This is a genomic window from Pseudomonas sp. 10C3 (genome assembly GCF_036346185.1).
Lineage (GTDB): Bacteria > Pseudomonadota > Gammaproteobacteria > Pseudomonadales > Pseudomonadaceae > Aquipseudomonas.
On the sequence record NZ_JASJVE010000006.1, the window covers coordinates 115344 to 172444 of the forward strand.

Genomic DNA, 57101 nt, shown 5'->3' on the forward strand with positions numbered 1-57101 from the left:
TCCACTCCAGATCTTTCCAGCTGATGGACGGGTCGAAGTTGTTCGCCAGCCAGCCCACGTAGTCCTCCAGCGTGGTGGCCTTGCCCAGGTATTTGGAGATATTGCCCAGATCATGAGGGCGACCGAGGAGGCCAACATTCAACGCCCAGTCCGGTTTGGTCATGGCCTGCAAAATGCGCCGAGGTGCGGCGTACGGCCCGGACATACCGGAGTGAGCATCGCGATAACGGGCGCCGGGCGTCGGCATATCGACCGTGAACACCAGCGTTTTGACCCCGGCAGCCTTAGCACGCTCCAGGGCGTTCTTCATAAAGCCACGGTCTTTGAGCACATACAGCTGAAACCAGATCGACTGCGCGCTCTGCGACGCTACTTCCTCAATGGAGCACACCGACACCGTCGACAGGCAGAACGGAATCCCCTTTTTCGCCGCTGCCTTGGCCGCCTGCACCTCACCCCTGCGCGCATACATGCCGGTCAGGCCTACGGGGCTGAGGATAATCGGCATATCAAGTGGTTCACCAAAGAGCGTGGTTTCCAGGCTCAAGTTGTCGACATTCTTGAGGATGCGCTGACGCAAACTGATATCGGCCAAGTCCGAACAATTGGCTCGTAGCGTGTGCTCTGCATAGGCACCGCCATCGATGTAATCAAACAGAAAACGCGGAAGTTTGCGTTTGGCCGCTTCGCGGTAATCAGACGCCGACGAAATAATCATGACGGTTTTTCCTTGGGGAAGAAGTCTACTAAACGAGGCCGCAAGGCATTCGCTGTAGGTTCAGAGTAAGGAAATATCGACTATGATAATAACAACTTTTGCAACTACAATTAAGTCGTAAATGGAATACTCATGAACCTTCGAACATTACGCGCCTTTGTCGAAGTTGTGCGCCAAGGCGGCTTCTCCCAGGCTGCCGAAGTGGTCTCCCTTACCCAATCCACCGTCAGCAAGGCCGTCAAGACCCTGGAAGATGACCTAGGCACGCCGCTGTTGAACCGCATCTGCCACCGAAGCGAACTAACCGCCGCCGGCGCAATCGTATATCGCCGCGCCCTCGTCTTACTGGCCGAACACAACGATCTCATCGCCGAAGTCAACGACCTGCGCGGTCTCAAAGGTGGCGTACTGCGCATCGGCCTGCCACCCGTGGCCAGCGGCGTACTCTTCGCCGCAATGTTCACCGAATACCGCGCCCGCTACCCGAATATCGAAATTCAACTCATTGAACACGGCGCAAGGAAACTGAATGAATGCCTGAAGTCGGGAGAGGTAGACCTGGCTGCGCTGTTAAAGATGAAATCGTTTAACGAAGAGTTCGATTACCAGGATGTGCGCATCGAGCCACTGGTGGTCGTTATGGCAGAGAACCACCCAATGGCCGAACGCAACAGCGTCGACATCGCAGACTTGGCCGATACGCCGTTTATCCTTTTCGAGGAAGGGTTTGCACTGAATACCATGATTCAGGTGGCGTGCGACCGCAAGGGCGTTACGCCCAAGGTGACAGCACGCAGCGGTCAGGTCGACTTTATTGTGGATCTGGTTTCAGCGGGGCTGGGTGTGGCGTTTTTGCCGAGGATGCTGGCGCAGAAGCACTATCACGGCGGGATTCGGTTGGTGGCGCTGGATGAGCCGGATACGGATTGGTATATCGCGTTGGCGTGGCGCAAGGACGCGCATTTGTCGCCTGCGGCGGGGGCTTGGTTGGCGGTGGCTAGAGCAATGAGGAAGTGACCAGATCAGACGAAACGGCCCTGGTTCAAGCGACGAGCAGCCAGCCAAATCCAAAAGCCATCGTGAACCAAGACTTTCAACCGATTGGCGCGGCGGTTGGCGAAAAGATAAGCACTGTGCGGTTTCAGTGCCATCGCGCGCGTCCATGGGTTCGACGGCAAGCCAGATCGCGTCGATGCGAATCATCGCAGCAGGTCTCGAAGGAAACCTGCGCAGGCACCTGACCTCTCGACTGACCAACTTACATCTACGGTGCCACGAGCATGTGGAACTTCGATAGTGGCGTCGGGTTCGAGGCACTCCTGGATGACTTGGGCCTTGAATGATTTGAGATAGGAGAGGCGTTTTGGCTGCATGAGGAATCGGCTTAAATAGAGCTAGAAATGGTGTCCACTTAATTTGATCTGACCCCGAAATGTTGGGCGCGTTATAGATTTCTTCATCCCTGTTGATCGCCACGATCACTGTGGAGTCTTTCATACCGGCCAGGTGCTGGATCGCACCGGAAATACCGACGGCGATGTACAGCTGGGGCGCAACGATTTTGCCGGCCTGACCGTTCTGCATATCGCGACCGCCGGAAACGACGATCTTGGCAGCGGTCAGTTCCGGCCGATCGGACTTGGCCAGTTCTTCCCCGACGAAGCTGGAAATTTCCGCGTCGTGAGCAGCCGTCACCGCTTCAACAGCCGCCGAACCACCTTCACCAGCCACCGGGTCAAAACCGGTGGCACGCAAGGTGATGACCTTGACCGCTGCGTTGGACTGTAGGGTGGCAATGGCGTTACCAGCGTAGATCGGGCGCTTGAAGGTGTCAGTGCTTTCAACCGAGATGATCTCGGATATCTGGTCTACGTCCAGCTGCGCAGCAACGCGCGGCAGGATGTTCTTGCCGTTGGACGTAGCCGAGGCCAGGACATGGCTGTAAATTGTGTGTTGTTCGAGCATCAGGCTAGTCACTAGCGGCGCAACATTCGAAGCATGGCCCGTGCCGCTGGCATCTCGGCGACCACCGTCCACAAGCTATGGGCTGCCGATGACTTGACAAGCATGCAAAGGTGAAGGCCTTGCTCGCGAAACATCCGCGCTTCCATGTGTATTTCACACCGATCTCCAGCTCCTGGATGAACATGGTCGAGCGATTTTTCAGGGACATTACCGTGTTCTTACGCGACGGCAGTTTCGGCTGCGTACGCGAGCTGGAAAGCTCGATTACCACCTTCCTGGCATTACGAAACGCGCAACCGACCCGGTACGTTTGGAACGCAAAGGGAGAGGAGATTTTGAGCAAGATTCGGCGAGCACGCGATGTGATGGAAGCGCAGATGAATGGGTAAGCTATTTTGAAAACAGTACACTAGATAAATGTTTTTCAACGATGTTGGCCGATTGTTGCCTGTAGTGACTGCCTGCAAAGGCTCGAAATCTGACCCTCTCTGGTCACTTCCCGGCAAAGCCGGCTTTGCCGAAATGAACCACTGGATGCTACGCCCTGGCTTTAGCAGACGTGAGCCTGCCAAACAAACTAACCCCGTCGCTCGATATGAGCGTCGCGGCTAAGGCAACCGCTCGCCGAGGGTTGATTACCGGTGCACTCGGTTACGCCCATTGCGTTTGGCTTGGTAAAGCGCGTCATCGGCACGAGTGACAAGGCTTTCCAGGGTGTCATCGGCTTCGAAGAGTGCGACACCAAAGGAGGCCGTTATCGTGTCGAGTACTTTGTCAGCTTTACGAGCCTTGATCCGTAATGACTGGATTTTCAGGCGCAGTTGCTCGGCGAAGGCATGGGCGCTGCCGAGATCGGTGCACTGGTTCAGGATGACGCAGAACTCTTCACCGCCGTAGCGGGCCGCCGCAGCGTGAGGGGGAAGTGAGTCCCGTAGCACCTGGCCGACGTGTTGGAGCACGCGGTCACCTAAAGGGTGACCGTACTGGTCATTGAATTGCTTGAAGTGATCGATATCCAGCATGACCAAGGCCACAGTCTGGGGCGCGTTGCTTAGCGCTTGCTCCAGCAGCCGGGTGAAGGTATCCCGGTTGAACACCTGGGTCAGACCGTCCAGCGTCGCGGCCAGCTGGGCACGTTCAAGCTTGCCTCGCAGGTTCTTGATTTCACTTTGAGCAGCATGCAGCTGGGACAGGAAAAGCTCTTGCTGATCCTGCATGAGCTGGGTGCTCTGTTGCAGCTCGCTGAGTATGCTGGGTAATCGATCATCGATCGGCTCATCAAGCATTTCTAGGCAATACCCAAGGCTCGCCTGAAAGTTGATATTGCCCTTCACGTTATGCGAAACGTCGCGCTCCATGCCGTCTACCAGACTGATCGCTTGTTGCTGACCGATGCGGGCATCCTCCAGTTCGTCGTGGATGATGTATTCGCGAAAAAGCTTGGCAGCGGACTCCGGGGGGAAATAGTCGAAGTCTCGGACAACCCGATCCAGGTGGCGATTGAGTTCTGGTGCCTGGCCTTTGCTGTAGGTGTACCAGAGGGCGTAGTGCACCGGGTTGGGCGCAATGTTATGACGCACCATCAAAGGTACAGCTTGCTTCAGCAGGGCCGCTGCCTCGCGGGTATCTTCTGGATAGAGTGCCAGGGCAGTCGCACGCTTCTTTGATGGGTTCATAACGTCACTGTTGTTGTTTATTTTTGGCGAATATACAGCAAGGTTCCACCGTTCGCGACGACTCACAAAACAAGCAGGGTTTTGTATAAATAAACAGGCCCGGAAGGCTCATCTACAGTACGTAGATTGCACCTCCAGGCCTGTCTCTTCGCCCGTCACTCAAGGTTCAGCGGCTCAGTCCTTCACGCCAACAACCGATGGCAGAAGTACACCACCAGCACACCCGCAGCCAACGTCACATACGGCAATATGCCTGCGCGCCTGGCGCCGTCATCTGCCTGGATATACAGGTCGGTCATCATGGCGGCCGGGAAGCGGCCCTTGTCTTGTACGTAGTGCCGATAGAAGAACACCGGGATGATCAGCAGCGCCAGCAGCACGCCGGTGAACAGGGTGCCTGCGCCCCAGATGTCGGCGCCAAGGCCCATGCACGCGAGGTTGACGAAGCTCAGTACGCCCCCCAGGACCAGCAACACGGTTGGCGCTTTGTACGGGCGCACCCAGTCCGGGCGGTCCATGCGGTGGATCCAGCCGGCGTTGAGGTTGAGGAAGTTGAAGATGATGTAGCTGACGTTGGACGCCGCGAGGACGAACACGTAGTCGGACATCAGCAACAGCAGCAGGTTGAACGACAGGTCGGTCCACATGGCTGCGGTGGGGGCACCGTGTTCGTTGGTGCGGCCCAGGTATTTCGGCAGCCAGCCATCCACGGAGGCCTGGTACAAGGTGCGCGACGAGCCGGACATCGAGGTCATGATCGCCAGCAAGGTGGCGAGGATCAGCATAATCAGGACGATATTGGCGACTAGCTTGCCGCCACCGATGCTGTCGGCCATGGCCTGACCCACGCCCATGCCACTGTAGATAGCCGGGGACAGCAGGCCGCTGTAGACCGCTGGGGTGGTGATTACGCCGTTGGCATCCACCACCGCCGCGCTGACCAGTTGACCGAGACCCAGGCTGCCCTGAAATGCCATGGGCACTAGGGTGAACACCAGAATGCACAGCAGACCGGCATAGAAAATCGCCTTGAAGGTGTCACGCTTAGGGTCTTTGAACTCGCGGGTGTAGCACACGGCGGTCTCGAAACCGTAGGTCGACCACGCGGCCATGAACAAGCCACCGGCCATCAACGACCAACCGGAAATGTCCCAGGCGCCATCAATGACCAGCCCGCCAGCATCGTGAGCCAAGGGATACAGCGGCAGGAAGTTAGCGTGGGTGGCATCGCCGGTCAGCAACGGCACCACGCCGACCAACAGCAGCGGGATCAGTGAGGTGACGCCGAGGATCAAGGTCAGGCGCGCCGAGCGCAGGATGCCGCCGTGTTGCACCGCGAACACCCCGAGCAGAATCACCACGCCCACGAGGAAGGTTGCGTTCAGGCGCAGGGACAACCCGCTTTTGATCCAGCCAAGGTCCAGCAGCGTTAACTGCCACGTATTGATCAGTGCATCGGGTGCAAACAACGCAGTGAGGATATAGCCGGCCGCCAGCCCCGAACCAATGGATAGCACCGGCGACCACGCCAGCCAGTTGCACCACACGGACACCGGGGCGATCAGCTTGCTGTAACGCACCCAGGCCACGGCACCATAGACCGATGCACCACCGGATTTATGCGGAAACAACCCGGCGATTTCGGCGTAGGTGAAGGCCTGGATAAAGCCGAACAGGATCGAAATGATCCAGACGATCCATGCCGGTTTACCCACCGTTGCGGCAATCGCACCAATGGAGAACAAGACCAGTGCCGGTACGCCGCTGGCGACCCAGAACGCACCTCTCCAGTCAATTTTGCGATGCAGGCTGCCGGCCGTCTGGCCTTCCTGCGGTACGGTCTCGAACGTAGTCGCTTCCATTTCTGTTATCCCATGTGTAAGTAGAGTTGTCGGGGGCAGTCGGAAGTTGAACCAGCATCCCCTCCGTCGAGCCGGAACAGCGTATTCGGCAGACGTCAGGGTGCCGGTCAGCGAGTGCTTGCGGTCTTGTTTAAAGACTCTTGGTCTCGCTGGTTGGCAACGCAGTAACAGTGTTCGATTAACAGTGTTCGGTGCTGCAATGACGTGTTCTATCGCTTAACTGCGCACCCGGCTTTTGTCCGGGTCGTAGAAAATCGGTGCCATGACCTGGGCGTCGATACGCTTCTGCAAACCATCGACCTTGCCCACTTGCAGCGTTGTGCCCACGTCGGCACAAGCGACATCCACCCGGCACAACGCGATATTGCTGGCCAGCAACGGTGAGCGGCAGGCACTGGTGACCACGCCGACCTGCGCGCGGCCGCTGTACACGCCATCGCCGTGATGCGCGCCTTCGTTGCCACTCAATTGCAGGCCTACCAGCTTGTGCATCGGATTGGCACTGCGTCGCAGCAGGGCGTCGCGGCCGATGAAGTCGTCGGTTTTGCTCTTGAGTGGCACGCTGAAGCCGATCCCTGCTTCAAAAGGATCGGTCTGGTCGCTGAATTCGTACCCGGCAAATATCAGCCCGGCTTCGATGCGCAGCATGTCCAGCGCTTCAAGGCCCAGCGGGACGATGCCCAGCGGTTCGCCCAGTTGCCAGACGCGATCCCAGACCCGCTCGGCGTCTTGCGGCTGACACCAGACTTCATAGCCCAGCTCGCCGGTGTAGCCGGTGCGGGAAATCATCAACGGGCAACCGTCGTAGTTGTCCAGCCGACCAACCAGAAAACGGAACCAGCCCAGTGCTTCCACGGTCGGCTGAGTGGCTGGGGTCCAGACCATTTGTTTGAGCAACTCACGGCTCAATGGCCCTTGCACCGACAGGTTGTGAATCTGCTCGCTGGCAGACTTGACCCAGACTTTCATCCCGAGTTTTTGCGCTTGCTCACGCAACCAGACCCCGGCGTAATCCTCGCCACAGATCCAGCGGAAGTTGTCCTGCCCCAGACGTAAGAGGGTGCCGTCGTCGAGCATGCCGCCGTGTTCGTGGCACATCGCCGAATACACCACTTGGCCGATGGCCAGGCGCCGGACGTCGCGGGTCAGGCAGTACTGGAGCAGGGCTTCAGCGTCCGGGCCGATGATTTCGAATTTGCGCAGGGCGGTCAGGTCCATCACCGCCACCCGTTCGCGGCAGCCGTAATATTCATCGATGGCGCCGAACCCGTCATAGCGCAGCGGCAACCACCAGTTGCGGTAGTCGGTGAAGCTGCCGGTGAGGGCGCTGGTGCGAGAGTGAAAGCCAGACTCACGAGTCAGCGTCGGGTCGGCATCAGCAGTTTTTCGAGTGGCCATGGCGATAGAAAAGCGCTCCTTGTCGGAATAGACACGAATCTGGATGTCGGTCGGGTTCCAGCCGTTGGCCGGGTCAATGTCATCCGGGCACGACGAACTGGCGCAGACCAGATCGGTCATGGCCCGCAACAAAACGTAATCTCCCGGTCTGGACCAGGGTTCATCCAGGGTCATTTGCTGGTGGGCATCGATCCCTGTGTTGAAGAAAAAGTTGATGGCCGGCCAACCGCTGCGGGCTTGTACCCCGAAGGATTCCAGCGCGCGACTGATGTTGTCACTGCAGTTGTCGTGCCCAAAATAGCCGTGACTTTCGTAGTAGCGAGCGGCGCACGCCAGGGCAAAGGAGTCATGGCGGCCCACGGTGTCGCGCACCACTTCCAGCATGGGCTGCATCTGCCGGTCGAAAAACTTGGCGAACAGGCCCGGAGCGGGGTAGGCGTTACCGTTGAGGGTCCGCGTGACGGTTTGGTCCAGGTCCAGCTCTTGCTGGCGATCCAGTGCCCGGCGATTGAGGGCGACGAAATCCGAGCATTGCCGTCCGGCAACGTCAAGCACCTGGATGTACTGGCCCTGGCGCACGGTGTAGCTGTGCGCAGTGCCCGCGCGAACGGTGAACTCCTGCAGCGGCTCACCTAACGGCTCGGGCAGGGGCGGGACCAGAATCGACGAGGGATTGGCCCGCTGCACGATCAGTCGCAACTCGCTGGCCGTCTGTTGCAGATCGACCGCGCCGGGCTCACTCGGCGCAGCGACGATGACCAATAATGATTCGCCCGCCACGAAGCTGCGGCTGTACCCGGCAGGTGAGTCTTCGTCCCACAGCGAAGTCGAATCGGGAAGTCGATGCGGATCGACGCCGCGCTTGCCCAGCGCTTGCACAATGCGTCGGGTTTGCAGGCTGGGTTCAGCGAGCTGCGTCGCGATAAACCGGCACCCCCATGTAGCCACCAGCCCCAACGCCGCCAGGGTTGTGCGCCCTACTCGGTCGAACGCCAGCAGCTCGCAGGGTTGCAACCCTTCGATATCGATCACTTGCAGGGTGTCGCCGGGTTCCAGGGCGATCAGCGTCAGGCCGCCACCGGCTACCCGATAGCGCTCAATCGCGGGCGCCCGGGCAAACAACCCCGGTTCCCAAGGGTGCGAAACACTCGGTGCACTCATGCGGATGCTCCTTTATCTGGCGTACAGGCTCAGCCGACGGATTTGATGGCAGTGGGCACATCGCCCAGATACGCGGCCATGGAGTCGTCCAGTGCTTCGAGCCAGGGCGTGTGATGGGGCGGTGATTGGGTGCCGGTCATCAGCGAGCGATAGGACTTGTCGCGATACCCCATGATGTTTTCGGCTTTGTCGTGCTTCCAGTTCAGGAAGGTGTCGTTGACGGCGGGGATATCGAAGCTCGGGTAGTCAGTGGCATCCACCAGTTGCTGAATGTATGAGCCTTGGAATTCGAACATTTGCGGGGTGGTTTCCAGCGCCAGCTCACGCGCTTGCCATTGTTTGCTGTCAGCGATCATGTGGGTCTGATCGGGCAGGTCGATGCGTTTCAGAATCACGTCGCGGGCATACCAGGCCTGAGCGTCGAACATGTTGAACGAGTACCACTGGTCCTGCATGCCGAGGTACATCATCTGCGGGTTGGATTCCCAGAAAATGCCCTTGTACAGGTTCATCGGCCACAGACGGTTGTCGGTCTTGAGGCACAGTTCGTCCGGCAGGAACGGGAAGTTATGTTTGTAGCCGGTGCAGAGGATCACCGCATCGATGTGCTTGTGGCTGCCATCGATGAAGTACGCGCGGTTTTTCTCCAGGCGTTGCAGCAGCGGCTTTTCTTCCCAGTTGGCAGGCCAGTCATACGCCATCGGCTCGGTGCGGTAGCAACTGGTAATGCTGCGGGCGCCGTATTTGTAGCATTGCGAGCCGATATCCTCGGCCGAGTAGCTGCTGCCGATCAGCAACAGATCCTTGCCCTTGAATTCCAGCGCATCGCGGAAATCGTGAGCATGCAGGATGCGCCCGCCGAAATGTTCGAAACCGGGAAAATACGGCATGTTCGGCGTCGAGAAATGGCCGCTGGCGTTGATGACGTAATCGAACTCTTCCGAGGTCCGGGTATTGCTGTTGTGGTCTTGGGCGACGACTGTAAAGCGCTTGCTTTGCGGGTCGTAGCTGACGTGGCGCACCGCGTTATTAAAGCGGATGTAATCGCGAACCCCGGCCTTTTCGACGCGGCCCTTGATGTAGTCCCATAGCACTTCCCGTGGTGGATACGAGGCTATCGGGCGGCCGAAATGCTCCTCAAAGGTGTAGTCCGCAAACTCCAGGCACTCTTTTGGGCCGTTGGACCACAGGTAGCGGTACATGCTGCCGTGGACCGGCTCGCCGTTTTCATCCAGGCCGGTGCGCCAGGTGTAGTTCCACATGCCGCCCCAGTCTTGCTGTTTCTCGTAGCAGACCAGCTCGGGAATTTCTGCTCCCTTGTCCCTGGCCGATTGAAAAGCCCGGAGTTGCGCCATACCGCAAGGGCCAGCGCCGATGATTGCAACGCGTAGGGTCATGTTCGTGCCTCGTGTCTTGGGTCTGTCTGAAATGGGCGATGAGTCGTTGAAGCCTTGGCTCATCAACGAAAAATTACCGTCTTGTCCTGGTTGATGAACACGCGGTGTTCCAGGTGGTATTTCAGGGCTTTGGAAAGTGCGACGGTTTCGGTGTCGCGACCGATGGCGACCAGCGCATCGGGCAGATAGGTGTGGTCCACACGCTGGATTTCCTGCTCGATGATCGGGCCTTCGTCGAGGTCGGAGGTGACGTAGTGGGCGGTGGCGCCGATCAGCTTCACGCCGCGCTCGTAAGCCTGGTGATAGGGCTTGGCGCCTTTAAAGCCGGGGAGGAACGAATGGTGGATGTTGATCGCGCGGCCGGACAACTGCTTGCACAGGTTGTCCGACAGAATCTGCATATAGCGGGCGAGGACTACCAGGTCGGTCTCGGTCTCTTCGACGATTCGCAACAGCTCGGCTTCCTGGCTGGATTTACTGTCTTTGGTCACCGGCAGATAGATAAAGCGGATGCCCTCGCGTTCGGCCATCGGCCTCAAGTCCAGGTGGTTAGAGACAATGGCGGTGATTTGCATGTCCATCTCGCCTTTACGGTGGCGATACAGGAGGTCGGTCAAGCAGTGGTCGAACTTGCTGACCATCAGCAGTACGCGGGCCGGCTTAGCCGAACTGAACAGTTGCCATTGCATGTCGAAACCACCCGCCAGTTCGGTCATGCCCTGGCGTAACGCAGCGGTGTCACCGACCACGTTCTTGTTGAAGCGAAACACCGCACGCATGAAAAAACGTCCGGTGAATTCGTCATCGAACTGCGACAGTTCGCTGATATAGCAAGCCTGTTCGGCCAGCCAGGACGTGACCGCTGCAACAATGCCTGAGGCGGCAGGGCAACTGATCTTGAGGATGTAATGCTCGTGTGACGTGTCCATCAGGGTCTCCCTCGTAGTTGAAGTGGCGCAGGCGGTCGATCAGCCTTTGGCAGTGCGTTTGGTTTTTTCCGGGTCATCGAAGGGCAGGGCGTGGGTCATGGCGCTGGCCTCCAAACTGCCGCGCACCTGTAGGGCAACGCCTGGCGCCGCGCAGTCAACTGCAATGCGGGCGATGGCCATGGAGCGTTTGCTCAGGCGTGAATACATGCCACAGGTGATGACGCCGACCTGTTTGCCGTCGTGCCACAGGGTGTCGCCGGCATCAGCAGCGCGGGCGCCTTCGATCAGCACGCCGGCAATCTTGAAGCGCTCTTGGCCGCGCAGACGGAAGTGTTCGTGGGCGCCGCGGAAGTCCTGTTTCTCCGGGGATACGGTGAAATCCAGACCCAACTCCCACAACGTGTCGCCGGCCTTTTGATCGGCGAAGGGGTACATCTGCGAGTTGTCATAGGGGAAGAACATCAGCGCGCTTTCCACCCGCAACCAGTCAAGGGCGGTGAAGGCGCACGGAATGATGCCCATGCTCGCGCCCTGTTCGAGGATCTCGTCCCACAACAGCGGGGCATCAGCGGCTTTGCAAAAGATTTCGTAGCCACGTTCGCCGGTATAGCCTGTGCGGGAAATCATCACCGGACGGCCGAACAACTTGGTTTGCAGATGGTGGAAATACGGCAGCTGACGGATGCCCGGTACGTGTTCGGCGAGGAAGTCCACTGCCAGCGGCCCTTGCAACGACAGGTCATGCAGGTCGTCGTCGAACAACACCGCGACCTGACGGCCTTGTGCTGCGCGTACCAGCATCTCGTAGCCAGTGCCTGCGCCGTGGACCACCATGAACGCATTGGGGCCGGTACGGTAAACGATGCAGTCGTCGACAAACTTGCCGTCCTCATCAAGCATCGAGGCATACACCGATTTGCCGGGGTAGAGTTTGGCGATATCACGGGTGGTCGCCCATTGCAGCAGGCTTTCTGCGTGAGGGCCGACGTAATGGACCTTTTTCAGTCCCGATACATCCATCAGGCCAGCGCGTGTGCGGATCGCCTGATGGTGGTCGGCGAGGTCTGTGGCATAGGTCCAGGCGGTGCCCATGCCGTTCCAGTCTTCAAGCTGAGAGCCAAGCGCGCGGTGACGTTCAGCCAATGCGGAGATGCGCCATGAATGGGCCATGTGGTGATTCCTTGTCTGGAAAAAGGGCAACGAAAAGTGTTCGGGTCAGCTTTTCAGGAGTGGGTATCGAAGCGGCTTAGCCACTCGACCAGGGTTTGCCGATAGCGGGTCATGCCCTTGTAGTCGGCGATGGGGTCGGGCAAATCACGCAGCACCCGGTGCAGACGGCAGCCCCAGCCGGGGTGGCTGACCAGTTCGTTCATGCTGATCAGGTAGGTGCGAATGCTGAACATCAGGCCGTTGCTGCGGGGCAAACGCGCCATGAATTGCAGTTCCACACGCAGGTGCACGAGTTGCCCGACGTTGTCGGCAGTGACACTGCCGCGTTCGGCACCCCATTCGTGAAAGGTCTCGGGCGAAGAGTCCAGGCGCGGATTGATGGTCAGCGTCCAGTTCAACCGACGCACGGGGTGATCCACTTGAATGTTGAGCAGATGCTTCAGCGCCCGCTCGAAAATACCCAATTGGTTGGCCATCGGAACCGGTGAGTGCCATTGCTTGAAGCTCATCCCTGCGTCGAAAGCCAGGGACCAGTCAGCCGGGTTGGTGACCATTCCTGCGTCCATGAACAGATCGCCGTCACGCTGGTCGAGCAAGGCGATGTCGCCTTGTACCTGGCGGGTGACGAACTCCAGAGGTTCGCAGGGCAGGGTCGAGGCATCGCCGAAGGTAAACGCCTGATCAATGTCCAGCGCCTTGTTACGCCAATGCCAACGATCCCCGTTGCAGCTCAGTTCGAACCACTGCGGGTAGTCGGCGGACAGATGCTCCATGAACATTTGCAAGGCATCCCAGGCCGCTTCCTGCATATGCGGCATGACCAGATAGCGGGTTGGGTCTCTGTCCAGAACCAGGGCGCGCTCGGCCATTTCCGAACGGTAATGCTCGTCGATGTCGAACCAGTGCTGGTAAACCGACCCCGATTCTTTGGCACGTGCCGGTTCGATGTTCACCGAGTACATGTAGCTGTCTTCGATGAACGGAAAGGGGAATCGCTCGATGGCGAATGCACTGTTGCGAAAGCTGAACGTATCCCGGTAGCTTTCCAGAGGGCTGAATTGAACGGTCATGGTCGACTCCTAGAGGTCCAGCAAAACGGAAGAACCGCAGGCGCGAGAGACGCAGGGCATAAGGAATTCAGCCTGCTCGGCAGCGCTGAGAACATGGTCGCGGTGTTCAATATCGCCCTTGAGGTGGCGCGTGGCGCACTGCCCGCAGACCCCGCCACGGCACAGGTTGGGGATTTCCACACCGGCTGATTCCAGCGCCTCGAGCAGGCTTTGCTCGGCGCTGACCTGAATCCGCCGTCCGCTGCGCGCCAGCTCCAGGCTGAACGGCAGGCCCGGCTCCGCACCGCTAAAGGCTTCCCAATGCACTCGGCCCTCCGGCCAGCCAAGGGCTTTGGCCTGTTCCTTTACGCCCATCAACAAGCGTTCCGGGCCGCAGACATACACATGACTGCCCAATGGCCGCGCGCTGAGCACTGCCGCCAGATCCAGGGTTTCGCCAGCGCTGCGGTCATAGCCATGCAGACACGTACCCAGGCGTTGTTGCAGTTCGTCGGTGTAGGCGTCGGTCAGGCCTTTGCGGTAGGCGTAATGCAGCTCGAAATCGGCGTTACGTTGTTCCAGCGCAGTGATGTAAGCCAGGAACGGCGTGATGCCGATGCCGCCAGCAATCAGGATGTGCTGGCGGGCGGCTGAGTGCAGGGCAAACAGGTTGGCCGGGGGCGAGATGCGCAGGCTGTCGCCGACCTGCACCTGTTGATGCAAAAACCGAGAACCGCCACGGGAGTCGTCCTGCAAACGCACGGCGATGCGGTAGTGGTGGAGGTCGGCAGGGTCGCTGGTCAGCGAGTAAGCATTGCGCAGATTGCGTTCACCTAACGGCAGATGGACCTGCACGTGACTGCCCGCGGAAAACCCCGGCAAGCGTCCGGAAGGATTGACAAACGTGAGCTCGCGAATCACTGGGGTCAGCATTTTTGCGTCGGTTATCCGCACCTCCAGAACCGAGCTCATGGTCGTGCTCCTGACTTGGCTTGCGAGTAGGGCTGATCGGGGTTTTCGCAGACGCCCAGGTAAGCCCCCAGACGTTGGGAAAAATGCTCACGCACACCCAACAGGACGTGGCAGTGGACGCAGGTCACCTGGCCTTCGGGACCACTGTCCTGAAGGCTGGCGCAGTGCACGCAATACACCCGGCGTTTTGTCGGTCCGGATTCGATCAGGTCGATTTCGTCGTCGTGCATTCCCGCCGCGTGAGCTATGCCGTGGATGTGCCAAAGAAACGCTTCGTCTCCGAGGATATAAAGGTGGGTGCCGATCGCTGCAGCATGGAGCAACCCTTTTAGTTGCTGCTCAAATCCATCTACTCCGGCGCAGAGCACTCGGGGGGCGGGCAGCGTGGTGTGATCAAAGTGCTGGATCAAGTGCCCGAGCGCTTTTGAAGTGGCGGACTGCGTCACCAGAATGTGATGCAGTGCATGGGTACGCAGCATCGGTTCGCGGTACACCGGCACACTATGCGGTCTGTACGGCGCAGCGCTTTGTGTCTCAGTCATTGCAGCCCTCCTGGTGGTTCAGTATTTCAAAATCGGTCGATTGAACGTCCTGATCTGGTGCGCAGGCCGGGCGTTTGGCCTTAGCCTAGTGCGCTGCTTTTCGGTGATTTACCGTGCGCAGGATCGGTGTCGTTGTTTCCTGGTGGGGAAGATAGTTTCCCAAAAGGAATTACTGCTCAATCTAGAAAAAGAGATATCTCTTTTGGAGTAGTCCGCCGCTAATCACCGCGAAGGCATGGAAGTTGCTCGGCAAACGCCATAGATTTCCAAAGGGCAGGCGGATGTCATTGAAAGCTCCAATGCGACCCGGGTGGTTGGGCCAATGGTTCCTGCGCACGCGACCACGTCAGGTGGACGACGTGCGCGCCTTGCTGGCCAAACTGCCGCTATGCCTGGCACGCGCAGACGATGCTTTGCCCCATTTTCTCGACCGATTCGAAGCGCTGAACCCTGGTAGCAAGCTGGGGGTGTTGTTGCCTGGCGAAGACTTCGGTCCCAAGCGCCGGACGATGGTCAGCCCGTGTGATGAGGTCTCCAGTTGCCCGTGGCGCGACGGCGAGATGGCTGAAGCACCGTTGGCGTGTCCGGCGTGCCAGCGCCGCGGGCGTCATCGATTGCTGACCGCTCTGCCGGGCACTGCACCCGGCAAGCGCGGAGTCTTGTTGCTGGACACGCCATACCCTGCCAGTCGCGGGTTTCATGGCTTGTTGGGGGAAACGGCACGGGTGGTGGGGGTGACGATGCAGTTGCTGTGTCACAAGCGTGAGCAGCAACGCAAAGAGGCAACGTTCCAGCACGGTGCATTGGCGCGCGAACTTCACGATTCGGTTGCACAACAATTGGGCTATCTGTCGTTTCAGGCCAGCCTGATGCAGGCAGCACTGCGTGAGCCCGAGCAGGCTGCCGTTCTGCTGACCGATTTACGCGGCGGGTTGAGCCAGCTTCAACGCCAGGTGCGCGAGCTGATCACCAGCGCTCGCCTGACCATGGATGGACGCTCGCTGCGTCAGGCATTGGCTGATTCCGTGGCCGAGTTTTCCCGACGCTGCATCATCGTGTTCGAGCTGGACAATCGTTTGACCGAAGATGCGCTGTACCCGGAAACCGAATTGCAAATTTTACAGATCATCCGGGAAGCATTGGCCAACGTGGTGCGGCACTCCCACGCCCGGCATGTGCGGATCGAACTGCGCCAGACGCCGCAAGGCGAGATTTCGGTGACTGTCGAAGATGACGGCATCGGCTTGAGCCCCGCGTCGCTGGAGGAGAATCATTATGGCCTGGCGATCATTCGTGAGCGCGCCTCGACCATCGGCGCACAGCTGTCCATCGAAACTATCCGTCCTCACGGCGCTCGCGTGCACCTGAGCCTTATCCAGAACAATGACGACCCACTGAGGCGCTTCGATGAGCAGCACGACCTTATTGTTGATCGATGACCATCCCTTGTTCCGCAAAGGGCTGGCGCAATTGTTTGCCGCCAGCGATGACTTCGATGTGGTGGGCCAGGCCGCCAGCGGCAGGGAAGGGATCAACCTGGCCCTGCGCCTGGCGCCCAAGCTGGTCCTGCTGGACCTGCATATGCCGGGCTTGAGTGGTTTGCAGGTGCTCGACGAGATGAAGCAGTTGGGGCTCGAGTGCCAGATTGTGGTCTTGACCGCTTCGATGGATCGCGGCGAGTTGCTGACTGCCTTACGCCTGGGCGCCAGCGGCTATGTCTTGAAGGAAACCGAGCCGGAAGCGCTGCTGGCGTACATGCGCAATTGCAGCAAAGGCGCGATTGTCCTGGATGACTGTCTGGTCTCGCTGCTGGCCGGGCACAACGACATCAGTGCCGATGCAGCGCTGGACGGGGTGGAAGACTGCGGCCTGACTGATCGCGAGGCACAAACGCTGGCATTGATCGCCTCGGGCATGAGCAATAAACAGATAGGTCGTGAGCTGGGTATCAGCGACGGCACGGTGAAAATCTACGTGAAGAACCTGTTGCAGAAGCTCAATCTGCGTTCGCGACTGGAGCTGGCAGCCTGGGTGCACAAGGCTGCATCAATGAGAAAAGAGGAGCGGCATTGATGGCCGAGCACAGCGCGACAACGCTTGAGTCAATATTCACCCGCCAGGCACTGCAGTATCTGGATGTATTCCCCATCGCCTTGCTCGAACTCACTGACAAAGGCGAGATCACCCACTACAACGCCGCCTGGGCCGACCTGATGGAGTTGCCGGGTGATGAACGCAACATGGTTGAATACGTGCATCAGGAAGACCGTTCCCTGTGGCGGCAGGCGTTGTATGAATTACGCCGCCGCCCTGATATTTCCTTCAATCAGCGCCTGCGTTTCGTGCATCCCCAAGGTGAGCTGCGTTGGTTCGACATCAGCCTGAAACGGCGTGATGTCAGGTTTTATCTGGTGGTCAACGACATCACCCAGCACAAGCGCCGGGAGATTGCCTTGCAAGCCAGTCAGCGCAGCGCCCTCAGCCTGCTGGACAGCATGCCCGGCCTGATTTATCGCGGCCGCAATAACCACGACTGGACCATGGAGTTCGTCAGCGCCGGCTGTCTGCAGCTCACCGGTTATCCCGCCGAGCGCTTGATGGACAGCCACGACTGCACCTACAACAGCCTGATCCACCCCGACGATGCGGATTACGTCTGGCGTGAGGTTCAATACGCCTTGTCCCGGTACCAGCCCTACGAACTCAGGTACCGGATTCGCTGCGCAGACAACTTGATCAAGAACGTCTGGGAAAAAGGCGTCGGCATCTATTCGGACAGTCGCGAGGTGTTGGGTATCGAGGGTGCGATTTTTGAAATTGTCACTCCATAGGCAGACCCGACGTGAAGGGCTGTTAGCCGGTACTTGCTATTACCTTTACGTTAACGTAAATAATGAGCTACGTGCTTTTGCCAGTGGCTCAGGTTTTGCTCTTTGCAGAGAACACCTGCCTGACCGGGCAAACTTTTCTTTACTGCCACCTGAACCGGGTGTAGACATTCTCAACAGCTTGCGTGTCTCGTCGCCAGCTCCGGGAGTGGCTCGGGGATGCACTGGGCGGACCGATTCGGAGCGCTGAATGTCGCTAATAAAAACAATAAACGCTGAGTTACAAAGCGAAGCCCGGCTGGCCCGGGAGACACTGCACGGCGAAGGTGAAGTGCCCGATGGGGTGCTGCGGGCCGAAATTGATGCCTCATGGCGGCGCAGTCTTAGCCACGGTGTGCATTTCAATAGCAAGCACGAACTCGCGCTGGAGTCGACGGCCAGTCTTGAGTTGCTGTTGGCGAGCAATCGCTTGCTTATCGACGCTGCGACGCCGGAGATCGACTATCTGGCGGCTCAGCAAGGCAAGGAAGGGCTGATTATTCTGGCCAATGCCGACGCCACCATTCTCGCCCTTGAGGGGCGCGCCGATGACCTTAAAGGCAGCGGCTTGCAAGACATCGCCCTGGGTGCCTGTTGGAGTGAGGCGGCTCGCGGCACCAATGCCTTGGGCACTGCGCTGGTCGATGCTCGTCCGACGTTGATCGATTGTGGTGAACACTTTCTGGATCGCTTGAGCCCTTTCTCGTGTACGTCTGTGCCGATTCACAGCCCCCATGGCGAGCTGCTCGGTGTGCTTGACCTGACCCGCGAAGGCCCTTTAGGGCGCGTTCAGGACAGCACTGCGCTGTTGTGCATGGCTGTCACCCAGATTGAAAGCCGGGTGTTCAACGCGACCTATCCGGATCAAATCGTCCTGGCCTTCCACAGTCGTCGCCAATACCTTGAATCCGCGTGGCAGGGTCTGCTGGCATTGGATTTGACCGGAAAGATTCTGGCGGTCAGCGCGCATGCCTGTCAGTTGCTCGGTGTGCCTCGGGCAGGGTTGGTGGGGCGGCGCTGTGAAGAGTTTCTGGGCATCGATGGTCTGCAACTGCTCGCGCGTCTGCGGCAAGGCAGCATAGGCAGCTTGCAAACCGCCAAGGGCGAGTTTTTCTATAAAGCCCTGCGCGCGCCACAACGCTCGCCTAACGTGGCCAGTGTGGCTCGGGGCGCGCCTAAAGCGGCCCCCGCGCAACCCAATCTCGAGGCGCTGGCGGGAGGTAACAGTCGGTATGCCCGCGCGCTGCGCATGGCACGCCAAGGGCTGGCGAACGAGCTGCCCGTTTTGCTGCTGGGCGAAACGGGGACCGGCAAGGAGGTTATCGCCCGGGCCCTTCACCGGGCGGGTGTGCGCGGTGATAAACCGTTTATCGCGGTGAACTGTGCAGCCATCCCTGAAGGGTTGATCGAGTCCGAATTGTTTGGTTATCGCGAGGGCGCTTTCACCGGCTCACGGCGTGGCGGCATGATCGGTCGCCTGCAACAGGCCCACGGCGGCACGCTGTTCCTCGACGAGATCGGTGATATGCCTTTGGCACTTCAGGCCCGCCTGCTGCGGGTGCTGCAGGACCGTAAGGTCGCGCCATTGGGCGCAGGCGAGGAACAGGATATCGATGTCGCACTGATCTGTGCCACCCACCGCGATCTCAAGCGTCAGGTTGAGGAAAAGCAGTTCCGCGAGGATCTTTTTTACCGGGTGAATGGCATCAGCGTGATGTTGCCCGCCTTGCGTGAGCGTGACGATTTTGATGCGCTGGTGAGCAGCTTGCTGGGCAAATTGGGCAATGTGACGGTCAAACTCTCCAGCGACTTGCAATCGTTACTGGCGGGCTACCACTGGCCGGGCAACATACGTCAGTTGGAGATGGTGCTGCGCACAGTGTTGGCCATGCGCGACGAGGGCGAAAGCGAGCTGGGGCTGGAGCACCTGCCCGACAGCATGCTTGATGACCTGAGCGCCTGTGACCGTCCTCAAACCGGCCGTATCCGCGAGAATGAACTCGAGTTGATCCGCAACTCTCTGGACAGTCATCAGGGCAACGTTTCGGCCGCCGCTGACGCGCTAGGCATCAGTCGGGCGACGCTGTACCGCAAGCTCAAACAGTTGCGCAGCTGATGCAGCGGTTGATTGTCAGGCTGGTCGACAGCAAGGACCCGCAGGCACTCCACGACGCGTTGACATGGCTGTACGGCTTCGTCCGTCCACATCGCCTGGCCATTGGCGGTTTGTTGGGCCTGTCGCTGTGCGCTTCCTTGCTGGTGCTGGTGCAACCCTGGCTGACCAAGTTGCTGATTGACGATGGCTTGCTGGCGCGTAACTTTTCGATGCTGACGCTGATCGCCGGATTGATGATCGGTGCCGGGCTGCTGGGCACGGTGTTATCCGGGATCAACCGTTATCTGTACACGCGACTGTCCGGGCGGATCCTGTTCGCCTTGCGTGACGAAATTTATCGGCATTTACAGACACTGTCGCCGACGTTCTATGGACAACGACGCATTGGCGACTTGATGTCCCGGCTTGATGGCGATGTCGCGGAGGTCCAGCGCTTTGCCGTCGATTCACTGTTCTCGGCGGTCTCCAGCATCATTGGTCTGGTCTTCGCCGTGGCGATGTTATTGGCCCTGTCCTGGAAACTGTCACTGCTGGCCGTGGTGTTGATTCCTTTGGACATCCTCTGGCTGCGCTGGATGCGGCGCAAAGTTGCGCATGAGGTCAAACAGTTGCGCGAGCGTTCGGCGGACGTGTCGTCCTTCATGGTCGAAACCCTGCCGGTGATGAAGTTCATCCAGGCGTCCGGTCAGCAGCAGCGCGAAGCACGCAGGCTGGAGTCCTTGGGGCAGGGCTACATGACTCAACTGCTGCGCCTGCAAGTCACCGAATTCTTCACCCAGGCGGTGCCCGGCACCTTGACCTCATTGTCTCGGGCCTGCGCGTTCCTGATCGGTGGTTATTGGGTGGTGCAGGGCACTTGGCAGCTCGGCGCGTTGATCGCTTTCTCTACGTACCTGGGCATGGCCGTCGGCCCGGTGCAGAGCCTGCTCGGGCTGTATGTCGCCCTGCAGCGCATGACCGTGAGCCTCGGCCGGGTCATGGAGTTGCGCGGTGAAAAGCCGGGAGTCAGCACGCCGGAGCACCCGCTGCCGATGCCCACCACGGGCGAGGTGTGGTTTCAGTCGGTGCACTTCAGCCATCCGGGGCGTCCGGCGATCCTCAAGGGCATTGATGCGCGTATCCCTTATGGCCTGAAAGTCGCCTTGAGCGGCGGCTCCGGGGTGGGCAAGTCGACGCTGATCGATCTGCTGCAACGCTTCCAGGACCCGCAAGCCGGTCGTGTCTTGCTCGACGGCTGTGATCTGCGTGATCTAGACCTGTTCGAGTTACGTCGGCGCATCGCGGTGGTCAGTCAGGACATTGTGCTGTTTCGCGGGAGCCTGGCGGACAACCTGTCCTACAGCTCGCCAAACGCCAGCCGTGCGGCGATTGCCGAAGTCGCTCATCTGGCTCAATTGGACAGCCTGATCGAGTCCCTGCCCGAAGGCCTCGACAGTCCGCTCGGCGAGCGAGGACAGCAGCTTTCCGGTGGGCAGAAACAACGAATCGCCATCGCCCGCGCACTGTTGCAAGACCCTTTGATTCTGGTCCTCGATGAAGCCACCTCGGCGGTAGACGAAGCCACCGAGCGTGAAGTCATTTGCGCCATTGACCGGCTGTTTGCCGGGCGGACACGGATTTTAATCAGTCATCGTCCATCGACGCTGGCGGATGCGGACCTGCGTTTTCACATGGTGGACGGCGTGCTTACGTCGTCGACAGTCGTCCATGAGGCCTGAATCGCTTATCCAGCCTGTGCGCATCGGCATCGTCGACAGCGGCCATTCGCCCGCGCAACAGCGTCGGGTGGTTGCCAGTCGACGCTTCTTGCTGGTGGAGCAGGGGTTGGCAGAGGATGAGGTGCTGGAGGATGAACTCGGGCATGGCAGTGCGATCATCGATGCTATTTGCCGACACGCACCCGAGGCTGAGTTTTGTGTGGCCCAGGTCTTCGATAAACGTGGGGTCACCAGTGCGATGCAAATCTCAAGCGCGATCGATTGGCTGGCTGAACACGAAGTTCGCCTGATCAACTTGAGCCTGGGGATGCGTCAGGACCGAAGTCTGCTGCGTGAAGCCTGTGCGGCGGCGCTGAAACGTGGGGTATTGCTGTGCGCCTCAAGTCCGGCTCAGGGCGAGGCAGTATTTCCGGCGAGTTACCCGGGTGTCGTGCGGGTTACCGGCGATGCACGCTGTGGTGAGCAGGATTGGTCGTGGCTTAACAGCGCCCAGGCGGATTTCGCCGCGTGCGTGCGTGGCACGTTGGCCGGGCAGTCCGGTGCCAGCCTGGGTTGCGCGGCCTTGAGCGGGCATATCGCCGCGTATCTGGCTGAACAACCGCACGCCTCTAACTCGGAGATCATCGATTGGCTAAGGGCCTATGCCCGTTACCGTGGTCCTGAGCGGCGGGTCGGGCCATGAGTACGATTCTGATTTTAGGCGCCGGGCCTGCGGGCGCGGCGGTCGCATTGGGCCTGCGCCGGCTCGGTTACCCGGTCTCGATAGTCAGCGAGTGGCGACGCTTCCCCGCACTGGAAGGTGTATCGCTGAGGGTGTTGGAGGCGTTGCGTGCGGCGGGCCTGGAGCATGCGCTGGCAGATGCTACGCTGCCGTCCCAGCGTCAGGTGTCCTGGAATGGTCAGCAGCACGCACAAAATATTGAATGGCTGCTGGATCGCCCACGGTTTGATCGCGGCCTGCGCGAGGATCTGCAGCGTGCCGGTGTCGAGCTGATCGAGGGGCGTGTGCTGGCGGTACAGTCGACTGCCTCGGGGCATCGGGTGCAGATTGAAGGCCACGCCGATCTTCAGGCGGACTTTTTGGTCGAGTCACGCGGTCGTCAGGCACCCGCGCTGGGTAAAGGTCTGCGCGGGCCGGAAACCGTCAGTCTGCTCAACCGCTGGCAGGGCGTGCCGGGGGCGACCGCGAGTGCGGTCGAAAGCATCGAGCAGGGTTGGGTCTGGATGGCGCGCCAGGCCGATGGGTGTTGCTATTGGCAACTGACGGTGGACGTGGCCAGCGCCGAATTGCCGGGTAAAGCCCAGCTACTCGACTACTGTCGGGAGAGGCGCCAGGCATCGGCGCTGGCGACGGCATTTTTTGCCGACGGCACCGAGGTTGATGTGCACCTGCATGCCCGCAGCAGCACGGCCATTCTTTGCCCGCAGGTGTGCGGTGACAACTGGATTCGGGTCGGTGATGCCGCCATGGCGGTGGACCCGCTGTCGGGCAACGGTATCTTCCAGTCACTGTCCTCGGCGCTCCAGGCCCCGGTGGTGATCAACACCTTATTGCGAGCGCCTGAACGTGCGGCGTTGGCCCAGCAGTTTCACCGGCAACGGGTCGAGCAGTTGTTTTTACGGTTCGCCAGGATCGGGCGTGATTTTTATGCCGATGAGCAGCGTTGGCAGGATCAACCTTTCTGGAAGGCGCGTCGCCAATGGCCGGACGCTGATCTGGCGCACAAACCGGCTGATTTCGCGGCCATCAGCCTGCAGCGGGCCCCGGTATTGCGCGACGGTCTGGTGGATGAGGCTGAAGTGGTGGTGACGGCGGATCAACCGCTGGGGGTCTGGCACTTGCAAGGCATCGAGCTAGCACCGTTGGTCCTTCGCCTGCAAACAGAGCCCGCGCAGCAGGTGCTGGCGGATTTGTCGAAAGAACAGGAGCATCTAGTGCGCAGTTGGCTGCTCAGCCAGGGCTACCGTCCTTAAACACCCTCCGGCAGTGAGCCTGTCGGAGGGTGTTGCTGGCTTACAGTTTGATCAGCACGGATTTCAATTCGGTGTAGTGCTCGATGGCGGCGTAGCCCATCTCCCGGCCGACCCCGGACATTTTGTAGCCACCGAAAGGCAGCGCCGGATCGAGCGCGCTGTGGCAATTGACCCACACCGAGCCGGACTTGATCCGGGGGATCATCCGGTGCACGACTGCCAGGTCGTTTGACCAGACGCTGGCGCCCAGCCCGTAGGGACTGTCGTTGGCCAGACGCAGGGCATCGGCTTCATCATCGAAGGGAATCGCCACCAGTACCGGTCCGAAAATTTCTTCCTGGACCAGCGGGTTTTTCTGATCGACACCGACGATCACGGTGGGCTTGACGAAGAATCCCGGCCCGAACTGTTCGCCGCCACAGGCGATGGTCGCACCGCCCTCACGGCCCATCTCGATGTAGCGCGACACCCGCTCTTGTTGCCGGGCCGAGATCAAGGGGCCCATGTCCACGCTAGGGTCCAGGCCGTTACCCAGCTTCATCGCATTGGCGATATCCGAGATGTCGGCGACCACGTTATCGAAGTGCTTGCGCTGCACATACAGCCGCGAACCGGCACAGCACACTTGGCCCTGATTGAAGAAGATGGCGCTGGCAGCCCCGGCGGCAGCGGCCGCGAGGTCCGCATCACCCATGACGATGGTCGGTGACTTACCGCCCAGTTCCAGGGTGACACGGGTCATCGAATCCATCGCGATCTTGCCGATCTGCTTGCCGACGGCGGTGGAGCCGGTGAAGGTCAGTTTGTCGACCAGTGGATTGTGCGTCAGGGCGGAGCCGGCAGTGATGCCGGTGCCGGTCACCACGTTGAAGACCCCGGCCGGGTAACCGGCTTCGAGTGCCAATTCCGCGAGCTTCAGGGCGCTCATTGGCGTTTCGTCAGCGGGCTTGAGTACCACGGTGCAGCCCGTCGCGAGGGCTGGGCCGAGCTTCCAGCAGGCCAGCAGCAGCGGGAAGTTCCAGGCAACGATAGCGCCCACCACACCCACGGCCTCACGGCGGATAAAGCTGTGAAACTGATCGTTGGGCATCAAGGGCATCGAAACTTCGACGCTGGAACCTTCGATTTTGGTCGCCCAGCCGGCCATGTAGCGCAAGAAGTCGATGGACAGCTGCACATCCATGACCCGCGCTACCGCCGCGCTCTTGCCATTGTTCAGACATTCAAGCTGGGCCAGTAGCTCGGCATCGCGCTCCAGCAGGTCGGCGAGTTTCCACAGCAGGTTCTGCCGCTCACGGGGCCGGGTCCGGCTCCAGGCCGAGTCATCAAACGCGTGGCGAGCTGCGAGTACCGCGCGATCGACATCGTCCGGCGTCGCGCAGGGCACAGTGCAGAGCACTTCACCGCTGGCGGGGTTATGCAACGTCATGACGTTGCCGTCGGCGGCCTCGACCCACTCGCCATTGATCAGCATGCGGGGTACACGTTTTATAAAGGCAACAGTGGCGGGTAGCAGGGATGAATGGTTCAGCATAGGAGTGACCTCTTGTTATTCGAGTGGATGCGAGGTCTTTCGCAACGGCTGTGCCAAGTCGACTTGACGGGTTAACTGATTGATTTAAATAATTATTATTTGATCGGTTGAAAACGGTGGGCAGTTTGAGTGTCGCAAACTGCGACAGATGATTAAATTTAAGACCCTGATTTTGCTGGGCTTTAGGTACCTCGGTAGTGGTCAGCTGATACTGGACACAGTTTTAAGTTTTTCTTCGGTTTTCGCCGGGGCCAGATCTGGCGGGTATTTTCGCCTAAATGGGGGTGGCCATAGATTTCATTAGACCACTGCAGTCAGGGGGTGACGGCATATTCCAGGGTGCGTTCGGAGTTTCGCTCGCGCGCGCTTTTTTATGCCGATATTTTAATGCTAGTCACGTCTTCGTTACTGGGCGAGAACGTTACTGATTGCATTAACCGCCAATTGTGAGCCTTTGGCATTCAAGTGATTGTAGTCCATGTAATAGGAATGGGTGTCGCCTATCAGACACACCTGTTGTTGACAGAAAATATTGTCCAGCGTGACCAGTCTTATTTTATTTTGCTCGCTGTCTAGCTCGAAAAGATGACGAGTGAATTGCTGAAGTTGATTGTGTTTTGACAGTGGCACGGACAGCTCGCTTACCCTCTGTAGTATGTTCTCGTCGCTCGATCCTGTTCCGCGGGCGAGTTGGTAATAAAGGTTTTTCGGATCGACCATCTGCTGCGGAACCTGAGCCACTATGTAAAGATGGGTGCCTAGCGCCTGGTAAGCCTCGACGGTTTTATTCAGGGCCTTCTCAAACACAGCCCTTGATGCTTCTTTGGTTTTTTCCTGGGTGTCTTGGGACACAAGAAAATAGCTGCTCTTTTTCCACTTGTCGTAATCGCCATCCGTATAAAGCGTCCAGCGTGAGACAAGAATTACCGTCTTGATGCCGTTCATTTTTACATAGTCATATTCGCGTCTCGCGAGGGCTTCGCACACGCCCACAACATAATTGCCAGCGAGAACATCCACACCCAACAGTGGAGGGCAGCCAGCCAGACCGATATGCACAATGGTTTTCCCCCGCTCTTTGCCTGCGGTGTCGAAGGCGGGCAATAGCACTTCTGCGTGGCTGTCGCCAAATACAGCAACCTCCGGGGTAGCGTTTTTGTCGACCGCCCCAAATAAGCAGAAATCGATGCTCCAACCGTTGCCATCGTAATTTTTATCGCAGGGAAAGCGTATTTTTGTGAAGGTAAATGATTCCAGCGCTACCGGATCTAAATCAAACCGGCTGGCGAAACCTTCGTTGGTATATCCGGTCAGCCCAACGCCTATGAACATCAGTGAAAAAATGGCCCCCAACGTGAATATATGATGTCTTTTTATCGAGCTTTTTTTTCGGAAAGCCTGTTCTATAAAGCGCCAGCTCAAATAAGCTAATACCAGCGACAATAGGGTAAGCGCAAGCATGATCGTTGAGCTCGGCTCGACCAGGTAGCTCTCACGCGCGAAGGCGAAAATGGGTTGATGCCATAGGTAGGCGCTGTAACTGATCATTCCGATCAGCACGAAGGCGCGAGTGCTCAGCACCCTCCCTACTAGGGTATGAGCGTTGGCAAAAATGATAATCAAGGCTGCGCCAATTGTCGGGATCAAGGCATGCAACCCGGGGAATGAGGTGGTACTGTCGAAGGTAAATATGGCGTAAAGAATTAACGAAGTACCGAGCATTGTTGCTGCTTGATTAATGGCTTTCGGGCCATTCTCCAAGCGAGGCCGCCAGGAAAAATAAAAGGCGATGAAGGAGCCCACCAATAACTCCCATGCACGGGCATGCAATAGATAAAAAGATGCGGAGGATTCATGGGTCGCACCGTGTTCGGAAATGACCAGGCTCATCATTGCACCGATCATCAGAATGGCGACGATCCTTTTTCGACCCAGTCCCCAAGCGGCCATCAGGATCAGTGGGAAGACCAGGTAATACTGCTCTTCCACCGCGAGGGTCCAGGTATGCAGTAACGGTTTCAGCTCCGAGGTCACATCGAAATATCCACTCTCGCGCCAGAACAGCACGTTAGACGAAAATGTTGGCACCGCGATTAAACTCTTGGCAAAAAACTTGAAGTTCAGGGGGTCAAGCCATACCCAGGCCATGGGCAGGCAAGTGAGCATCACTACGAATAATGAAGGTAATATCCGCCGTGCTCGGCGTTCATAAAAGTTTACCAGCGAAAATTTACCAGCCAGCATCTCGGCCAAAATGATCGACGTAATCAAATATCCAGAAATCACGAAGAACACATCGACACCGATAAAGCCGCCGGAAAATAACTGAAAGCCTGCATGGAAAAGAATAACGGGGACGACCGCCATCGTGCGCAGTCCGTCGATTTCTGGGCGGTAGTTCAAGGCCGGGTTGTGAATAGTGCTCATGATGAGTCGACTCTTCCACGTTGAGTTTAGGTATTAAAACTTGATTCATGCATGAGGACGTTCATGTCGAGTGAGCGTGCACAAAAAACGCGCAGGCAAATGCTACCGCCAGACGCAAAACGCAAAACGCCTAAGGGGGCGGCGAGGATAGATAGCCAGTGCACTGACGCCCCTTCAGCGCTGCGTGCCAAAGCCCACTACAGAGCCCTGATCTACACAGTCATTTGAACGGAATCTGAACGTTGCTGTGTTCAAGCGGTGGTGTTGTTTTATTGGGGGGCACGGTAGCTCTCTGCCGGGTCATTTTTTCCATTGGGTCTGAGGACACCCAAACGATGATAGCTCAGATTTTCATCATGACTAGCCCGCTCCTTTATCGACAGGGGGAGTCCACTCCCTCGCCCATCAGCAGCATACGGGGGCCGTAACCGTCCAGACAACACGCTTACATTGGCCTCTGCCTGTTGATAATAGGTTTGATTACAAACAATCCTGGACGTGACTTTTTGGTAGAGCCGAAATCAAATGAGTATTCGGCAATCAGGTAAACGATTTTATCTAGCGTCGTGTTTAAACAGCTTGCAACGTGTGCGGCATAACGCCTCGATCTCGCTCATCTTCTGCGTCGGCAGCTGCGTCAGTATGTCCTTCAAGCACTCGAACAGATCATGCCCATCGAGCTTGGCCGACTAGATCAAACTCATCAGCGTGGGGGGTTGTTACCTATGGGTACCGTGCCGTCATCGAGAAGGCCTTATCCGGTACCCACTGTCAAAAACCGCAACATACTTGAGGCGCCAGCGCGGGTAAGCATCAGGCGCGACTCGGTGGTCAGACGTGCCATGCGAACTATGCTCGTCTCAGAGTGGAACAGTTGTCGCGAAATTAAACGCAGCCAGGGTTGGGCCAGGCATTAACGAAGTTAACAATAAGGTTTAACTGTTTGATTTAAATAAGTATTACTAATCTGGCACGCTACGTGTATTGGACATCTCCAACTAAAAAACAAAAAGCACCGTGGGAGGTTCGACGTTGATGAAGAGAAAACTCCGAGCAGGCATGACGAGCGGTTTGCTGGCGATGGCCGCTTGCGTCGCTCTGCATTCGCCTCCAAGCATGGCGGCACGTGATGCCCAAGGCATCCTCAGGGAAACGTGTCAGGGCTGTCACACGCCTGAGGCCGATAAAGGCCTGAGCCGCATCAGCCACCAGCGTAAAACGCCGGAAGGCTGGCTGATGAGCATTGCGCGCATGCAGACCATGCATAAGCTGCAGATCAGCGACGAAGACCGTCGCACGCTGGTCAAGTACCTCGCTGACACTCAGGGCCTGGCGCCCAGCGAGACGGATGGCGTGCGTTATGCGCTCGAACGCCGACTCAATACCGTCGAGCACTTTGATGATCAGTTCAGCCAGATGTGTGGCCGCTGTCACTCCGGTGCCCGCGTTGCGTTGCAACGGCGTCCGGCGGAGGAGTGGGAGCGTCTGGTGAACTTCCACCTGGGGCAATGGCCTTCACTGGAATATCAGGCGCTGGCCCGTGACCGTGACTGGTTCGATATTGCCCGCAAAGACATGGTGCCACTGCTGGCCAAAAAGTATCCGCTGGAAAACAAGGCCTGGACGGACTGGCTAAAAGCCCGGCCGCACGCAGATGCGCTGGTCGGAGAGTGGAGTTTTAGTGGTCAATTGCCCGGCAAGGGTGAATTGTCGGGAACCATGAGCGTCAGCGCCGATGGCAGTGACCAGTTCAAGGTTGCGGTCAAAGGTCAGTACACGGACGGTAGCCCGTTCAATGGTGACGGCAGCGCGATTCTCTATAACGGTTACGAATGGCGCGGCAACCTGAAAATCGATGGTGTGGCCATGCGTCAGGTGTTTGCGGCCAAAGACGGCGAACTGCAAGGGCGGATGTTCGAGACCGCGCATGATGAGCGTGGGCTTGACTTCATTGCGGCCAGACAGGGTTCCTCTCGTTTGCTCGCGGTGCAACCGGGGTATCTGAAAGCAGGCAGTGAAACCGAGGTCAGCTTGATCGGCAGCGGCCTTAAAGGCACGCCAGACTTTGGTCCAGGGGTTCAGATTGTCGAAGTCCTGGAGCAAACTCCGGAACGCCTGCGGTTCAAGCTCAAGGCGGCAGACAGTGCTAAACCCGGCGTTCGGCAAGTCACGCTGGGCGTACTCAAGGGCGTGACCCTGGCGGTTTATCAACGCATTGACCAGGTCAAGGTTGTGCCCGAGTTCTCAGTGGCGCGCATCGGCGAGAACGGCGGCTCTACGCCGAAGGTTCAGGGCCGCTTCGATGCCGAGGCCTGGGGCAAGGGTGCTGACGGCAAGCCTTACCGGATTGGCGTGTTCCCGGCGCAGTGGAAGGTCGAGCCGTTCGACGACCGTGCCAAAGAGGACGAAGACGTCAAGTTCGCCGGCAGCATGCAAGCCGACACCGGTGTGTTCACGCCGGGCGGTGCGGGACCTAACCCCGAGCGCAAAATGTCGACCAATAACGCTGGCAACCTCAAGGTCATCGCGGCCGTGGATGATGCCGGTAAATCGTTGACCGGTGAAGGCCACATGATCGTCACCGTGCAGCGTTGGAACAATCCACCCATTCCCTGATCCGGTGTCGCGTCTGGCTGCTCAGGTCGGGCAAAACCAAAGGTTGAGGCATTGTTCAGGAATGACCGGGATTCTCCCCGCAACGGAGGGTTCCAGAGGAGGTTGCAATGGGCGTTATTTTGAATCTGGTCGAACGAAATCTGCATGAAGTGCATGTCGATTCCGACCGCATGCTGTTCCATATTCCCAGCAGTTCCCTGTTTGCCAGCGATGAGCTGACCGGCAGTATCATTGATACCTTGCGTGGCGAAGGCTGCTCATCAGACGATCTGATATCGCAGTTGGCCAACCGCTACGGTGGCGAAGAAGTTACCGAGACCCTGCGTGAGTTGATGGCCCTGGAACTGGTCAGCGATGGTTCGCCACTGACCCCGGACATCGGGGTCAAACGGGTTGAACGCACGGCGATCAATACCGTGGTCTTGAACGTCAACACCGGCTGTAACCTGAGTTGTACCTATTGCTATAAAGAAGACCTCGACAAGCCGTCTGAAGGCAAAAAGATGGACGTCGCAACGGCAGTGGCATCGGTTGAGATGTTGCTCAAGGAATCCCCTGACGAAGAGCGCTACACGGTGGTGTTCTTTGGCGGTGAGCCACTGAGCAATCGAAAACTGCTCGAATACATGGTTGATTACTGTGAGAAACGCTTCTCTGAAGCCGGCAAAATGGTCGAGTTTGTGATGACCACTAACGCCACGCTGCTCACTGAAGAAATTGTCGATTACCTGAACGCCCATCGCTTCGGTCTGTCGGTCAGCATCGACGGCCCCAAGACTGTCCATGACCGCAACCGCATCACCGTTGGCGGGCAGGGTACTTACGACGTGGTTCGACGCAAGGCGCAAATGCTCCTGTCGCGTTACAACAGCCGTCCGGTCGGTGCACGGGTAACCCTGACCAAGGGCGTCACCGACGTCGAGACGATTTGGGATCACTTGTTCAACGAGATGGGTTTCGCCGAAGTCGGCTTCGCCCCGGTGACCTCCGGCGACATCAGCACTTACAACCTGTCCAGCGAGGAACTGATTGAAGTTTTCGCCAGCATGAAGGCTCTGGGTAGACGCTATCTGGAAGCTGCGCTGATCCATCGCAATATTGGATTCTCCAACCTGCATCAGTTGATCACCGACATCCATGAGGGGCACAAGAAAGCCCTGCCATGTGGCGCGGGCTTGAAGATGCTGGCCGTAGACCATAAGGGCGAGTTGAACCTGTGCCACCGGTTTACCGGCTCAACGCTGCCGACATTCGGCAACGTTCACACCGGGGTCAAACAGGTGGAGTTGAACGACTTCCTGTCCCAGCGCCTGGACCGCACCAATACGGGGTGTGAAGACTGCCGCATTCGTAACTTGTGCTCGGGCGGCTGCTACCACGAAAGCTATGCCCGTTATGGCGACCCGGCTCATCCGACGTATCACTACTGCGAACTGATGCGCGATTGGGTCGACTTCGGTATCGAAGTCTATACCCGGATCATGGCGGTCAATCCTGCGTTCATTACCAGCTATATCACTCCGCGGAAGGCGCATTGATATGAAACATCTCAAAGCAATCAACAATAAAGCCCTGAAGCTTGAACAGGCTGCGGCAGAGAACCGCATCGAAGAAGTGGTGGCCATGAGTTCGGTCGCCGGTTGTGCCTCGACCACTGACCCAGGCTGGGAAATCGACGCATTTGGGGGGGTGTCGTCGCTCTGCCAACCCATGGAAGCAGACCTCTATGGCTGTTCCGATCCATGTTGGTGGCCTGCCCAGGTGCCCGACATGATGAGTACCTATCCCGACTGGAACAAGGATGCGCAAGCCTCCAACGACAGCTGGCGCAATCTTGGAACAGTGTTCCCGGACGACAAATAAAAAATCGGACAGATGAACATGAGGGATATCAGCATGCTTCGCTCAGGCACCTGCGGCCTTGCCGCTTTCGCCATCCTTGGCACCTGTTCATTATCGGCCCTTGCCGATACGAACCCGACACTCGATCCCGGCCATGAGTACATGGTCACGACCAATTACCCGAACAACCTGCACGTCATCGACCTGCAGACCGACACCCTGTACAAGACCTGCACGTTGCCGGATGCCTTTGGTCCGGGCACCGTTCAGTTATCGCCGGACCACAAGATTGCCTACGTGCTGAATAACCACTATGCCGATGTCTATGGCGTTGAACTGGACAGCTGCAAGCAAGTCTTTCATGCCAGCATCACCCAGAAATCGGGTGAGAAAGCGCGGTCGATGTTCGCGTTCACGGTCAGTCACGATGGCAGGGAGCTTTACACCGTTGCCAACCCGACATTGATGCTCAAAGACCGCTATGAAGTGCAGCAGCCGCGCCTGGACATCTACGCCACCGATGCCGGCATGGACGCTAAGCCGGTACGCAGTTTTCCAGCCCCGCGCCAGCTGACCATCATGCAGAGTGGCGATGACGGCACTTTGTATGTGGCCGGTGCGGATGTCTACAAGGTCAACGTGAAAACCGGCAAGTTCGACGTGTTGATCCCCAGTCGGCACTGGACGCGTCCGTTGTACAGCCCGCCAGACGTGTTGTATGTGTGGAACCAGCAGACCTACAGGCATGATTTTGCGCTGCTCTACACCACTGCCAGGTTCAAGGACAAAAAAGAGGACCCGGCCACGGCCGACCTGCTTTATGGCTTGTTCAGCGTTGACCTGAAAACCGGCAAGACTGAAACCACGGACTTTGGCCCTTTGACCGAGATCTACTTCAGCGGCATGCGCTCGCCCAAAGATCCGAACCTGATGTACGGCGTGCTCAACCGGTTGGCCAAGTACGACATCAAGCAGAAAAAGCTGGTCACAGCAGCCAGTCTGGATCACTCCTACTACTGCATTTCCTTCAACAAGGCGGGCAGCAAGATCTACCTGGCCGGCACCTTCAATGATGTGGCGATCTTCGATGCCGACAGCCTGAAACCCTTGGGGAAAATCAAATTGCCCGGGGGAGACATGGCAATTACCACTGCGCAGATATTCATTCGCTAAACGCTCTCTGATCAAGCGCCACTCAAAAAACCGCAGTCCGGAAAAGGCTGCGGTTTTTTCGTCTCTAATCGGATTAAAGTGTGCACTGTGAAATGCCCCGGAACCTAAGGGGCATGCCTGTACTCCCACCTACACTGATTGAAAACTGGCAGGAGACACTCGATATGAAGATTCTGATGGTGCTTACGTCCCATGACAAACTCGGCGATACGGGCGAAAAAACCGGTTTCTGGCTTGAGGAGTTTGTTGCGCCGTACTACGTTTTTTTAGATGCAGGTGCAACGGTCACAGTGGCGTCCCCCAAAGGCGGTCGGCCCCCTCTGGACCCGAAAAGTGACGCCCCGGACGGTCAGACCGAAACGACTGAGCGCTTCAAAAAAGATTCGGCTGCGCAGCAGGTACTGGCCAGCACAGTCAAGCTGGCCGATGTGCAGGCCAGTGGTTTTGACGCAATCTTCTATCCGGGTGGTCATGGCCCCTTGTGGGACCTTGCCGAAGATCCGAAGTCCATCGCCTTGATCGAGGCGTTCTACAGTGCCGGTAAGCCAGTCGGTTCGGTCTGTCACGCGCCGGGTGTACTTCGCCACGCGAAGGTCAATGGCGAGTCGATTGTCAAAGGCAAGCGCGTAGCAGGGTTCAGCAACAGCGAGGAGGCGGCTGTCGGTCTTACCCACGTCGTGCCGTTCCTGGTAGAAGATGAACTCAAGCGCCTCGGTGGTCATTATGAAAAAGTCCCGGACTGGCAAGTTCTGGCGATCACCGACGGCTTGTTGGTGACTGGCCAAAACCCGGCGTCTTCAAGTGCTGCGGCAAAGGCGTTGTTGAAGCTTCTGGTTTGACGGTGTTAAGCCTCCGGCAGCTCCGCGCCCGGCAGTGTTAAACTTCCCGGTACTTCACACGCGGGGAAATGGCTGTGCGCAGATTGTCCATAATGGTTGCGGTTTTGATGTTGGCGGGATGCGGTGCAGGCGAGCCGGATAAGCCAGCCAAGGTGCAGGCACCTGCCGTCGCGCAGGTCGCCGTGCCACAGTGGGATGTTCTGGTGGCAGAACCCAAAGCGGTCAGCGACCTGACAGACAGGCTCATCGAGCACGGGTTTCCTTCTTTTGTCGCGGTCCGGGACGGCAAGGAGCGAGTACTGCTGGGGCCGTTTAACTCAAGAGCGGAAGCCGAAGAAAAACGCGCCCAACTGGCAATGAAGATGAGCTACGCGGCTTCAGTGGTTGACCATCCGCAGTGAGCCTGTGGACGGCAGCAGGTGCAGCGCGACACCCTGCACGGGGGTGTGTTATCACCCTCGGTTCGATGTACTGATAAATAATGGAGGGGTTTTATGGACGAAGTACAGCGGTTAGGCGAGTTGTTGAGCGCCAATCAACGCAATGAAGAACACAAGCATCAGCAGTTCCACGCTGATCTGGCACATTGGGAATCGAGCATTCTCAAGCTGTACGAACAGATTGAAGGCTGGATGGCCCCCCTCAAAAACAGCGGGCAGATGGTGTTCGAATACGAGCCGCACCTTGCGCAAAGCAAGGGTTATCCGGATGAGAATTCGCCATTCCGCACGCAACGTATGACGCTGTCATTTGCGTCCCGTCAGGTGGTATTTGTACCCGATGCCATGGGCCCCAAAGGCCAGGTCTCGATTGCCGCGAGCGGCCTCAGTGTGCATGCTCAGGAACAGATTTCCCTGACCCTCACCCCGCCTGCGGAACAGTGGATGATGAACAAACGCATCGGCGTGAAGGAATCGGAAACCCTTCCGTTCACAGCGGATGGCTTTGCCAGACAGCTGCAGACGCTGGTCCCTCAGCACCCGGCTTAATGCAAATGGGTGCTGCCCTCTACGCAACGCGATCGCGCTGCGTAGGACGACGGGGCAGAGTCTCCCATCAAGCGGGCTTTGTACCTGGTTTCAGATCAAGAGCGACGCCCAAGCAGTAAGCCCACTACCAGGCCCAGCCCGGCAGAGAGGGCGACGGTCTGCCATGGGTGACCACCGATGTAGTGTTCGGTGGCGTCGACCACGGGTTTGGTGCGTTCACGCACGTTGGAGACTGAATGCAGGGCTTGTTTAAGCTTCAGGCTCAGCTGTGCACGCAGTGTTTCAGCGTCGTCGCCTACCAGCGTTGCGCTGTCCTTGAGCAATTTGTCTGATTCTTCTATCAGCGCCTGCAGCTCACTGAATGCCTGATCCTTGATTTGCTCGGCGGTGTTTTGCTCGGCGGTTTTACGGGCCATGGTTTCTTCCTTTCAATTGATGACAACAGTGAGCAATGGAGTCTCCGGCGGGTGGAAAAGTTGCAGTCTTTTTCGCGTTCATCGGCTAAGTGGACAAACATTACCGGGTCAGAAACTTCCCACAGCAGTGTAAGATACAGTCGATTTTTAGCCACAGGTGATCTGTATGAGCTTCAACCTGGCCAACCGGCCCGTCGCTGAGCGCGCAGCGCTTGAAGATGAAAAATCCAGACTGTTCGATCTCTGGCAAAACAACTTGGGCAAGGCCAAAGGCGATGCTGGCCGACTGGTGGGTGAAAAATCCAAGCGCAAGGGTAAATGGGCCGAATGGGTTCGTTCGGAACTCGACGGCATGTCCCCGCCTGAATACGCCAACATGGTGCGCAGCGAAATAAACCGTTTGATGGCGGCCGCCAAGTAGAGATCGGCTGAGGCAGCCTCAAAATAGCTCGGCGATTGCGTCCCTGACCTTGATGACTGCGGGGTCAAGCAAGGCGCTGGCGCACCAGCCGAGCTCTTTCGCGCGCATCAAGGCTGGCGTGCGCTTCATTAATGAGTAATCACCAGTTGCCGTAGACCGATTGAGGCAGGCTCAGGGTGCCACTGTCGCTGAAGCGCATGGTCCCGAACAGGCCACCTGCCAGCTTGCCGTGGAGCACGTAAGGCAGGTTGTCCAGGCTCTGGGTTTGTGTCAGCCCCAGTGCCTGGCGCAGTGCAGCGAAGGCCGACACACTGACGGGCACCACCAGCACGGTCTCGGAGAAGCCGGGTAGGGAGCCTTGCTGATCGCTGACGCCTGAGGCCAGCTGTCTGCCGTTGATGTCTAGCTCCAGGGCGACACCGCTGTAATTGATCACCTCTTCGTTAGGGTTTTGCAGACGAAGTTTGACCGCAAAGCGCAGTTCCAAATCCTGACCTTGCAGCGGTTCAATGCCGACTACGTTTATGTTTAGCGGGTCGCGGTGAGGGAATAGCGCGCAGGCGCTCATAGTCAGAATCAACAGCGAAGTGAGCAGGGCGCGGATCAGGCGTGACGGCATCAGTGACGCTCCAGTTAGCAAGGCACAATAGCAAGTCGTTGAACTCGTTCTTTGCAGCTTGAGGGTTCAACTGTGCGACCGCGTAAGGGGCCAGAGGTTCGTTTTACGCTGGTGGTTCCGAGCCCTGAAACACCTTGAGCTGGCTTTTTGTGCGTCGGCCCCTAAGATGGCCGGCAATAAAGCCGTAAACACCCCAGAGTGTCCAGGGACGGCTCGCAAGGACAGGCAATCATTCATGTCGGAAAAAGACACCATCTCTATGCAACTGGTGCGCGAAGCACTGTTGCAGAGTTGTGCGCCAGGGGCAGCCACTGCCGAGGTGTTGAGCAAGGTGGGGATTGCACCCGCGTTGCTTGGACAAGCCAATGCACGGGTACCGGCGACGGCGTATGCACGGTTGTGGCGCTTGCTGGCGCGGCGTCTGGACGATGAGTTTTTTGGCATGGACCCACGGCGTCTGAGGTCGGGCAGTCTTGAGTTCCTGTGCCGTTCGTCCATGGCTCAGTTGACGGTGGCAGCGGGGCTTGAATCGGGCTTGAGCTTTCTATCCTTGATGCTGGAGGACTTGCAGGCGGGATTGGTGCGTCAGCAGAGCCTTGCGGAAATTGTCCTAGATGAGCTCGACGGGCCACCGAAGCGGGCGTTTACGTATTTCACTTACTGGATGATCGTCCACGGCGTCGCCTGCTGGCTGGCGGGGCGACGGATTCCGATACTGGCCATCGAACTGCGATGCGCGGAGCCGGACTTCTGTGAAGATTACAACGTGATGTTTTCCGAAAACCTGCGCTTTGACCGGCCCAGGACTCGGATGATTTTCGCAGCTGACTGCCTGGACCTGCCGATTAAACGCAGTGCCGAGGAGCTCAAGCGATTTTTGGCCCGCGCCCCGGCCAATATCCTAGTGAAATACCGCGACCCGGAAAGCTTCGCCAGTCGGATCAAAAACGACTTGCGCCTGCTGCCCGCCGAGCACTGGCCGGAAACCGAGGCCTTGGCCCAGACATTGTGCATGTCGGCATCGACCCTGCGTCGGCGCTTGGCTGAAGAGGGTCAGACCTATCAAGCGATTAAAGACAGTGTGCGCAAGGAACTGGCGATTGTCTGGCTGGCCGACGCCGAGGTCAGCTTCGCCGACATCGCCGAGCGTCTGGGCTTCGCGGACACCAGTTCGTTCTACAAGGCGTTCCGCAAATGGTCAGGTTCGAACCCAGGGCATTATCGGAGTTTGATCCTGGGCGTGTGAGCAGGGGCTGTGAGCGCGGGTGTCAGGCGTCTGAGTCAAGCGATTCACATTGGCCAAACCAGTCACTCAACTTGATAGCTTTGACCATTGCCCGCGTTCGTCCTCGGGGTGATTATTCTTGCGACTTTTCTTACGGTTCCAAGAATAAAAGACCGAGGATGAAATGCGCGAATACACACACGCTGCCAACACATTTGATTATCAAACTACCTGCAATGCCACGCTCCAGGGCGAGTTGACGGGGCTCAATGCCTGCGTTGAGTGCTGTGATCGTCATGCCTTGCCTGGGCGCATCGCGTTGTTCTGGGAAGGTCGCCAGGGTGCCAGCGCGACGTATACCTTCATGGAATTACAGGAAAAAGCCGGGCGTTTCGCCAACTTCCTCAAGGCCCAGGGCGTAAAGCCTGGCGATACCGTCGCCGGCTTATTGCCGCGCACGGTCGAGTTGCTGATCGTGGTGTTGGGCACCTGGCGGGTCGGTGCCGTGTATCAGCCGATGTTCACGGCCTTTGGTCCCAAAGCCATCGAACATCGCCTGCACTGCTCGGGCGCGGCGCTGGTGGTCACTGACGGCGATAACCGTCACAAACTGACGGACGTGCCGAATTGCCCGTTGATCGTCACCGTGGGTGGCGCCAAGGGGGAGGGCATCGTACGGGGTGATTTCAGTTTCTGGGCCGAAGTGGAGTGCCATCCTGCGGCGTGCGAGCCGGTGATTCTGCCCGCGGATGCACCATTCCTGCTGATGTGCACCTCTGGCACTACCGGCCCGGCGAAACCGCTGGCGGTACCCTTGCGGGCAATTGTTGCGTTTCAGGGGTACATGCGCGATGCCATCGACCTGCGCCCGGAAGATGCATTCTGGAACGTGGCCGACCCAGGCTGGGCTTATGGCCTCTATTACGCAGTCATCGGTCCGTTGGCGTTGGGTCATCCGACGACCTTCTATGATGGTCCGTTCACGGTCCAAAGCACCTGCCAGATCATCCGTAAATACGGGATTACCAACCTCGCGGGTTCACCCACTGCGTTTCGTCTGTTGATCAGCGCCGGTGCCGAGTTCGCTAAACCGATCAAGGGCCAATTGCGCGTGGTGAGCAGCGCCGGGGAACCGCTCAATCCTGAAGTGATCCGCTGGTTTGCCGAAAACCTCGACGTCACCATTCATGACCATTACGGGCAGACCGAGCTGGGCATGGTGCTGTGCAACCATCACGGCCTGGAACACCCGGTAAGAATGGGCTCGGCAGGCTTTGCGGTGCCGGGGCATCGGATTGTGGTGTTGGGCGAAGACGCTGAAGAGCTGCCCGCCGGGCAACCAGGGATTCTCGCTGTGGATCGCGAGCAATCGCCGCTGTGCTGGTTCGACGGTTACAAGGGCATGAAAACCAGCGCTTTCGTTGGCAAGTACTACTTGAGCGGCGACACCGTAGAGTTGAACGATGATGGCAGCATCAGCTTCGTCGGCCGCAGTGATGATGTGATCACGACCTCCGGCTACCGGGTGGGACCTTTCGATGTTGAAAGCGCGCTGATTGAGCATCCAGCCGTGATGGAGGCGGCGGTCATCGGCAAGCCGGATCCGGAGCGTACCGAACTGGTGAAAGCCTTTGTTGTGCTGACTCAGCACTACCGCGCCGATCCGCAATTGGCCGAAGAGCTTCGCCTGTATGTACGCCAGCGTCTGGCCGCGCATGCCTATCCACGGGAAATCGAGTTCGTCAGCGAGCTGCCTAAAACCCCGAGTGGCAAGCTCCAGCGCTTTATTTTGCGCAATCAGGAAATCGCCAAAGCCCAGGCTGATCAAGCCGCCCCTCATACCGCGTGATTCAAGGAATTTTATGCAGATCCAAGACAAGGTGTTTCTGGTCAGTGGCGGCGCCTCTGGCCTCGGTGCAGCCACCGCGCAGATGCTGGTCGCGGCGGGTGCGAAGGTTATGTTGGTGGACATGAATGCAGAGGCCGTTGCTGCTCAGGCTGAAAAGCTTGGCGCACAGGCGCGTTGGTCAGTCGCCGATGTCAGCCAGGAAGCTCCTGCACAAGCGGCCGTTCATGCGGCGGTGGAAGCCTTTGGTGGGCTGCACGGGCTGGTCAATTGCGCCGGCGTGGTCGGCGCTGAAAAAATCCTCGGCAAGAATGGCCCGCATGGGCTGGACAGTTTCAGTCGGGTGATCGGCGTCAACTTGATCGGCAGCTTTAATCTGCTGCGCTTGGCGGCGGCGGCCATCGCTGAGACTGAGGCGGGCGAGGGTGGCGAACGCGGGGTCATCATCAATACTGCGTCGGCGGCCGCCTACGACGGGCAGATCGGCCAGGCCGCTTATGCGGCGTCCAAAGGCGCCATCGTCAGCCTGACCTTGCCTGCCGCCCGCGAACTGGCGCGTTTCGGTATCCGCGTGATGACCATCGCCCCCGGTATTTTCGAAACACCGATGATGGCTGGCATGACTCCGCAAGTGCGTGATTCGCTGGCGGCGGGTGTGCCGTTTCCACCGCGTCTGGGCAAGCCCGAAGAGTTCGCTGCGCTGGTTCGGCATATTATTGAAAACAGCATGCTCAATGGCGAGGTGATCCGTCTCGACGGTGCCTTGCGTATGGCAGCCAAGTAGCTGAGGAGTTAGTAATGACCATTCAAGATCCGATTGTAATCGTCAGTGCCGTGCGCACCCCAATGGGTGCCTTCCAGGGCGAATTTAAAAGCCTGACCGCGCCACAATTGGGCGCTGCAGCCATTCGTGCCGCTGTCGAACGCGCCGCTGTTGCGCCGCAGGATGTGGAAGAAGTGCTGTTCGGCTGTGTGCTCTCGGCAGGGCTGGGGCAGGCGCCTGCCCGGCAAGCGGCATTGGGCGCCGGGCTGAGCACGTCGACGGTGTGCACCACGCTGAACAAAATGTGCGGTTCGGGCATGCAGGCGACGATTCTGGCCCATGACCTGCTGCTCGCCGGCAGCGCGAAAGTCGTGGTCGCTGGCGGTATGGAAAGCATGTCCAACTCACCGTATCTGCTGGACCGGGCGCGTAGCGGTTATCGCATGGGTCATGGCCGGGTGATCGACCATATGTTCCTTGATGGCCTCGAAGATGCCTACGACAAGGGCCGGCTAATGGGCACCTTCGCCGAGGACTGCGCCGAAACCAATGGTTTTAGCCGCGAAGCGCAGGACGACTTTGCCATTAATTCCCTGAAACGGGCGCAACACGCGATCAGCAGCGGCAGTTTTGCGGCCGAAATCGTCCCGGTGCAGGTCACGGTGGGTAAGGAGCAACGGCTGATCAGCGACGATGAGCAACCGCCCAAGGCCCGTCTGGACAAGATCCCTACCTTGAAACCGGCATTCCGCGAAGGCGGCACGGTGACGGCGGCCAACTCCAGCTCGATCTCCGACGGTGCTGCGGCGCTGATGCTGATGCGTCAATCAGAAGCACTGGCACGTGGGCTCAAGCCGCTGGCGGTGATCCGTGGCCATGCAGCTTTCGCTGACGAGCCTGGGTTGTTCCCGACTGCGCCAGTGGGCGCGATCAAAAAACTGATGGGCAAGACCGGTTGGTCGCTGGACGAAGTGGACCTGTTCGAAGTCAATGAAGCGTTCGCGGTGGTCGCGCTGGTGACCATGAGCACGCTGGAACTGCCCCACAGCAAAGTGAACGTCCATGGTGGCGCCTGCGCCCTGGGTCATCCAATTGGCGCCTCGGGGGCGCGGATTCTGGTGACGCTGCTGTCGGCCCTGCGCCAAAAAGGCCTGCACCGTGGCGTAGCCGCCGTGTGTATCGGCGGCGGTGAAGCGACAGCCATTGCGGTCGAATGCCTGTACTGAGACGGTTAACGAGGAAAAGTCATGCTACCCACAGAAGAACAACAGCAGATCAGCGACGCGGCCCGTCAGTTCGCCCAGGAGCGCCTCAGGCCGTTCGCCGCGCAATGGGATCGCGAGCATTCGTTTCCGCGCCAGGCCATCGGCGAGATGGCTGAGCTGGGTTTCTTCGGCATGCTGGTGCCCGAACAATGGGGTGGCTGCGATACGGGCTATCTGGCTTATGCCATGGCTCTGGAAGAGATCGCGGCCGGCGATGGCGCCTGCTCGACCATCATGAGCGTGCACAATTCGGTGGGCTGCGTGCCGATTCTCAAATTCGGTAACGATCAGCAGAAAGAGCGCTTTCTTCGGCCTTTGGCCAGCGGTGCCATGCTCGGAGCCTTTGCCCTGACTGAGCCTCAGGCCGGTTCCGACGCCAGCAGCCTGCGCACCCGCGCCCGGCGTGAAGGCGATCATTACGTGCTCAACGGCTGCAAGCAGTTCATCACCTCCGGGCAAAACGCGGGGGTGGTGATCGTGTTCGCCGTGACCGACCCCAGTGCGGGGAAACGTGGGATCAGCGCCTTTATCGTGCCGACCGACTCGCCCGGTTATAAGGTCGCGAGGGTCGAGGACAAGCTCGGTCAGCACGCCTCTGACACCTGCCAGATTCTGTTTGAAGACGTTAAGGTCCCGGTCGAACAGCGTCTGGGCGAAGAAGGTGAAGGCTACAAAATCGCGCTGGCGAACCTTGAGGGCGGGCGCGTCGGCATCGCATCGCAATCGGTTGGCATGGCTCGTGCCGCATTTGAAGTCGCGCGTGATTACGCCAAGGAGCGTGAAAGTTTTGGCAAGTCACTGATCGAACACCAGGCCGTGGCGTTCCGGCTGGCTGACATGGCGACTTCAATCGCCGTTGCACGGCAAATGGTGCATTACGCAGCAGCCCTGCGTGACAGTGGCAAACCGGCGCTGGTTGAAGCCTCCATGGCCAAGTTGTTCGCCTCGGAAATGGCCGAAAAAGTGTGCTCCAGCGCGCTGCAAACACTGGGTGGCTATGGTTACCTCAGTGATTTCCCGCTAGAACGTATTTACCGCGACGTCCGTGTCTGTCAGATTTATGAAGGCACCAGTGACATTCAGAGAATGGTTATCTCTAGAAGTCTTTAGTGTTATTTTTCAGGTAGTTGCATTCGAATGTTGATGTGTTTTGTGTAATGTGACATTTCCTTTCATTTATAAAATTAAGGATATATATCAATGGGTTATGAAACTATTTTAATGGAAATCCGAGGTCGCGTCGGATTGATCACCCTGAACCGTCCGCAGGCGTTGAACGCCCTTAATGCGCAGTTGGTCAGTGAATTGAACCAGGCGCTGGACGTGTTGGACGCCAATCGCGATATCGGCTGTATTGTGCTGACAGGCTCGAAAAAAGCCTTCGCCGCTGGCGCTGATATCAAGGAAATGGTTGAGCTGACCTACCCGCAGATTTACCTGGATGACCTGTTTTCGGACAGCGACCGTGTCGCCAGTCGACGTAAACCGATGATCGCGGCCGTAGCTGGTTTTGCGTTAGGCGGCGGCTGTGAGCTGGCGCTGATGTGCGATTTCATTTTGGCGGGCGATAATGCGAAATTCGGCCAGCCGGAGATTAAGCTGGGCGTTCTGCCGGGCATGGGCGGTACTCAACGTCTGACGCGCGCCGTGGGCAAGGCCAAGGCAATGGAAATGTGCCTCAGCGGGCGTCTGATCGATGCCGTGGAAGCCGAGCGCTCGGGGCTGGTAGCGCGGGTATTGCCGGTCGATGACCTGCTGGACGAAGCGCTGAAAGTGGCCGCTGAAATCGCCGCCAAATCCTTGCCTGTTGCGATGATGGTCAAGGAAAGCGTCAACCGTGCCTTTGAAGTCAGTCTGTCTGAAGGCATCCGTTTCGAGCGCCGGGTATTCCATGCGGCCTTCGCTACACAGGATCAGAAAGAAGGCATGGCGGCATTCATCGAAAAACGTGAGCCTCTGTTCGAGGGGCGTTAATCGCCCTCTGTGCGGCTAAGGCCGGCTCAACCATTGGAACAGGGCACTCAAGTCGGCGGCTGCAGATGCTGGCGAGGGTGGCGCAGGCTCCGCGGTGCCTTTTGGGCTGCTGAAAGCTAGAAGCTGCTGCGATGTCCAGTTCTGCTGGAAGTACTGCGACAGCAACTGGCAGGAGCCGGGGTGCACCAGGCACAGCCGTTGTGGGGTTTTTCTGTACTCCACAGCCAACTGCTGAAGTTGTTCCTGGTCCAGGCCTAGAAACCCTCGGTGATCGGTCTTGCCGTCGAATAGAAAATGCTGCGGCGCCAGGCGCGCCAGATTCTTCAGGCTGGGAGCGTCCATGCGCACGATGTACCAGATTCGATGTGCCAAGGGTTGCCCAAGCAGGCCTGGCTCCTCGGTCAGGCGCAGGTCGAGGCCAGGCAGTGAAGGTTGTCCGTAGGGCGACCGGTCTTCGCGACACACAGCGGTGCCCGGGATCGGCGCGTCCTGAAACCGTTCAAGGGCTTGATCCGAACCCCTGGAGAGGCTTTGTGGGCCTGTCACCTGGATACTCTCACGTTGCAGCACAATTCGGGTTTGATGGGTGTCAAGCATCAGCGTATGGCCGGCATCAGCGTGCAGTGTCTGGCCAGCACTTAAATGAATGCGTTCTGACACCGGTTCCAGAGGGTGACCGTCAACTCGGATCCGCGTTGGTTGCACCTGCGTATCGGTGGCTTCTGCCGGGTGGCCGCAGATTACTGGCCGATCCGGGTCGTTGTCGAAATAACGCACCTGCATGTGCGAACCCCCGGTTAATTCAGACAAGTTGCTGTCATTCGGTTTGCCGTGACTGGCCAGTGGCACCCAACATCTGATGTCGGCATGCCAGTGAAACCTGACCTGAATCTGGCCGTGTTCATCGCGCTGAACAGGGTGCTCATCAACGCCGACCAACGTGACCGTCTGCCCACTAGGAATATGCGGTTTGCAGTGTTTGAGCTGCGGCCGAAAAGTCTGGGTCCAGGGGATAGCCCGAAAGTGGTTGCGATAGCCTTGACTGAAGGGCGCGATCCCGGCACCCGGCACCCGGCATAACCCCGGGAGGATGATCCGTGGCTTCCCACCATTTCCTGTCAGAGGCCGGGTCATGATCGAATATCGCAGCGATATCGAGCGGGTCGAAGCCGTTCAGCAGCTGCAGTTGTTTGCCCGCATGGTGGACTTCAGTCAGTAGCCACTGATCATTGAACAGGTTGTCGGGGTGAGCAAACACCTGCTGAATCTGGCCACTGACCAGCGTGGGTTGATTACTTTGACCGTGTACCAGGCGTCTTTCGCAACGCAAGCGCTCCAGTGTGCGCTCGCTCAGTTGCCTTATTCGGGCGTCTTCAGGGGTCGATTGATCGACACGGCGAAAGGACTCGCAAGGCTGATTGACGGCAGGGTCACTGGCTGGCGCAAAACTGATGTTGTCTCCCGGCATTATTAAGGGTTGATCGATGGGGGCAGGGCCCTGGCTGCTGTAGCTGGGTGGAATGGAAAAACGTTTGGCCATATGGCTTATCGTCGCCGGGCACGCAGCGCGGCCGTCGTTCATATGGAACCGGATCGGCGTTGGCTGTTCGGGAAAGCTGCCCGGATCATCGGAAAAAATCAGCACGTGGTCGCTATGGCGGTGTTCGAAGCGGTAGTGGATGCCTTCCTCTTCGCACAAGCGTTGCAGCAGATGCAGGTCGTTTTCGTCGTATTGAACACATATCGACCGTGGCGGATACAGGCCTATCATGTGCTCGAAGCGATAGCTGTCACCGTCGATGCCATGTTCTTCAAGGAGTTGAACGATGATCTGCGGCGCGCTCAATGCCTGAAAAATTCGCCGATGACTGCGCTGCAGCAGCACGTGCATCCTGGGCGCCAGATGAACGCGGTAATGGCTCAAACTGGTACCCGCGTAGAGCAGGCTGGCGCCAGCGATCAGCCCATGAATACCTTTGTTGTCGACGCTATTGTTCAGTGCGTCGAAGGACAGATAGGCGCTGCGTGAGAGCAGTGGGCCGAAGTCCAGGTGCGGGTTTGGGCTGATCAGGTCAATGTCGAAACGATAGGGTTCATTCAAGGCTTCGTGGCCCTTGAAACTGATGACCTGTAGCGCCAGCTCGCAATGGGCGATGGTCAGGGTCGTCAGGGTTCTATTGTCTCGGCTCATCCGCGCATCCTCGGTCTTAAAGCATCAAGGGTGCAGAGGGTACGGAATGCCGGCAACGAAAGTCATCGTTAAGCCATTTTTCGGAAAAGGACTACAACTCAAGTATCGGTCTTACAGGTGCAAGCCCGTGTTTTCCTGTCCAGGATCAAGCTCGTTCGATCAATGACTCGATTGCGGGGGTTTCATCTGGCGTTATCGCGTATAAAATACCCTTCATTTTTCAGCGTTATGCCGCCTCAGCTGTCAGCTGCCTGCTGACAGAGAGGGGCAGTAAACAGTCACGGATCAAGAGAACAAGCATGGGCGCACAGTGGAAGGTCAAGCATAAAGAAGCAGCATCCAACGCTAAAGGGCGGATTTTTGGCAAGCTGTCCAAGGAAATCATGATCGCTGCGCGTGCTGGCGCTGATCCTGACATGAACCCGCGCCTGCGACTGGTTGTCGAGCAGGCGAAAAAGGCCTCGATGCCTCGCGAAACCCTCGAGCGCGCTATCAAAAAAGGTGCTGGCTTGCTGGGTGAAGGCGTGACGTTCGAGCGTCTGACCTACGAAGGTTTTGCGCCGCACCATGTCCCGGTGATCATCGAGTGCCTGACGGACAACATCAACCGTACGGTCTCGGAAATCCGTGTGTTGTTCCGTAAAGGGCAACTGGGGGCCGCCGGTTCTGTTTCCTGGGACTTCAATCATCAGGGCCTGATCGAGGCTGTTCCTGCCACGCCGGATGCGGATGCCGAGTTAGCGGCCATCGAGGCAGGTGCTCAGGATTTCGAACCCGGAGAAGACGGCGCCACCCTGTTCCTCACCGAGCTGACCGATCTGGATGCCGTTTGCAAGGCGCTGCCTGAGTTCGGCTTTGTCGTGCAGTCCGCACAGTTGGGTTATCGCCCAAAAAGCACCGTTGATGGCCTGAGCGACGAGCAAATGGCGGAAGTCGAAGCGTTTCTTGAAGCCATCGATGGCCATGACGATGTGCAGAATGTGTATGTAGGGTTGGCAGGCTAACCCGTTGAATCGGTTTGCCTGAGACACTCTCTTCAGGCAAGCCTGCTCCCGGCACAGCGGTGAGCAAGCTTGTCTGTGTCCTCCGCCCGAGCTTAGCGCGAGGTCGGCTCCTGAATCTCCGCGTGTGCTATCAGTTCCTGATGGATAAACGTGCTAATCATCGCCCTGTAAACTTGCTCGGTCACTGCCGGGTTGGCGCCCAGCTCCACGGATAGCGAAACCACCTTGGCGATGACCTGCTCGACCCTTTGCGGGGCTTTTACGTCATCGGTGGTTTTCTTGAAATGGGCCGCCTGTTCTACATAGGTCCCGCGCTTGGCCAAAAGCGCGACGATGTCGCGATCAATCTGATCAATGTTTTCGCAGTCGACAATCCCGCTGGGGGCTTGCTCATTCATGTTAATTGATCTCGATAAGGTAAATCCGGGCCGACCTTGGTGCAGGTCAGCGCCGCTGCAGCGACGGCGAAGTTGAGCATTGCGTCGATAAGCGCTCTGGACAGCTGTTCCAGTCCGCTTGGGCTATCAAGTTGCCGTTCGCTGAGAAAGGTGATCAGTGCGGCCTGGAACGTGTCGCCTGCGCCCACGGTATCGGCAGTGACGACTTCATGGGCGGGTACCGACCAGTTTCCATGCTGGCGAGTGAAGACGCTGGCGCCTTTGCTGCCTCGGGTGAGGAAGACCAGTTGGCAACGTTTGTTCAACCAGCTCTGGGCAATGCTGTGTGGGTCGCGATCCGGGTAAAGCAGGTTCAGGTCTTCATCGCTGACCTTGATGATGTGGGCATGCTCGGCAAAGGCGCTGATCTGTTCTCGCCAGCGCTCGATATCGGGTTCAGGATTGAGGCGCACGTTGGGGTCAAGTGTGATCAGACGCTGGTTGCTTTCACGTTCGATCAGCGCCAACAGCGTGTCGGCAATAGGTTGCACCACCAGCGAGAACGAACCGATGTGAATACCGCGCACGCGCTCATCCAGCGCTGGTAGGTGCTGAACTTGCAATTGCCGGTCCGCGCACCCTTCACCGCGAAAGCTGTAGTGCGGCGAGCCGTCGGCGCCCACGGCAACCATCGCCAAGGTGGTGGGGGCGTCGAAGTCGATCAGATAGTCGGGTTGCACACCTTCCTCGTCGAGTACTGTGCGTAGCCGACGGCCCAGATAATCGGTGGAAATCCCTGCAAAAAAAGCCGTATCAACGCCCAGGCGGCGCAGGCCCACCGCGACGTTGAATGGCGAGCCACCGGCAATGGCCTGAAAGCCCACTTTGTTGCTTTGCCCGTTGTTGTCTGGCTGGCTGAAAAAATCGAACAGCGCTTCGCCACAGACTAAAAACATAGATGCTCCACGGCCTTAAAGTGCCCGTAAATAATGACGATAGCGGTCGTAGACCTGCTGATAAGCAATGACATTCTCGGGGATTGGTCGGGTTTCGCTGCTCGCGTCGAGGCCCACGCAGCGCTGACACAATGCCTGCAAGCTCTGACTTTGTCCGTTTTCTGCGGACCAGCACCATGCTGCCTGAATGGCCGCGCCGAGTGCTGCGGCTTCACTGTGTTCGGTGCAGATAACCGGGGTGTCCATGACATCCGCGACGATTTGCCTCCAGATCGCGCTTTTAGCGCCGCCGCCGATCAAGCGGACCGTCTCACTCTTGATGCCATTGGCGCGCAGCAGGTCCAGGCCGTAGCGCAAACCAAAGGTGGTGCCTTCGACCACTGCACGGCACAGGTTGGCCTGGCTCAGGTTGGTGCTGTTGAGCCCCAGAATACTGCCGGTGGCATGGGGCAGGGCGGGTACACGTTCGCCATTGAGGAAGGGCAGCATCAGCACCCCTTCGGCACCGATCGGCGCTTGGGCTATCGCGCGGTTGAAGCTGTCGATGTCCAAGGAAAACAGTTCGCGAATGGCGCTGGTGGCATTGGTCAGGTTCATGGTGCAAATCAATGGCAACCAACCACCGGAGGAAGAACAGAAGGTCGCCACCGAGGCTTGGTCGCTGACCTGTGGCTGGTCCGCATAGGCGTAGACAGTGCCCGAGGAGCCCAGACTCATGGTGATCGAGCCGGGTTGGATATTGCCGGTGCCGATGGCGCCCATCATGTTATCGCCACCACCACTGGCGACAATAGCGTCTGGGTTTAGCCCGAGTAGTTGGGCGATTTGCGGACGAATCGTGCCCACGGCTTGCTGCGCGTCGATCAGCTGAGGCAAGGCACGGCTCAAGCGGCCACTGGGGTCGATATGTTCGAGTAGCGCCACGTCCCAACTACGGGTGCGCACGTTGAAATAACCAGTGCCGGAGGCGTCGCCGAATTCGCTGCAACAACGTCCGGTCAGCCAGTAGTTGAGGTAGTCATGGGGCAGCAATATCTTGTCGATGCGTACGGAAAACTCAGGATAGTGCTCCAGGGTCCACAGCAGCTTTGAGACCGTGTAACCCGGTGCAATGGCAACACCGAGGCGCGCGAGAGAGCCGGCTTCTCCGCCGAGATAGTCCAGTAGTCGATTGTTTTCCGGGGTGGATTCGGTGTCGCACCACAGTTTGGCCGGGCGTAACACTTCGCCCTGTTGATCCAGTAGAACCAGGCCGTGTTGCTGCCCGGAAACACTGATTGCCTGGATCTGTGAGCCGCTGATGCCGGCCTCCGCGAGCGCATCACGGGTGGCCTGTTCGAACGCCGCGAGCCATTGCTGCACATCCTGCTCGCGCCGACCATTGGCCGCACTGATCAGACGGTGCGGCGCGGCGCCTTGGCCAAGCACGTTGCCGCTTACTGCATCAAGCACAATGGCCTTGGTGCCTTGGGTTCCGCAATCAATACCGAGAAACATGCTCACCTCAGACGGATTTGGCCAGCAGATTTTCCAGGGTCTTGCGGACGCCCAGTTCACGCAAGCTGTTGAGGTTATGTTCGAACGCGGCGACGAACTCGGCGGACCGTGGAATTGCTGTGCCAAAGATTTCTACAACCTCGAGCAAACGCTGAGTGATCAAGACATCGTCGACGACCAAGGCCTGACAGAATTCTGTCCTGGGGTCGACGATGGGATACGTGTTGCCGGCTTCATCCACTCCCTTGAGGTATATGGCCCAGGCCGCCACCACCAGAGACGCACGGTCGAGGTTGCCTTTATCAAGAATCAGGCGGTTGATGGTCGGCACGGTGAACTTGGGAAACTTCGATGAGCCGTCGGAGCAAACCCGTGCCAACTGATCGGCAATCGCCTGATTGGAGAAGCGCTCGATCAAGGTGTCCTTGTAGCCTTCCAGGTCGATCCCGGGCACCGAAGCCAATTGTGGCGTGACATCCAGGTCCATGTAGGCGCGTACGAATTGCACGTACAGCGGATCGTTCATGGTCTCGTGGACGAAGCGATAGCCCTGCAAAAAGCCCAGATAGGTCAGTGCCAGATGACTGCCGTTGAGCAACTTGATTTTCATCTCTTCGTAGGGCGTCACGTCGTTGGTGAACTGCACACCGACCTTTTCCCAGGCTGGGCGGCCGCTGACGAAGTTATCCTCCAGCACCCATTGCACAAACGGTTCGCAGACCACCGGCCAGGCATCATCGACACCGTATTCATCGTGCAACTGGAGTCGCTGAGCGGTGGTGGTCATGGGGGTGATGCGGTCGACCATTGCGTTGGGGAAGCTGACGTTGGCGGCAATCCAGTCGTGCAGATCGGCATCGCGCAGGGCAGCGAAAGCCAGCAACGCCTTGCGTGCGACGCTGCCGTTATGTGGCAGGTTATCGCAAGACATTACGGTGAAGGCTGGAAGGGCGTTCGCGCGGCGTGTTGCCAGGGCCGCGCAGAGCAGGCCGAACACGGTCTTCGGCGAAGTCGGGTACGCAAGATCATGTTGAATCTGCGGCAAGTGCGCCATGAATTGGCCGTTGCTGTCGTCGATGCAGTAGCCACCTTCGGTGATCGTCAGTGAAACGATCCGAATCTCAGGGCTGGCCAACTTGTCGATCAACGCCTGCACGCCATCTTCAGCCAGTAACATGTTGCTGATGGAACCGATAATGCGGGTTTCAGTGTCGTCGGTATCGCCGAGTTCACAGAGCGTGTAGAGGTAGTCTTGCTCGGCTAGGGCGTCACGTACTGCGCGATCTTCCGGGCGCAGGCCAATCCCGCAGATACTCCAGTCGAGGTCTTCGCCGAGGTTCATCAGCGCGTCGGTGTAGAACGCCTGATGTGCGCGGTGAAAACCACCAACACCGATGTGGGCGATCCCCTGGCGAGTGTCGGCCGGGCTGTAGAGCGGGCGAGCGACGGTGGCGGGGAGCTGTGAAAGGTTCTGCTTGTTCAGTTTCATGAGGGTGGTCTCGAATGTTTAAGCGGCGGCCTGTAAAGCGCTGGTGATCACCAGGCCCTGAGCGTCGAACAAATGGCAGTGGGTGCTGTCCAGGTGCAGGTTCAGACTCTCGCCATGCTGGCTGGCCAGATCTCCGCGGATACGCAGGGTCAAGGCTTCACCTGATGAAGTGCGCACATGACAATACGTGTCGCTGCCCAAGCGCTCGCTGACGTCGGCGATTACCTGCATCTGGCAGTCTCCTTCCCTGGCGATGTTCAAGTGTTCCGGGCGTATGCCAAGGGTTACCGCGCTGCCGACACTCACGCTGGCGCCGGCCAATGGCAGGTTGATTGTGGTGCCAGCGTCCAGGGTGACTTCGCAGCCACGGCTGTCGGCACGGCTGACGGTGCCCTTGAGAAAGCCCATTTTCGGTGTGCCCAGAAAGCCTGCAACGAACAGGTTGGCTGGATGGTGGTACAGCTCCAGCGGCGAGCCGATTTGTTCAACCTTACCACCGTTGAGGACCACGACCTTGTCGGCCAGGGTCATGGCCTCGACCTGATCGTGGGTCACGTAGATCATTGTCGCCTTCAGCTCTTTATGCAGGCGTGACAGCTCCAGGCGTGTTTGAACGCGCAACGCTGCGTCGAGGTTGGAGAGGGGCTCATCGAACAGGAATATTTTTGGGTTGCGCACAATTGCCCGGCCGATGGCCACGCGCTGGCGCTGACCGCCGGAAAGCTGTTTGGGTTTACGCTCCAGCAGCGGTTCCAGTTGCAGGATGCGCGCCGCTTCGCTGACTTTGCGCTCGATATTGGCTTTGTTGCCACCGGCCAGATCGAGGGCGAACGACATGTTCTTGCGCACGGTCATATGCGGATACAGGGCGTAGGTCTGAAATACCATGGCCAGGTCGCGCTTGGCCGGGCTGACCTGGGTGATGTCTCGCCCATCAAGCTCGATGGTACCGGCAGTGACTTCTTCAAGCCCGGCGATCAGCCGCAATAGCGTGGATTTGCCGCAGCCGGAGGGACCGACGAAAACCACGAATTCACGGTCGCGAACGTCCAGATCGATGCCCTTGATGATGGCGTGGCCGTCGAAGCCTTTTTGCAGGTTTCTGATACTCAGGTTAGCCATGGTGACCTCCGTTCTGTTCTGTTTTTATTCTAGAAAGGTAGAAAGACTATTTGACGGCGCCAAAAGACAGGCCGCGTACCAGTTGTTTTTGGCTGATCCAGCCGAAGATCAGAATCGGCGCGCAGGCCAGTGTCGAGACTGCCGAGAGCTTGGCCCAGAACAAGCCTTCCGGGCTTGAGTAGGAGGCGATCAGGGCTGTCAATGGCGCGGCATTGGACGAAGTCAGGTTCAGCGACCAGAACGCCTCGTTCCAGCACAGGATCAGTGACAGCAGGGCTGTGGACGCCAGGCCACCTTTGCAGATGGGTACTAGCACCCGGAAGATCTCTTGCAAGGTCGTGGCTCCGTCCAGTCGCGCGGCTTCGAGAATGTCCGGCGGGATATCCTTGAAGTAGGTGTAGATCATCCATACAACAATGGGTAGGTTGATCAGGGTATAGATAATGATCAGGGCGAATCGGGTGTCCAGCAGACCGAAGGTTTTGGCCAGCAAGTAGATCGGCATCAGCACGCCCACCGGTGGCAACATCTTGGTCGAGAGCATCCACAATAAGGTGCCTTTTGTGCGTTTGGTCTCGAAGAAAGCCATGGAATAGGCCGCCGGTATGGCGATCAGCAGGCACAGGGCCGTGGCGCTGAAGGAGATGAGCACCGAGTTCCAGGCAAAATGGAAATAGCCGCTGCGTTCCTCGATGTGCAGGTAGTTCTCCAGCGTCGGGCTGAAGATGAACTGAGGTGGCGTGGCGAAAGCGTCGATTTCGGTCTTGAAGCTGGTCAGCACCATCCAGAAGATAGGGAAGAACACCAGCGCCGCTATGGCCCATGACAAGGTGCCGAGCACCAGGCTCTGCACGCGACGGGATTGTTTGAGCGTCATCATGATAAGGCCCTCATGACTTATCGGTGAGGTTTTTGCCAATCATCCGAATCAGGATGATTGCGGCAATGTTGGCGATCACCACGGCAATCAAGCCGCCAGCCGACGCCATGCCGACATCGAACTGCAGCAAGGCCTGGTTATAGATCAGGTACGCCAGGTTGGTCGAGGCATAGCCCGGACCGCCGTTGGTGGTGGTGAAAATCTCGGCGAACACCGACAACAGGAAAATCGTTTCGATCATGATGACCACGGCAATGGGCCGGGCCAGATGCGGCAGCGTCAGGTACCAGAAAATCGCCAAGGGACCGGCGCCGTCCAGGCGCGCAGCCTCTTTCTGCTCCTGATCAAGCGATTGCATGGCCGTCATCAGGATCAGGATGGCGAAGGGCAGCCATTGCCACGACACGATGATGATGATCGACAGCAGCGGGAAGTGGGCGAGCCAGTCCACCGGCTGCGCGCCGAAAAATTTCCATACAGCGGCCAGAATTCCGGAAACCGGATGGAAAATCAGGTTCTTCCAGATCAGCGCGCTGACCGTTGGCATGATGAAGAACGGCGAAATCAACAACACCCGGACGATGCCTCGACCGAAAAATTTGCTGGCTTCCAGCAGGGCTGAAATCAGGACGCCGAGAATCACGCTGATCGCCAGCACACTGCCCACCAGCAATAAGGTGTTGGTGGCGCCGGGGATGAAGCCACTGTCAGTGATGAAGTAGGTGAAGTTTTCCAGACCGACGAATTCGTTCTCGCCGGGATTCAGCAGACTGTAGCGAATCAGCGAGAAGTAGATCGTCATGCCCAGCGGCACAATCATCCACACCAGCAACAGCAGTATGGAAGGGCTGACCAGAAACCAGCCGGGTTTGACCCTCCGGCGTTTGGCCTTGGGTTGTTGGCTGGACGTAGCCAGACGGGGGTTAACGGCTGAGGTATTCATGATGACTCCGAGCCTGGACGCAAGCGTGAACACGGTGTCGAGGGGCAGAGGGCCTCTCGACACCAGCGATAGTCAGAGGACTACTTTTTCGGGTAACCCGCTCGTTTCATGTCCCGCTCAGTGGAGTTTTGCGCGGCGACCAGGGCGGCATCGACTGTCATCGTACCAACCAGGGCTGCGGAGAATTGCTGGCCGACCGACGTGCCGATGGCCTGGAACTCAGGGATGGTCACCAACTGGATACCGACATAAGGCACCGGTTTTAGCGTAGGGGTCTTGGGTGTCACTGCCTTCAACGATTCGAGGGTGATCTTGGCGAACGGTGCAGCCGTCATGTACGCCTCGTTGTAGGTCGAGGCGCGAGTGCCTGGTGGCACGTTGGCCACGCCATCTTTCTCGGCAACCAGTGCGGCGTACTCCTTGGAAGTAGCCCAGGTACTGAAGGTTTTGGCGTCAGTCTGGTTTTTTGCGCTGGTCGGAATGGCCAGCGCCCAGGAGTACAACCAGGCAGAGCCTTTGTCTGTGACCTCATGCGGCGCGTAAGTGAAGCCGACATGGTCGACGACCTTGCTTTGAGTTTTATCGGTCACAAAAGAGCCCGCAACGCTGGCATCCACCCAGATCGCACAGTTGCCGCTGTTGAACAGGGCCAGGTTTTCGTTGAAACCATTGCTCGATGCGCCAGGCGGCCCGGATTTTTTCATGGTTTCGACGTAGAAATTCAGTGCGTTTTTCCACTCGGGTTGATCGAACTGAGGTTTCCATTGCTCATCGAACCAGCGTGCGCCGTACGCATTGGCAACGGTGCTGATCAGCGCCATGTTCTCGCCCCAGCCGGCCTTGCCGCGCAAGCAGATACCGTATTGTTCTTTGTCTCGGTGGGTGAGTTTTTCGGCGAAGCCGGCGATCTCGCTCCAGGTTGGGCGTTCAGGCATCGTCAGGCCTGCGTCCTTGAACAGATCGGTGCGGTAGTAGGTCATCGAACTTTCGGCATAGAACGGCAGGGCATACAGCTTGCCGTCAACCGACAGGCCATCGCGTACCGATGGAAAAACGTCATCCAGCGCGTAGCTGGCAGGCAGGTCTTTCATCTCTTCCAGCCAGCCTTTCTGACCCCACAACGACGCTTCGTACATGCCGATGGTCAGCACATCGAACTGGCCCCCTTTTGTGGCGATGTCGGTGGTCAGGCGTTGGCGCAGAACGTTTTCTTCCAGCACCACCCAGTTGAGTTTGATATCAGGGTGCTGTTGTTCGAAGGTTTTAGACAGGCGTTGCATGCGAATCATGTCGCTGTTGTTGACCGTGGCAATGGTGACTGTACCGGCGACGGCCGTGCTGCCAAGTACCAGGCAGGTGCTGGCGAGTAGCGCTTTTACTGAAGCCTTCATCGATCTCTCCTCTCCTGCGCTCTGAGAGCTGCAGAAGGTCAGTTATTGTTTTTGTATCTTCCGGAGGCAAGGAAGACTGTGAACTGATTACAACGGTCTGAGGGAGAGATGACAAATCCTGCACTGCACTCAAACTGATACTTTTTTGCACTCATGGCGCAAACGGAAATGCATTGAAATATCGCTCCGGCATAGCGTCGGGCGGTTTCAGCGTAGTTGAAGGGGGCGAAGGTGGGGTGAATCAGTACAGGTTTTGTTCGGTCAGTCGCTGGACGGCCAAACGACGATAGTGCGAGGGCGTCATGCCTTTGAGCTGCTGAAAACGCCGATTAAAATTGGAAATATTATTGAAACCGGACTCGAAACACACATCGGTCACCGGTTTATTGCCATCCGCCAGCAGCTCGCAGGATTTACTGACGCGCAGGCGATTGACGAACTCGACGAAGCAACGGCCAGTCGCCTGCTTGAACACCCTGGAAAAATACGTCGGTTTCATGCCCAGATACTCGGCGACCTCTTCAAGAGGCAGCTCGCGCGCGTAATGAGCGAAGATGTAATCCACGGCGCGGTTGGTGCGGTCGATGCTGTGTTCATCGGCCAATTGCGGCGAGGTCGTGCCAGAGAGCAGTTGGACGTCATCACTCGCGGCCAGAAGCTCCAGCAATATGAAAAAATGCCCCAGCCGGCTGATACCCCTGCTGTCGGCGATTTTTTGCATCAGCTTCATCGCCTGACGGATCGTGCGTTTGCAGCGAAACTCGATTCCGTATTGTGCGCGCTCCAGCAGTGGGGTCAGGGTCTTGAGTTCGGAAAACACCTGGTTGCCGCTCTCGAACAACTCGTCGGTGAAATTCACCAGCATGTCGCGTTTGACCACCACTTCGTCTTCGCCGACCTGACTGATCCAGTTATGTGGCAGGTTCGGCCCGGTCAAAAACAGGCTTTCAGGGTAGAAGTTACCGATGTAATCGCCGATGAACACCTTGCCCGAACTGGCGACGATCAGATGCAGCTCGTATTCCTTGTGAAAATGCCAGCGCACCAAAGGACAGGGAAAACCATGCTCGCGATAAATGATCGACAGCCCGTTATGGTCGTCCATCAGTTCGTAGGAGGGGTCGGTTATTCTTGTTGTTTTGGTCATGCACTGGTCGTCGATGGTGATTCGCTCAGGTCCTAATGTGCACTATTTGGCTGAGCGGTAACATGGACTTAACAAAGGGTCGTATGAAAGGGTACGAAATGAGGATGACCGTGGTTTTGGATGTGGGCTCATGAAGAACATTCTGCTGATCGGCATTGGTGCGGGTAATCCAGAACACATCACGGTTCAGGCCATTAACGCGCTGAACCGGACGAACGTGTTTTTCATCCTGGACAAAGGCTATGCCAACGACGATCTATTGCGTTTGAGGAAGGAGATTTGCCAGCGCTACATGACGCGCGACGACTACCGCGTGGTGCAGGTGCAGGATCCGCAGCGCGAAGACGATCCTCAGTCCTATCAGGCGGGCATCGAGTATTGGCATGAGCAGCGCGCGGTGTTGTTCGAGCAACTGATTGGCGATGAAGTGGCTGAGGGGGAGGTTGGCGCGTTTTTGATCTGGGGCGATCCGTCGCTGTATGACAGCACTTTGCGGATACTCGACCGGGTACTGGAGCGCGGCGCGCAGTCGTTTGAGTATCAGGTCATTCCGGGCATTACCAGCGTTCAGGCGTTGGTCGCCCAGCACCGGATACCGTTGAACCGCATTGGCGAGCCAATCCAGATCACCACCGGCCGGC

At 58.1% G+C, this 57101-nt stretch carries 50 protein-coding genes and 3 pseudogenes (2 of these 53 cut by a window edge); 25 read left to right on the forward strand and 28 right to left on the reverse strand.

The annotated features are described in order from the left end of the window. Positions 1-718, reverse strand: partial view of an FMN-dependent L-lactate dehydrogenase LldD gene (lldD, locus tag QN399_RS07555; RefSeq protein ID WP_322179070.1) — the 5' portion only. It extends 425 nt beyond the left edge of the window; the window shows 718 of its 1143 coding nt (coding positions 1-718); the start codon lies at positions 716-718; its stop codon lies off the left edge, out of view. A gap of 132 nt (positions 719-850) precedes the next feature. Here lldD and QN399_RS07560 point away from each other — a divergent pair, with 132 nt between their 5' ends. Then, complete coding sequence (locus QN399_RS07560; protein WP_330200771.1) at positions 851-1735, forward strand: LysR family transcriptional regulator; 885 nt, start codon at positions 851-853, stop codon at positions 1733-1735. 5 nt (positions 1736-1740) lie between these two features. On the opposite strand, the gene tnpB is transcribed toward QN399_RS07560, so the two are convergent. Next, on the reverse strand, positions 1741-1869 hold the full coding sequence (gene tnpB / locus QN399_RS26800) for an IS66 family insertion sequence element accessory protein TnpB (protein WP_369125131.1): 129 nt from the start codon (positions 1867-1869) through the stop codon (positions 1741-1743). A 301-nt stretch (positions 1870-2170) separates the two neighbouring features. After that, positions 2171-2662: pseudogene (locus QN399_RS07565) on the reverse strand (electron transfer flavoprotein subunit alpha/FixB family protein); the annotation flags it as partial. A 119-nt stretch (positions 2663-2781) separates the two neighbouring features. Between QN399_RS07565 and QN399_RS07570 the strand changes: the two are divergent. Further along, positions 2782-3072, forward strand: a pseudogene (locus tag QN399_RS07570) (IS630 family transposase); the annotation flags it as partial. 246 nt (positions 3073-3318) lie between these two features. Here the strand turns inward: QN399_RS07570 and QN399_RS07575 are convergent. From QN399_RS07575 to QN399_RS07615, 9 genes are all read right to left on the reverse strand, one after another. After that, on the reverse strand, positions 3319-4359 hold the full coding sequence (locus tag QN399_RS07575; RefSeq protein WP_322179072.1) for a GGDEF domain-containing protein: 1041 nt from the start codon (positions 4357-4359) through the stop codon (positions 3319-3321). A gap of 182 nt (positions 4360-4541) precedes the next feature. After that, complete coding sequence (locus QN399_RS07580) at positions 4542-6221, reverse strand: APC family permease (RefSeq protein ID WP_322179073.1); 1680 nt, start codon at positions 6219-6221, stop codon at positions 4542-4544. Between the two features lie 216 nt (positions 6222-6437). Continuing rightward, positions 6438-8780 carry a DUF1989 domain-containing protein gene (locus QN399_RS07585; protein WP_330200772.1) on the reverse strand — a complete coding sequence of 781 codons (2343 nt, stop codon included), beginning with the start codon at positions 8778-8780 and terminating at the stop codon, positions 6438-6440. Positions 8781-8809: 29 nt separating this feature from the next. Further along, positions 8810-10177 (reverse strand): NAD(P)/FAD-dependent oxidoreductase, encoded by a 1368-nt coding sequence (locus tag QN399_RS07590; RefSeq protein WP_323566349.1) that lies wholly within the window; start codon positions 10175-10177, stop codon positions 8810-8812. Between the two features lie 62 nt (positions 10178-10239). Next, positions 10240-11106, reverse strand: a complete 867-nt coding sequence (gene purU / locus QN399_RS07595) for a formyltetrahydrofolate deformylase (RefSeq protein ID WP_322179076.1) — start codon at positions 11104-11106, stop codon at positions 10240-10242. A gap of 39 nt (positions 11107-11145) precedes the next feature. Further along, positions 11146-12276 (reverse strand): aminomethyltransferase family protein, encoded by a 1131-nt coding sequence (locus tag QN399_RS07600; RefSeq protein ID WP_219059846.1) that lies wholly within the window; start codon positions 12274-12276, stop codon positions 11146-11148. A gap of 53 nt (positions 12277-12329) precedes the next feature. Further along, entirely contained in the window at positions 12330-13346 is a 1017-nt protein-coding gene (locus QN399_RS07605; RefSeq protein ID WP_330200773.1) for a DUF3445 domain-containing protein, read from the reverse strand. A 9-nt stretch (positions 13347-13355) separates the two neighbouring features. Next, the gene (locus QN399_RS07610; protein ID WP_322179078.1) at positions 13356-14297 is read right to left on the reverse strand and encodes a PDR/VanB family oxidoreductase; all 942 of its coding nucleotides are present in this window, start codon (positions 14295-14297) and stop codon (positions 13356-13358) included. Beyond that, positions 14294-14839 carry a dimethylamine monooxygenase subunit DmmA family protein gene (locus QN399_RS07615; protein WP_322179079.1) on the reverse strand — a complete coding sequence of 182 codons (546 nt, stop codon included), beginning with the start codon at positions 14837-14839 and terminating at the stop codon, positions 14294-14296. Before QN399_RS07615 ends, QN399_RS07610 begins: the two co-directional genes overlap by 4 nt. A gap of 299 nt (positions 14840-15138) precedes the next feature. Between QN399_RS07615 and QN399_RS07620 the strand changes: the two genes are divergently transcribed. From QN399_RS07620 to QN399_RS07650, 7 genes are all read left to right on the forward strand, one after another. Beyond that, positions 15139-16278 (forward strand): ATP-binding protein, encoded by a 1140-nt coding sequence (locus QN399_RS07620; RefSeq protein WP_330200791.1) that lies wholly within the window; start codon positions 15139-15141, stop codon positions 16276-16278. Further along, positions 16247-16912, forward strand: coding sequence for a response regulator (locus QN399_RS07625; protein ID WP_322179080.1), 666 nt, complete (start codon positions 16247-16249; stop codon positions 16910-16912). The genes QN399_RS07620 and QN399_RS07625 overlap by 32 nt, the downstream gene beginning before the upstream one ends. After that, positions 16912-17670 carry a PAS domain-containing protein gene (locus tag QN399_RS07630; protein ID WP_330200774.1) on the forward strand — a complete coding sequence of 253 codons (759 nt, stop codon included), beginning with the start codon at positions 16912-16914 and terminating at the stop codon, positions 17668-17670. Before QN399_RS07625 ends, QN399_RS07630 begins: the two co-directional genes overlap by 1 nt. 247 nt (positions 17671-17917) lie before the next feature. Continuing rightward, positions 17918-19822 (forward strand): sigma-54-dependent Fis family transcriptional regulator, encoded by a 1905-nt coding sequence (locus QN399_RS07635; RefSeq protein WP_322179082.1) that lies wholly within the window; start codon positions 17918-17920, stop codon positions 19820-19822. Continuing rightward, positions 19822-21540, forward strand: coding sequence for an ABC transporter ATP-binding protein (locus QN399_RS07640; protein WP_330200775.1), 1719 nt, complete (start codon positions 19822-19824; stop codon positions 21538-21540). Before QN399_RS07635 ends, QN399_RS07640 begins: the two co-directional genes overlap by 1 nt. Then, positions 21530-22222: a S8 family serine peptidase gene (locus QN399_RS07645; protein WP_330200776.1), complete on the forward strand. Its 693-nt coding sequence runs from the start codon at positions 21530-21532 to the stop codon at positions 22220-22222. The genes QN399_RS07640 and QN399_RS07645 overlap by 11 nt, the downstream gene beginning before the upstream one ends. Continuing rightward, complete coding sequence (locus QN399_RS07650; protein ID WP_322179085.1) at positions 22219-23514, forward strand: tryptophan 7-halogenase; 1296 nt, start codon at positions 22219-22221, stop codon at positions 23512-23514. Before QN399_RS07645 ends, QN399_RS07650 begins: the two co-directional genes overlap by 4 nt. Before the next feature lie 40 nt (positions 23515-23554). Here QN399_RS07650 and QN399_RS07655 read toward each other — a convergent pair whose 3' ends face one another. The 3 genes and pseudogenes from QN399_RS07655 to QN399_RS07665 all read right to left on the reverse strand — a co-directional run. After that, a complete protein-coding gene (locus QN399_RS07655) occupies positions 23555-25048 on the reverse strand; it encodes an aldehyde dehydrogenase family protein (RefSeq protein ID WP_322179086.1) in 1494 nt (497 codons plus the stop codon). A gap of 405 nt (positions 25049-25453) precedes the next feature. Then, positions 25454-27475 carry an acyltransferase family protein gene (locus tag QN399_RS07660; RefSeq protein ID WP_323565779.1) on the reverse strand — a complete coding sequence of 674 codons (2022 nt, stop codon included), beginning with the start codon at positions 27473-27475 and terminating at the stop codon, positions 25454-25456. A 554-nt stretch (positions 27476-28029) separates the two neighbouring features. After that, a pseudogene (locus tag QN399_RS07665) lies at positions 28030-28182 on the reverse strand (transposase domain-containing protein); the annotation flags it as partial. A 328-nt stretch (positions 28183-28510) separates the two neighbouring features. On the opposite strand from QN399_RS07665, the gene peaA reads away from it, so the two are divergent. The 7 genes from peaA (at position 28511) to QN399_RS07700 (ending at position 34934) form a co-directional block, all read left to right on the forward strand. Next, entirely contained in the window at positions 28511-30091 is a 1581-nt protein-coding gene (gene peaA / locus QN399_RS07670) for a quinohemoprotein amine dehydrogenase subunit alpha (RefSeq protein ID WP_322179110.1), read from the forward strand. A gap of 107 nt (positions 30092-30198) precedes the next feature. Then, positions 30199-31629, forward strand: a complete 1431-nt coding sequence (peaB, locus tag QN399_RS07675) for a quinohemoprotein amine dehydrogenase maturation protein (protein WP_322179111.1) — start codon at positions 30199-30201, stop codon at positions 31627-31629. Between the two features lies 1 nt (position 31630). After that, positions 31631-31954: a quinohemoprotein amine dehydrogenase subunit gamma gene (qhpC, locus tag QN399_RS07680; RefSeq protein ID WP_219059831.1), complete on the forward strand. Its 324-nt coding sequence runs from the start codon at positions 31631-31633 to the stop codon at positions 31952-31954. Between the two features lie 33 nt (positions 31955-31987). Next, positions 31988-33106 carry a quinohemoprotein amine dehydrogenase subunit beta gene (gene peaD / locus QN399_RS07685; RefSeq protein WP_322179112.1) on the forward strand — a complete coding sequence of 373 codons (1119 nt, stop codon included), beginning with the start codon at positions 31988-31990 and terminating at the stop codon, positions 33104-33106. 164 nt (positions 33107-33270) lie between these two features. After that, positions 33271-33945, forward strand: coding sequence for a type 1 glutamine amidotransferase domain-containing protein (locus tag QN399_RS07690; RefSeq protein WP_322216517.1), 675 nt, complete (start codon positions 33271-33273; stop codon positions 33943-33945). Positions 33946-34037: 92 nt separating this feature from the next. After that, the gene (locus tag QN399_RS07695; protein ID WP_322179114.1) at positions 34038-34346 is read left to right on the forward strand and encodes an SPOR domain-containing protein; all 309 of its coding nucleotides are present in this window, start codon (positions 34038-34040) and stop codon (positions 34344-34346) included. Between the two features lie 93 nt (positions 34347-34439). Then, complete coding sequence (locus QN399_RS07700) at positions 34440-34934, forward strand: hypothetical protein (protein ID WP_322179115.1); 495 nt, start codon at positions 34440-34442, stop codon at positions 34932-34934. 95 nt (positions 34935-35029) lie between these two features. Here QN399_RS07700 and QN399_RS07705 read toward each other — a convergent pair whose 3' ends face one another. After that, entirely contained in the window at positions 35030-35350 is a 321-nt protein-coding gene (locus tag QN399_RS07705; RefSeq protein WP_322179116.1) for a DUF883 family protein, read from the reverse strand. Positions 35351-35516: 166 nt separating this feature from the next. Between QN399_RS07705 and QN399_RS07710 the strand changes: the two genes are divergently transcribed. After that, positions 35517-35771 (forward strand): hypothetical protein, encoded by a 255-nt coding sequence (locus QN399_RS07710; protein ID WP_219059824.1) that lies wholly within the window; start codon positions 35517-35519, stop codon positions 35769-35771. Positions 35772-35910: 139 nt separating this feature from the next. On the opposite strand, the gene QN399_RS07715 is transcribed toward QN399_RS07710, so the two are convergent. Next, complete coding sequence (locus tag QN399_RS07715; protein WP_322179117.1) at positions 35911-36390, reverse strand: LEA type 2 family protein; 480 nt, start codon at positions 36388-36390, stop codon at positions 35911-35913. A 235-nt stretch (positions 36391-36625) separates the two neighbouring features. Here QN399_RS07715 and QN399_RS07720 point away from each other — a divergent pair, with 235 nt between their 5' ends. The 6 genes from QN399_RS07720 (at position 36626) to QN399_RS07745 (ending at position 43463) form a co-directional block, all read left to right on the forward strand. Continuing rightward, positions 36626-37636, forward strand: coding sequence for an AraC family transcriptional regulator (locus QN399_RS07720; RefSeq protein WP_322179118.1), 1011 nt, complete (start codon positions 36626-36628; stop codon positions 37634-37636). A gap of 163 nt (positions 37637-37799) precedes the next feature. Continuing rightward, a complete protein-coding gene (locus QN399_RS07725) occupies positions 37800-39464 on the forward strand; it encodes an AMP-binding protein (RefSeq protein ID WP_322179119.1) in 1665 nt (554 codons plus the stop codon). A 13-nt stretch (positions 39465-39477) separates the two neighbouring features. Further along, positions 39478-40245, forward strand: coding sequence for an SDR family NAD(P)-dependent oxidoreductase (locus QN399_RS07730; protein ID WP_322179120.1), 768 nt, complete (start codon positions 39478-39480; stop codon positions 40243-40245). A 14-nt stretch (positions 40246-40259) separates the two neighbouring features. Further along, positions 40260-41450: an acetyl-CoA C-acyltransferase gene (locus QN399_RS07735; protein ID WP_322179121.1), complete on the forward strand. Its 1191-nt coding sequence runs from the start codon at positions 40260-40262 to the stop codon at positions 41448-41450. Between the two features lie 21 nt (positions 41451-41471). After that, on the forward strand, positions 41472-42599 hold the full coding sequence (locus QN399_RS07740) for an acyl-CoA dehydrogenase (RefSeq protein WP_322179122.1): 1128 nt from the start codon (positions 41472-41474) through the stop codon (positions 42597-42599). 90 nt (positions 42600-42689) lie between these two features. After that, entirely contained in the window at positions 42690-43463 is a 774-nt protein-coding gene (locus QN399_RS07745) for an enoyl-CoA hydratase (RefSeq protein WP_322179123.1), read from the forward strand. A gap of 15 nt (positions 43464-43478) precedes the next feature. Here QN399_RS07745 and QN399_RS07750 read toward each other — a convergent pair whose 3' ends face one another. Together QN399_RS07750 and QN399_RS07755 are read right to left on the reverse strand one after the other, a co-directional pair. Continuing rightward, positions 43479-44273 (reverse strand): hypothetical protein, encoded by a 795-nt coding sequence (locus QN399_RS07750; RefSeq protein WP_330200777.1) that lies wholly within the window; start codon positions 44271-44273, stop codon positions 43479-43481. A gap of 145 nt (positions 44274-44418) precedes the next feature. Beyond that, a complete protein-coding gene (locus QN399_RS07755) occupies positions 44419-45654 on the reverse strand; it encodes a type VI secretion system tip protein TssI/VgrG (protein ID WP_330200778.1) in 1236 nt (411 codons plus the stop codon). 299 nt (positions 45655-45953) lie between these two features. On the opposite strand from QN399_RS07755, the gene QN399_RS07760 reads away from it, so the two are divergent. Continuing rightward, positions 45954-46658, forward strand: coding sequence for a YebC/PmpR family DNA-binding transcriptional regulator (locus QN399_RS07760; protein ID WP_322179125.1), 705 nt, complete (start codon positions 45954-45956; stop codon positions 46656-46658). A 92-nt stretch (positions 46659-46750) separates the two neighbouring features. On the opposite strand, the gene QN399_RS07765 is transcribed toward QN399_RS07760, so the two are convergent. The 9 genes from QN399_RS07765 to QN399_RS07805 all read right to left on the reverse strand — a co-directional run bounded on the left by QN399_RS07765 (position 46751) and on the right by QN399_RS07805 (position 56460). Continuing rightward, the gene (locus tag QN399_RS07765) at positions 46751-47056 is read right to left on the reverse strand and encodes a chorismate mutase (protein WP_330200779.1); all 306 of its coding nucleotides are present in this window, start codon (positions 47054-47056) and stop codon (positions 46751-46753) included. Continuing rightward, positions 47053-47991 carry a carbohydrate kinase gene (locus QN399_RS07770; protein WP_330200780.1) on the reverse strand — a complete coding sequence of 313 codons (939 nt, stop codon included), beginning with the start codon at positions 47989-47991 and terminating at the stop codon, positions 47053-47055. The genes QN399_RS07765 and QN399_RS07770 overlap by 4 nt, the downstream gene beginning before the upstream one ends. A 15-nt stretch (positions 47992-48006) precedes the next feature. After that, on the reverse strand, positions 48007-49488 hold the full coding sequence (gene xylB, locus QN399_RS07775; protein WP_322179128.1) for a xylulokinase: 1482 nt from the start codon (positions 49486-49488) through the stop codon (positions 48007-48009). 7 nt (positions 49489-49495) lie between these two features. Further along, positions 49496-50977, reverse strand: coding sequence for a mannitol dehydrogenase family protein (locus tag QN399_RS07780; RefSeq protein ID WP_330200781.1), 1482 nt, complete (start codon positions 50975-50977; stop codon positions 49496-49498). Positions 50978-50995: 18 nt separating this feature from the next. After that, entirely contained in the window at positions 50996-52099 is a 1104-nt protein-coding gene (locus QN399_RS07785; RefSeq protein WP_330200782.1) for a sn-glycerol-3-phosphate ABC transporter ATP-binding protein UgpC, read from the reverse strand. Positions 52100-52145: 46 nt separating this feature from the next. Next, positions 52146-52979: a carbohydrate ABC transporter permease gene (locus tag QN399_RS07790; RefSeq protein WP_322179131.1), complete on the reverse strand. Its 834-nt coding sequence runs from the start codon at positions 52977-52979 to the stop codon at positions 52146-52148. A gap of 10 nt (positions 52980-52989) precedes the next feature. Then, positions 52990-53922, reverse strand: coding sequence for a sugar ABC transporter permease (locus tag QN399_RS07795; RefSeq protein ID WP_330200783.1), 933 nt, complete (start codon positions 53920-53922; stop codon positions 52990-52992). 80 nt (positions 53923-54002) lie between these two features. Continuing rightward, the gene (locus QN399_RS07800) at positions 54003-55313 is read right to left on the reverse strand and encodes a sugar ABC transporter substrate-binding protein (RefSeq protein ID WP_322179133.1); all 1311 of its coding nucleotides are present in this window, start codon (positions 55311-55313) and stop codon (positions 54003-54005) included. Positions 55314-55554: 241 nt separating this feature from the next. Continuing rightward, positions 55555-56460: an AraC family transcriptional regulator gene (locus QN399_RS07805; RefSeq protein ID WP_322179134.1), complete on the reverse strand. Its 906-nt coding sequence runs from the start codon at positions 56458-56460 to the stop codon at positions 55555-55557. A 130-nt stretch (positions 56461-56590) separates the two neighbouring features. On the opposite strand from QN399_RS07805, the gene cobF reads away from it, so the two are divergent. Beyond that, positions 56591-57101 carry the 5' portion of a precorrin-6A synthase (deacetylating) gene (gene cobF, locus QN399_RS07810; RefSeq protein ID WP_322179135.1) on the forward strand. Its footprint extends 248 nt past the window's final position, so the window shows 511 of its 759 coding nt (coding positions 1-511); its start codon is at positions 56591-56593; the stop codon falls past the right edge of the window.

Excerpts from the sequence above, each read along its gene's own strand:
- QN399_RS07785 (WP_330200782.1), bottom strand. The coding sequence starts at position 52,099 with ATGGCTAACCTGAGTATCAGAAACCTGCAAAAAGGCTTCGACGGCCAC.
- QN399_RS07755 (WP_330200778.1), bottom strand. The coding sequence starts at position 45,654 with ATGAGCCGAGACAATAGAACCCTGACGACCCTGACCATCGCCCATTGC.
- QN399_RS07645 (WP_330200776.1), top strand. The coding sequence starts at position 21,530 with ATGAGGCCTGAATCGCTTATCCAGCCTGTGCGCATCGGCATCGTCGAC.
- QN399_RS07590 (WP_323566349.1), bottom strand. The coding sequence starts at position 10,177 with ATGACCCTACGCGTTGCAATCATCGGCGCTGGCCCTTGCGGTATGGCG.
- QN399_RS07715 (WP_322179117.1), bottom strand. The coding sequence starts at position 36,390 with ATGCCGTCACGCCTGATCCGCGCCCTGCTCACTTCGCTGTTGATTCTG.
- QN399_RS07800 (WP_322179133.1), bottom strand. The coding sequence starts at position 55,313 with ATGAAGGCTTCAGTAAAAGCGCTACTCGCCAGCACCTGCCTGGTACTT.
- tnpB (WP_369125131.1), bottom strand. The coding sequence starts at position 1,869 with ATGGCACTGAAACCGCACAGTGCTTATCTTTTCGCCAACCGCCGCGCC.
- peaA (WP_322179110.1), top strand. The coding sequence starts at position 28,511 with ATGAAGAGAAAACTCCGAGCAGGCATGACGAGCGGTTTGCTGGCGATG.
- QN399_RS07640 (WP_330200775.1), top strand. The coding sequence starts at position 19,822 with ATGCAGCGGTTGATTGTCAGGCTGGTCGACAGCAAGGACCCGCAGGCA.
- QN399_RS07625 (WP_322179080.1), top strand. The coding sequence starts at position 16,247 with ATGAGCAGCACGACCTTATTGTTGATCGATGACCATCCCTTGTTCCGC.
- QN399_RS07730 (WP_322179120.1), top strand. The coding sequence starts at position 39,478 with ATGCAGATCCAAGACAAGGTGTTTCTGGTCAGTGGCGGCGCCTCTGGC.
- QN399_RS07620 (WP_330200791.1), top strand. The coding sequence starts at position 15,139 with ATGCGACCCGGGTGGTTGGGCCAATGGTTCCTGCGCACGCGACCACGT.
- QN399_RS07690 (WP_322216517.1), top strand. The coding sequence starts at position 33,271 with ATGAAGATTCTGATGGTGCTTACGTCCCATGACAAACTCGGCGATACG.
- QN399_RS07795 (WP_330200783.1), bottom strand. The coding sequence starts at position 53,922 with ATGAATACCTCAGCCGTTAACCCCCGTCTGGCTACGTCCAGCCAACAA.
- QN399_RS07760 (WP_322179125.1), top strand. The coding sequence starts at position 45,954 with ATGGGCGCACAGTGGAAGGTCAAGCATAAAGAAGCAGCATCCAACGCT.
- QN399_RS07770 (WP_330200780.1), bottom strand. The coding sequence starts at position 47,991 with ATGTTTTTAGTCTGTGGCGAAGCGCTGTTCGATTTTTTCAGCCAGCCA.
- QN399_RS07790 (WP_322179131.1), bottom strand. The coding sequence starts at position 52,979 with ATGATGACGCTCAAACAATCCCGTCGCGTGCAGAGCCTGGTGCTCGGC.
- qhpC (WP_219059831.1), top strand. The coding sequence starts at position 31,631 with ATGAAACATCTCAAAGCAATCAACAATAAAGCCCTGAAGCTTGAACAG.
- QN399_RS07805 (WP_322179134.1), bottom strand. The coding sequence starts at position 56,460 with ATGACCAAAACAACAAGAATAACCGACCCCTCCTACGAACTGATGGAC.
- QN399_RS07560 (WP_330200771.1), top strand. The coding sequence starts at position 851 with ATGAACCTTCGAACATTACGCGCCTTTGTCGAAGTTGTGCGCCAAGGC.
- QN399_RS07725 (WP_322179119.1), top strand. The coding sequence starts at position 37,800 with ATGCGCGAATACACACACGCTGCCAACACATTTGATTATCAAACTACC.
- QN399_RS07735 (WP_322179121.1), top strand. The coding sequence starts at position 40,260 with ATGACCATTCAAGATCCGATTGTAATCGTCAGTGCCGTGCGCACCCCA.
- QN399_RS07600 (WP_219059846.1), bottom strand. The coding sequence starts at position 12,276 with ATGGCCCATTCATGGCGCATCTCCGCATTGGCTGAACGTCACCGCGCG.
- peaB (WP_322179111.1), top strand. The coding sequence starts at position 30,199 with ATGGGCGTTATTTTGAATCTGGTCGAACGAAATCTGCATGAAGTGCAT.
- QN399_RS07655 (WP_322179086.1), bottom strand. The coding sequence starts at position 25,048 with ATGCTGAACCATTCATCCCTGCTACCCGCCACTGTTGCCTTTATAAAA.
- peaD (WP_322179112.1), top strand. The coding sequence starts at position 31,988 with ATGCTTCGCTCAGGCACCTGCGGCCTTGCCGCTTTCGCCATCCTTGGC.
- QN399_RS07635 (WP_322179082.1), top strand. The coding sequence starts at position 17,918 with ATGTCGCTAATAAAAACAATAAACGCTGAGTTACAAAGCGAAGCCCGG.
- QN399_RS07710 (WP_219059824.1), top strand. The coding sequence starts at position 35,517 with ATGAGCTTCAACCTGGCCAACCGGCCCGTCGCTGAGCGCGCAGCGCTT.
- QN399_RS07780 (WP_330200781.1), bottom strand. The coding sequence starts at position 50,977 with ATGAAACTGAACAAGCAGAACCTTTCACAGCTCCCCGCCACCGTCGCT.
- QN399_RS07695 (WP_322179114.1), top strand. The coding sequence starts at position 34,038 with ATGGTTGCGGTTTTGATGTTGGCGGGATGCGGTGCAGGCGAGCCGGAT.
- QN399_RS07650 (WP_322179085.1), top strand. The coding sequence starts at position 22,219 with ATGAGTACGATTCTGATTTTAGGCGCCGGGCCTGCGGGCGCGGCGGTC.
- QN399_RS07610 (WP_322179078.1), bottom strand. The coding sequence starts at position 14,297 with ATGAGCTCGGTTCTGGAGGTGCGGATAACCGACGCAAAAATGCTGACC.
- QN399_RS07705 (WP_322179116.1), bottom strand. The coding sequence starts at position 35,350 with ATGGCCCGTAAAACCGCCGAGCAAAACACCGCCGAGCAAATCAAGGAT.
- QN399_RS07700 (WP_322179115.1), top strand. The coding sequence starts at position 34,440 with ATGGACGAAGTACAGCGGTTAGGCGAGTTGTTGAGCGCCAATCAACGC.
- QN399_RS07720 (WP_322179118.1), top strand. The coding sequence starts at position 36,626 with ATGTCGGAAAAAGACACCATCTCTATGCAACTGGTGCGCGAAGCACTG.
- xylB (WP_322179128.1), bottom strand. The coding sequence starts at position 49,488 with ATGTTTCTCGGTATTGATTGCGGAACCCAAGGCACCAAGGCCATTGTG.
- QN399_RS07740 (WP_322179122.1), top strand. The coding sequence starts at position 41,472 with ATGCTACCCACAGAAGAACAACAGCAGATCAGCGACGCGGCCCGTCAG.
- QN399_RS07615 (WP_322179079.1), bottom strand. The coding sequence starts at position 14,839 with ATGACTGAGACACAAAGCGCTGCGCCGTACAGACCGCATAGTGTGCCG.
- purU (WP_322179076.1), bottom strand. The coding sequence starts at position 11,106 with ATGGACACGTCACACGAGCATTACATCCTCAAGATCAGTTGCCCTGCC.
- QN399_RS07585 (WP_330200772.1), bottom strand. The coding sequence starts at position 8,780 with ATGAGTGCACCGAGTGTTTCGCACCCTTGGGAACCGGGGTTGTTTGCC.
- QN399_RS07575 (WP_322179072.1), bottom strand. The coding sequence starts at position 4,359 with ATGAACCCATCAAAGAAGCGTGCGACTGCCCTGGCACTCTATCCAGAA.
- QN399_RS07660 (WP_323565779.1), bottom strand. The coding sequence starts at position 27,475 with ATGAGCACTATTCACAACCCGGCCTTGAACTACCGCCCAGAAATCGAC.
- QN399_RS07745 (WP_322179123.1), top strand. The coding sequence starts at position 42,690 with ATGGGTTATGAAACTATTTTAATGGAAATCCGAGGTCGCGTCGGATTG.
- QN399_RS07630 (WP_330200774.1), top strand. The coding sequence starts at position 16,912 with ATGGCCGAGCACAGCGCGACAACGCTTGAGTCAATATTCACCCGCCAG.
- QN399_RS07765 (WP_330200779.1), bottom strand. The coding sequence starts at position 47,056 with ATGAATGAGCAAGCCCCCAGCGGGATTGTCGACTGCGAAAACATTGAT.
- QN399_RS07605 (WP_330200773.1), bottom strand. The coding sequence starts at position 13,346 with ATGACCGTTCAATTCAGCCCTCTGGAAAGCTACCGGGATACGTTCAGC.
- QN399_RS07580 (WP_322179073.1), bottom strand. The coding sequence starts at position 6,221 with ATGGAAGCGACTACGTTCGAGACCGTACCGCAGGAAGGCCAGACGGCC.